We start from the raw sequence: 54733 nt of genomic DNA, 5'->3' as shown, positions 1-54733 counted from the left end.
CCTTGTTCCATCAGTTCCTGAATACGGTCCATCATGCGTTGCAGGTCATCCTGCGTCATTTGCAAAGATTCACCATTCTGGCCGGGCTGACGCTCGCCGTCTTCACCATTTTGCTGTGCCAGCCGTTGTAATTGCTGCAGGTAATCCTGCGTCGCCTCGCGCAATTCCTGCATCAACTCCGCTATTTCTTCATCGCTGGCCCCGTTCTTCATTGCTTCGGTCAGACGTTCCTGCGCGCGGCGCATTCGTTCCAATGCATCCGCCAGCGTCCCGTCCTCGATCAGTACGGCAAGGTCCCACAGGGCCTGTGCAATCTCCTCTTGTTGTTTGGGTTTCAACCCGTATCGATGAAAAGTTTCCAATCGCCGCAGAACAACCCGCAGACGCAGATAGGCTGTGTCAGAACGAAACAGTTCCTCAGGGCGGTGCGACACAGCCCTCAGGACTTGCGAGACACGAGGCGCATTGGAACGCGACCAAAGCAAGTCGCGCCTTTGCTCAATCACGGCTGCCGCCAGCGGATCAAAGAAGCGCCGTGCTGGCAATGCCGTCGCATAGGGATCCGAAGACGTTTGCTGATCCGCTGCATCTGTTGCCCTCAAGGTAATCCTGACCGGCAGATGCGCCCACGGATGTTGCGAGAAATCCTCGATCAGGTCTTCGGTGAAATCTGCGCGGTCACCGGTGATCGGCATGGGTAATTCGATTTCGATCACCTCGCGCGGCTCTGGCTCGACCGCCAGTCCGTACCGACGGTCAATCGCCGCCTGATCCAACTCGATCCGGGCCAAGCCCGAAACCACGCCGTAATCATCGCTGGCGGAAAATGGCAGCTTCATCTGCCCGCCCGCTTCAGACTCGGCGGTTCCGGAAACCGCGATCTTCGGAGCCGCGTCATCAATGACCAGCACCGACCAGTCCTGCCCCGCCGGTCCATCTATGCGCAACTGACCCGAGCGTTCGGCGACAAACTCCAGTTCCGGGTCTGTTGCCGCCTCGGTTCCGCTGGCAGAACTGCTCTCGGTCAGACTATGTGCGCCGACCTCACCGTACAGTCTCAAGGTGATGCGACTGCCCTTGGGAACAGAAAGCGCCGCCCCCGTTTGGTCGGCAAGATATAAGGTCGGCAAACCTGTGTATCTGGGGGGTTCCACCCATCCTTCCCAAGTTGGACCCTGTCCAGCCACGGCCGTGCCCGGGGTCATGTCCGCCACTGAACCCACACGCCACAACGATCCAAAGATCAGCGCCACAACAAATGCCAGCAGAGCGGCATAGCGCAACGCATACGGGTCGCGCGACGCAAGCCGAAGATCTGGTTTCACAGCCTCAGCAGTGGCCGCACGCTGTGCCATGCGGGCTTTGTGCGCCTGCCACAAGGCAACCGAGTCCCCATCGTTGGCACCGATTGCCTGATCATCGAGCAAAGCCTGAATCGGTCGACCGGGCAGAGCCTCATCCAGCCGCGCCAGCGCATCAGCGCGGGACGGCAGTTTGAATTTCGTGACACCCCGGACAGATGCTGCACCAAAAGATATCAACGACAGCGCACCAGCACCCCAGACAATTTCAACGGGCAGATGATCCTGCAACCCCAGCATCAGAGCGGCGAGCAAAGCCAGAACAATCGAGAACGCAGGCCAGAACGCGCGCAGCACCTGTTCAGCCACCATACCGAGATGGGTTAGCCACAGGGACAGGCGCGGAATGGGCAGGTTCGTTCTGTTGGTCAAGACGGGCCTCCGGGACGGGCCCGCGCGGTTATCGCGTCAAAGCCACGATGGTATGGTATCGCGGTTTATGATTTCGTCAAAGCTTGGCCGTTCACGAATGACTGCAAATTGATCGCCATTCACCAGAACTTCGGGGATCAACGGGCGGGTGTTGTATTCGCTGGACATCACCGCACCGTATGCACCCGCGCTGCGAAATGCGACCAGATCACCCGATTTCAGCGGCGGCATATTGCGCTGCTTGGCAAAGGTATCCCCGGATTCGCAGACCGGACCGACAATGTCGTAAGGGCGCTGTTCCACACCGGCGACAGGTTCCTGCACCGAAACGATATCGTGGTAAGCTTCGTACATTGCGGGGCGGATTAGGTCGTTCATCGCCCCATCAAGGATCAAAAAGTCGCGACCTTCGCCTGATTTCACATAGATCACCTTGCTGACCATGATCCCGGCGTTGCCCGCGATCAGGCGTCCGGGCTCAATCTCGATCTCACAGCCCAGATGGCTCAGTGTTTTCTTGACCAGCGCACCATATTCAATCGGCAATGGGGGTGCGTTGTTCGACCGGGTGTAAGGAATGCCCAGACCGCCACCCAGATCAAGACGCCGAATGTTGTGACCTTCAGAGCGGAGTCGTTCGGTTAGCTCGGCCACCTTTGTGTAGGCCAGCTCATACGGTTCAAGTTCGGTCAGTTGCGAGCCAATATGAACGTCGATGCCGATCACCTCCAGCCCCGGCAGGCTGGCGGCGTGGGCGTAAACTTCCGAGGCACGGGCAATCGGAATGCCAAACTTGTTCTCAGACTTGCCGGTGGCAATCTTAGCGTGCGTCCTGGCATCGACATCCGGGTTCACCCTGACGGTGATCGGCGCGATTACGCCAAGCTCAAGCGCAATGGCGTTGATCACTTCCATCTCGGGCTCGGACTCGACGTTGAACTGGCGAATGCCACCGCTCAGCGCTATGCGTATCTCGTCCGCTGTTTTCCCCACACCTGAGAACACGATTTTGTCACCGGGAACACCAGCCGCCTTCGCCCGCAGATATTCTCCGCCCGAGACCACGTCCATCCCAGCGCCTGCTTGGGCCAATGTCTTAAGGATCGCCTGATTGCTGGCCGCTTTCATCGCGTAGCAGATCAGGTGATCGGTGCCGTCCAACGCGTCATCGAACAGTTTGAAATGCCGCAACAATGTAGCCGTGGAATAGACGTAGAACGGTGTTCCAACCGCGGCTGCAATTTCGGAGACGGGGACATCCTCGGCGTAAAGCGCGCCGTCGCGGTACAAAAAGTGATCCATGCTTGCGCGCTTAGACCATAAAAGGACTTCGGATCAATGGATTCCGTATCCTTGGTCGCGGTTTAGTTTTGAGTTGAAACACCAACTCGGCCATAGCCCGAGATAGAAATGCCGGTGCCCGATTGTTTTGGTTCGGCCGCAGGTTCCGGGCGTCGCGCTGACGAAGGCTCACAGGCCGCCAAAACCGCAAGTGCACAAACCAGTCCCAGAATTCTCATCTCAATACCATTCCTTTGTGTGACAGGTTATCGATACGCGCGCGCAACATGAGGTGTCAGGACCAGAGGCGCAACACGCAAAGGGGTCAGAATCCAAGATAAATGCCCAGCGGCCCGCGACTTAGCCCGACACCTCCGCCGACATACGCACCGCTTGATCCAACCCCGATTGTGGCACTGACCGTGGGCTGAGGGGCAGTTGGTTGGTCAGGCTCGCCATCAGCCCCGCACCCGGCCAGTACCAGGCCGGAAACCGTAATCAGGATCGCACGTAGCGCGGTCGTCATACCATTGCCTTCCATCGTTCGATCTGGACCCGCACCTGATCGGGGGCGGTACCGCCGTAGGACTGGCGCGAGTTTACCGAATTGTCGACGCCAAGGACAGAGTAGACGTCATCCGAAATTTCACCATGGACCGATTGCATATCGTCCAGTGTCAGGTCGGGCAGGTCACAACCCATACCCTCGGCCATGGCCACCAGTGATCCGGTGACGTGATGCGCATCCCGGAACGGCAGGCCCAGCACGCGTACCAGCCAGTCGGCCAGATCCGTCGCGGTCGAGAAACCCGAGCCGGCGGCGGCGGCAAGGCTGTCGCGGTTGGCGGTCATGTCCTTGACCATCCCTTCCATCGCCGCCAGCGCCAGCATCCAATTGTCGGCGGCGTCAAAGACCTGTTCCTTATCTTCCTGCATGTCCTTTGAATAGGCCAGCGGCAGGCCCTTCATCACCATCATCAGCGCGGTGTTGGCCCCATAGATGCGCCCAACCTTGGCGCGGATCAGTTCAGCTGCATCCGGGTTCTTTTTCTGCGGCATGATCGACGAGCCGGTCGAAAACCGGTCGGACAGGGACACGAAACGGAACTGGGCCGAAGACCAGATCACCAATTCCTCGGCAAAACGCGACAGGTGCAAGGCGCAGATCGAGGCGGTCGACAGGAATTCCAATGCAAAATCGCGGTCGCTGACGGCATCCAGCGAGTTGGCGGCGGGGCGATCAAAGCCCAACGCCCGCGCTGTCATATGGCGGTCGATGGGGAAGGATGTGCCTGCCAGCGCGGCAGCCCCCAACGGGGATTCGTTCATTCGGGCACGGGCGTCGCGGACTCGGCTCAGGTCGCGGCCAAACATCTCGACATAGGCCATCATGTGATGCCCCCAAGTTACGGGTTGCGCAGTTTGCAGATGGGTAAAGCCCGGCATGACCCAATCGGCGCCTGCTTCGGCCTGCGCCAAAAGCGCGCGGATCAGGGCCAGAATACCGGACTCCGCCGCATCAAACTGATCCCGGACCCACAGTTTGAAATCCGTCGCCACCTGATCGTTACGCGAACGCCCTGTGTGCAAACGGCCTGCCGGCTCGCCAATGATCTCTTTCAGCCGCGCCTCGACATTCATGTGGATGTCTTCCAGCGCGGTCGAAAACTGAAACGTGCCGCTCTGGATTTCTGACAAAACGGTGAGCAGCCCTTCCCGAATGGCCTGCGCATCACTATCACTTATGACGCCTGTGGCAGCCAACATGGCCGCATGGGCGCGCGAGCCTGCGATGTCCTGGGCTGCCATCCGCTGATCGAACCCGATCGAGGCATTGATCGCCTCCATGATCGCGTCTGGACCGGCGGCAAAGCGGCCGCCCCACATCTGGTTCGAGGATTGATCGGTCATGTAAGAAAACCCGGAGTTGATATGCGCCTAATTCGTTTGATCCCCCTTTATATGGCCCTTGCGCTGGGTGCAAACGCCGCTTTTGCGACCGATGCAGAAACGCTGGCTCCTCTGCGGGAAGACAGCCTGAAACGTCTGATCCTGCACGAGGAGCCCAAACCGGCAAAAGTGATCGAGTTTCAGCGGGAAGATGACGGGGGTGTCGGCACGCTGGCCGATTATGAGGGTAAGTATGTTCTGCTGAACTTCTGGGCCACCTGGTGTGCCCCCTGCCGCAAAGAAATGCCGCAGATCGCCGAATTGCAGGACGAGTTTGGGGGTGACAAGTTTCAGGTCCTGACCCTTGCCACAGGCCGCAACTCACCAGCAGGGATCAAGAAGTTCTTTGAAGAGAATGGCATCTCCAACCTGCCGCGTCATCAGGACCTCAGCTCGGCTGCCGCGCGCGAGTTTGGCATCATCGCGTTGCCCATCACGGTCATTCTGAATCCCGAAGGTCAGGAAATCGCGCGGCTGATCGGTGATGCTGAATGGAACTCGGATAGCGCGAAGGCGATTATCTCGACGCTTGTTGGCGCAGAAAACTGAGGAAATAGCCTTAATATCAGCAAATCTTGATTTCCTCCGGGCATTCAACTCGGAGGATTTTTGATGAATTCTATTGCAGGAGTTGCCGCGATGGCGGGTGTTTTTTGGATGGCCACCGATGCTGCTACCACCAAAGATGTACGCAAGAGAGGCAAGGGAGATCAAGTAACCTACATGATCTCCGACTAGTATTCCTGCTTGTCGGATGGCTGCGATCAAAGCCTTGGTTTTGGAACACAGCTGACGCGACGCCACCTTTGACAGTGTTTCGACTCCTTTGCACTCTGCGCTAAGGAGGACGGAATGCCGCTGGAAATTCTATTGGTGTTGGTCGTTGGGGGCATAGCCGGGATTACGCTGTTGCTGCATCTGACAGGCAAGTCGCGGTTGCATGTGCTGACGCCGGACACGGCGCCACGCCAGTGGCTCCGGCATTTTCCCGATGACACGGTGATCGGCGTGACAATCGCCCATGACGGTCACGCGGCGCTGGTGCGGACACAGAATGGGGCCGGGTTGATCTGGTCCTTCGGGGCCGACACCGTTGCGCGGCAACTCCAGGATTTCGACTGGCTTGAGACTGCCAATGGCATCGAAGTTCGGTTTCACGACTTCAGCACCCCACGCGCGACCCTTCACCTTGACCAGACCGAACGCCAACACTGGCAACACTTGATGAGGCCCGCATGACAGACCAGGTAAGCTTCCCCGATGCGGTGCAATGGGCCGTCCCGTTTTTCATCGCTGCTATTCTGGCAGAATTCCTGTGGATCGCAGTCAAAGGCAAAGGCGGTCGGTATGAAACGCGCGATGCGGTGACCTCGCTGATCATGGGGGCCGGGAACATCGCGTCGGGCTTTTTGCTGGGCTTTATCGCCTATGCGTTTTTCATGTGGCTTTGGCAGATCACTCCTCTGGATCTTGGCACGTCAATTCCCGTTATCATTCTGTGCTTTGTTCTGGATGATCTTCGCTATTACTGGGTACATCGTTTTGGGCATCGCATTCGCTGGGTCTGGGCCAGCCATGTCAACCACCACAGCTCGCAGCACTACAATCTGACCACAGCGCTGCGGCAAACTTGGACCTATACCTTTACGTTCATGATGGTCGTTCGCGCGCCGCTGATCCTGCTGGGTTTCCATCCGGCCATGGTTCTGTTCGTTGGCGGATTGAACCTGATCTATCAGTTCTGGATTCACACCGAGGCCATCGGCAAGATGCCCCGATGGTTTGAGGCGGTCATGAATACCCCCAGCCATCATCGCGCGCATCACGGCCGAAACGCACGGTATCTGGATTGCAATTACGCCGGAGTTTTCATCATCTGGGACAAGATGTTCGGGACATTTGTGCCTGAACAGGAAAACGACCGGGTCGATTACGGGCTGGTTCACAATATCGGCACCTTCAACCCTTTGCGCGTTGCGTTTCACGAATGGGTCGGCATCTGGCACGACGCCACGCAGCCCGGCCTGACACTGCGGCAACGTCTGGCCTATTGTTTCGCACCGCCGGGTTACAGCCACGACGGCAGCCGCGACAACTCGGAACAGATAAAAGCCAAGCACCTGGCTCGCCACCCCGAGGACCGGGGAACGCCCGGATTTGAGCAGGTCGACAAGATCTTGCCCAAAGGACAGGCAGAGCAGGCCTGACACAGCTGTCAGGCCCCACTACGACTTGAACTCCGGCTTTTGCACGCCATATCGGTCATTGAATGTGGCGCACAGTTGAGCGAGGGGCGGCATGAAACGTTTGGCAACCATTTCGACCTTCGTCGGGTTATTTGGCCTGTTGCTGGCCATGCTTGCCGCGCTCGGCAGCTTTGTTGGCACGCTGATCGCACTGGGTTTTGTCCTGATGATTCTGGGTGCGACAGGAGCCCTTCTTGGAGCCGCGGCATCACTGGCCCGTGCCGGGCATTCCGCGCGCTGAAACCGCATTAAGCAACTTCTTCTGACGCTTTAACCGCAGATTCATCTGTTTGCCCCGAAACTGTGTCAAAACACCTGTTTCGGACACAAGAGAATCTGCGCCTATGGGAAACAAAAAGCTCGCCAATCTTCCCGAAGGGTTGGACACCCCTTTGAATGCAGCAGTGTCAACACGGGATCGTTCGGTGGTTCAGATGGCAACCGATGCTGTGAAGCACAAGCAATGTCGGTTGGCCTTTCAGCCAGTTGTTCAGGCGCACCCGCCGCATGGCATCGCGTTTTACGAAGGGTTCATTCGCGTGCTGGATGAAACAGGGCGTGTTATACCCGCCCGCGAATTCATACCGCAGGTTGAAAACACCCCGATCGGACGTGATCTCGACTGCGTCGCGTTGGAACTTGGTCTGCGCACGTTGGTGAAGAACCCCCAGATCCGCCTGTCGATCAACATGTCCGCCCGCTCGATCGGTTATTCCAACTGGTCCGGTATACTGGACCGGTTTCTGAAACGGGACCCGCAGCTGGGCGAACGGCTGATCCTAGAAATCTCCGAAAGCTCTGCCATGCAGGTGCCTGAATTGGTGGTCGACTTCATGGACCGCCTTCAGGATCGCGGCATCGCCTTTGCGCTGGACGACTTTGGTGCCAGCAACTTCAGTTTCCGCCACTTTCGCGAATTTCTGTTCGACGTCGCAGAGATCGATGGTCAGTTTATCAGGGGTATCAGCGACAGCCCCGACAACCAGGCTTTGGTGCGGGCCTTGATTGCCGTGGCGCGTGAGTTTGAAATTCTGGTCACTGCCGAATCGGTCGAAACACAGAAGGATGCGGCGTTTTTGCTTGCAAGTGGCGTGGATTGCATGCAGGGCTTTTTATTCGGTGCGCCCAGTGTTTCACCCCCGTGGAAGCAGGAAAGAAGTTCAAAAACAGCAAGTTGATCCGTGGGTGATCGACATTTTTCCGCCATTTCCCAAGCTGAGACAAGCTGCCCGTTGCTGCATGTGCAGCATTACGCTATTGCAGAAGTACTTGAGCGGGGGATAACGGGGCGCTCTTGTTTCGAGAGGGAAACTCTCGGCCTGCGCCGTCAGACATTCCGCCAGATAATGACGGTAAAGGACTGATCATATGACCAACGTAGTAATCGCATCCGCCGCACGAACAGGTGTTGGCAGCTTTAGTGGTTCGTTTGCGAACACCCCCGCACATGATCTGGGCGCGGCCGTCCTGGAAGCAGTTGTCGAGCGCGCCGGGATTGAAAAAGGCGAAGTCAGCGAAACCATCATGGGTCAGGTTCTGACTGCGGCTCAGGGCCAGAACCCGGCTCGGCAGGCGCATATCAACGCCGGTTTGCCGCAGGAAAGCGCCGCCTGGGGAATCAACCAGGTTTGCGGCTCGGGCCTGCGTGCCGTCGCATTGGGCGCTCAGCACATCCAGCTGGGCGATGCCGATATCGTCGCCGCTGGTGGTCAAGAAAACATGACCCTGTCACCCCACGCCGCCGCCCTGCGCGCGGGTCACAAGATGGGCGATATGAAGTATATCGACACCATGATCCGCGATGGTCTGTGGGATGCCTTCAACGGCTATCACATGGGTCAGACGGCGGAAAACGTTGCCGAGAAATGGCAGATCAGCCGCGACATGCAGGATGAATTCGCTGTCGCTTCGCAGAACAAGGCCGAGGCGGCGCAAAAAGCTGGCAAGTTTGTCGACGAAATCGTGCCCTTCACCATCAAGACCCGCAAGGGCGACATCGTGATGGACAAGGACGAATACATCCGCCACGGCGCTACAATGGAAGCCATGGCAAAGCTGCGCCCCGCCTTTACCAAGGACGGATCGGTCACAGCTGCAAACGCTTCGGGCCTGAACGACGGCGCCGCCGCGACCCTGTTGATGTCGGCTCAAAACGCAGAAAAGCGCGGAATCGAACCTTTGGCTCGCATCGCGTCCTACGCAACTGCCGGGCTGGACCCGTCGATCATGGGCGTTGGCCCGATCTACGCTTCGCGCAAGGCATTGGAAAAAGCAGGTTGGTCCGTCGACGATCTGGACCTGGTTGAAGCCAACGAAGCCTTTGCGGCGCAAGCCTGCGCAGTGAACAAGGACATGGGCTGGGACCCGTCGATTGTGAACGTGAACGGCGGCGCAATTGCCATCGGCCACCCGATCGGTGCATCAGGTTGCCGCGTTCTGAACACGCTGCTGTTCGAAATGAAGCGCCGCGACGCAAAGAAAGGTCTGGCCACTCTGTGCATCGGCGGCGGCATGGGTGTCGCCCTGTGTGTGGAGCGCGACTAAGTGCGCCAATAACCAAATAGAAAAGGGCGTCCATGGGACGCCCTTTTTTGTTACACTGGGGTCGTACCCCTTAGGTGCGACGATATTGCCATCCGAAATAAACACCTTAACGACGAAACAATATTGCGCACAAGCATCTCTCAAAGTAACAGCATTACCAAGGCGACTAAAATTGGAGGAGTCCTAAATGGCACGTACAGCACTCGTTACCGGCGGTTCTCGCGGCATTGGCGCAGCAATTTCCAAGGCGCTCAAAGCCGAAGGATATAACGTTGCGGCCACCTATGCAGGGAATGACGAAGCCGCCGCGAAATTCACCGAAGAGACCGGCATTAAGACCTACAAGTGGAACGTCGCCGATTATGACGAATCCAAAGCAGGTATCGAAAAGGTTGAGGCCGAGGTTGGCCCCATCGATATCGTTGTCGCCAACGCTGGCATCACCCGTGATGCACCTTTCCATAAAATGACACCCGATCAGTGGAAAGACGTGATCGACACCAACCTGACTGGCGTGTTCAACACTGTGCACCCTGTCTGGCCTGGCATGCGCGAGCGCAAGTTTGGCCGTGTCATCGTCATCAGCTCCATCAACGGTCAGAAGGGCCAGTTCGCTCAGGTGAACTATGCTGCGACCAAAGCTGGCGATTTGGGCATCGTGAAATCTCTGGCGCAGGAAGGCGCGCGGGCGGGCATCACGGCCAACGCAATCTGCCCCGGTTATATCGCAACCGAGATGGTGATGGCGGTGCCTGAAAAGGTACGCGAATCGATTATTGGCCAGATCCCTGCCGGTCGTCTGGGCGAGCCTGAAGAGATTGCACGCTGTGTGACCTTCTTGGCCTCGGACGAATCTCAGTTCATCAACGGCTCGACCATCTCGGCCAACGGTGCTCAGTTCTTCGTCTGATCCAGGCTTGTGAACAAAAAAACGGGCCGGCCCCTTTGGACCGGCCCTTTCTGATCCCGTAAGAACGCGCGCGCTGCGATCAGCGGGAACCCAATACCCAATTCCACATCTGCCGGACCACCTTGCCACGCTCTTCATGAGCGCGCAGGATCGCCACTTGGGCGGCGGGATTTGTTGTCATCTCGATCATGGCAGCCGCCTTTCAATTCAGTTTTGCTTGACCTGATGTGAATATGAAGGTCACTTAAAGCCGTGACAAACGAAGTTTCCTGAACCTTCAGTTAAGAATTTCTTGGCTATGAGTGATTATCTGCCCCCACTTACCGCGCTTCGGGCTTTTGATGCCGCGGCCCGGCACATGTCCTTCGCGAAAGCGGCGGAAGAGCTGCACGTGACGCCAGCGGCCCTGTCCTTTCAGATCAAATCGCTTGAGGAGCATCTGGGCCGCCCTCTGTTCCGCCGTCTGAACCGCGCTGTGGAACTGACCGATGCGGGCCGCGCCCTGGCCCCCGGCGCGGCAGAAGGCTTTGCCACCTTGCAAGCCGCGTGGCGTGCCGTACGCAGGCAGGAGGATGGCACCGGACTGACCGTCACCGCAGGTCCGGCGCTGACCGCAAAGTGGCTGGCGCCTCGCCTTTACGAGTTTGCCCGTGCGCATCCGGAAATCGATCTGAAATTCTCGGCCACGTTGCGCAATATGGATCTGGAGCGGGATGATGTGGATGTTGCCATCCGGTTTGGCAATTCCGCCGATGAGGGGCTGTATTCCGTACCTGTAAGAAAGGAGTGGCTGACTCCGGTCATGACCCCGGAGCTGGCGGAACAATTCACCACGCCAGACAGCCTGCGCGACGCACCGTTGATCCACGACGATTCGATCAACTTTCTGACCCCACCCTGCGACTGGCCTGCCTGGTTCCGCGCTGTGGGTATCGATTTCACACCCACTCATGGGGCGCATTTTTCCAACGCAGATCACGCGATTGACGCCGCTGTCGCTGGTGTTGGTGTCGCCCTTGGACGGCGTGCCATGATCCTCAAGGACTTGACCGAAGGTCGGCTGGTTGCCCCCTTCAAGGTCGCGCTGGAAACGCAGGGCCGGTTCCGATTCCTGTGCCTTCCGGGGGCCGAGAAACGTCCTCAGATCGCAGCATTTCGGGATTGGTTCCTGACCGAGATTGAAAAGACCGCGCATATTTCGGATGAGTTCGACATTATTCCGATCGAAGAGGTTTCCGGATCATGACCAAAACGCGCGCAACAGCCATCGGTTTTGGGGCCGTACTATTATGGGCTTTGCTGGCGCTTTTGACCGTCGGCTCTGCACCTACACCGCCTTTGCTGCTGAACACGATCTGCTTTTCGATTGGTGGTACACTTGGGTTGATCTGGACAGCCGCAACCGGTGGGTTCAGCGGGTTGAAACAGATCCCCTGGACGACCTACCTGTTCGGTTCATTGGGCCTGTTCGGGTACCACGTATTGTATTTTTCAGCCCTACGCATGGCCCCCGCGGCCGAGGCCGGACTGATTGCCTATCTCTGGCCCCTTCTTATCGTTCTGTTTTCCGGCCTGCTACCGGGCGAGCAGCTTCGCGCTGGTCACTTGATTGGGGCGTGCCTTGGCTTTGCTGGGGCTGCTTTGATCATCACCGGAGGCGGGAGCGCAGGTTTTCAGGCGCAACATCTGCCAGGATACACATTGGCCCTGCTTTGCGCGATGACATGGTCAGGCTATTCAGTTCTGTCACGCAGATTGGGTGATACACCGACCAGTTCGGTTGCGGTCTTTTGTCTGATGGCTGCGTTGGCTTCGGGTCTGCTGCATCTGGCAATGGAAGACACCGTGCTGCCCGACTCGACACTAGGGTGGGTTTCTGTACTGGCACTTGGCCTTGGGCCCGTTGGGCTGGCCTTTTATGTCTGGGATATCGGGGTGAAGCAGGGTGATATTCAAATGCTCGGGACCTCATCTTACGCGGCCCCGCTATTGTCGACACTTGCTTTGGTGATGGCCGGGATCGCTGCCCCATCCTGGGGGCTGGCGATCGCGGCTTTTCTGATTACCGGCGGGGCCTTGATCGCGGCCCGTTCCAGTTTGAAATCTTAAGCAGACAGTCGCTCGATCTCTTCCTTCAGCTTGAGCTTCTGTTTCTTCAGCTGGGCTATGTGGAGATCATCGATGCCTGGCGAGCGTTGGGCTTGTTCTACTTCTAGACCGAGAGATTCATGCTTTTTCTTCAGTTCTGTCAGATGTGCGCTCACGCTCATTGCGATCCTCCTTTTATACGTGTCTGTATGTCACGTAAGAAGTTGATCACATCGTTTCCACCCTGTCACGCTGCAGACGCACAGAATCTGAAACAAATCCGACAAAATCGGCTGGACATTGCCGGTCGTCGTCAGAACCCGGGCAGGGCAGCGGCCTTCCGAAGCACAGCCGAAACCGCATCCGTATAGCTTTCGCCGTCTTTTTTGTGACGTTCACCCGCGTGCAGAATCAAAGGTGGGTGGAGGCGAAATGCCGCACGCCCTCCTTTGCGGGCGCGCAGAATGATCAGTTCAGCCTCTCGCCCTGTCCGTGGGCTTAGCGGCAACAACTCTACCGATCCCAATCTCCCTTGGCACGCTGCCAGCATGTCGGGCAGTCGATCGGCTTTCTGGATCATGTGCAGGTACCCTTTTTGCGCAAGGCGTCTGGCAGCCACTGCAATCCAGTCGGCCAACTGGGTGTCTTCGCTCAGGGCCACACTTCTTCCAGCATCCTTTGCAGGGCTATGCGCCCCCGCCCGATAATAGGGCGGATTCGCAATGACGTGATCGAACTGGCGCTGCCGAAGCGCCTCGGGCAAAGCGGTCAGGTCAGCTTCGACAACTTCCAGTTCTATCCCGTTGATTTCCGCGTTTCTACGGGCCAATTCCGCATAGGCGGGCTGGAGCTCGATACCTGTCACGTGCAAACCGGGCACTCGTGAGGACAAGCAAAGAATGGCGGCACCGGCACCGCACCCCAGCTCCAACACAGACTGACCTGCCCTGACCGGAACGGATGCGGCAAGCAATACCGGATCGACCCCGGCACGATAACCCGACTGAGGTTGCAGCAACCGGATCCTGCCCCCCAGGAAATCATTGCAGCTGAGTTCACCATCGGAAAACCGGTTCATCGGCCCAGCGGAATTTCATTGTCGCGCATCACACGTTCGGCACGGGTCAGGTCTTCGGCGCGAACCATCAGTCGGCGGGGAAAGATCCCGATCCCACCTTCGAGGATGCTCATATTTACGTCCATCTGAAAGCAGTCTATATCCTCGCCTTCAAGGAGAGCGGATGCAAAGGCCAGGATCGTCGGATCGGTACTGCGCAATAGTTCTTTCATGGGGATGGATGTAAGGGCAAGGCGGGGCGGAAGTCGAGCCTTGTATCAGGAGTGTGATGACCGTCGGCATGATCTCAAAACCGCATGAGCGCCTCGCTGAAATTCTGGCGGGTGAAATGGAGGCTGTGAACACGTTGATCCGCGCCCGGATGGCGTCGGACCATGCCCCACGTATCCCCGAAGTGACCCAGCACCTGGTCGAGGCAGGCGGAAAGCGCCTGCGCCCAATGCTGACATTGGCAGCGGCGCGGCTGTTTCGCTATTCAGGTGAGCACCACGTGCGCCTTGCTGCCACGGTCGAGTTCATCCACACCGCCACCCTTCTGCACGACGACGTTGTGGATGAGAGCGCCCAACGGCGCGGACGCCCGACCGCAAATCTACTTTGGGATAACAAATCCAGCGTGCTGGTCGGTGATTACCTGTTTTCCCGCAGCTTCCAATTGATGGTCGAAACGGGTTCGCTGCGGGTTCTGGATATCTTGGCTAATGCCTCAGCAACCATCGCCGAAGGCGAGGTGCTGCAAATGACCGCGGCAACCGACCTGCGTACAGATGAAAGCGTTTACCTACAGGTCGTGCGCGGCAAGACAGCAGCTTTGTTTTCAGCTGCGACCGAGGTGGGTGGCGTGATCGCCGGTGCATCGGAAGAACAGATCAAAGCTCTGTTCGATTATGGTGACGCATTGGGGATCGCATTCCAGATTGCGGACGACCTGCTGGATTATCAGGGTGACAGCAAGACAACCGGCAAAAATGTGGGCGATGATTTCCGCGAACGAAAGCTGACCCTGCCTGTCATCAAGGCAGTTGCACAGGCCACGCCCGAAGAACGCGCGTTCTGGGAGCGTACGATCGAAAAGGGCCGCCAACAGGAAGGCGATCTGGATCATGCGCTGGGCCTGATGGACAAATACGCAACGCTGGAAGAAACCCGGCAGGACGCATTGGGCTGGGCGAACAAGGCAAAGGCATCTTTGGATGTTCTACCTGATCATGAAATTCGCAGCCTGCTGCGCGAACTGGCCGATTACGTGGTCTCGCGCCTTAGTTAAGCTGCGTCGCGCGGCACCACCAATCAGGATGCGCCGCACCGATCTCATAGGCCGCGAAATGCGCGTCTTTCATTGTGGGGTACAGCGCATAACAGGTCGAGCCGGAGCCCGACATGCGCGTTACAAGGGCACGATTGGTCATGTTCAACTCGTCCAGAACCTGCTCGATCTCAGGTGCAACGCCCATGGCAGGTACCTGCAGGTCATTGCGTTGATCACGCAACCACAGGGCACAGACTTCAGCGTCTACAAAATCTGGGACTAACTCAGGCATCGGCGGATTGTCTCTGGACGACAATGCGTTGAAAACGGCATTTGTCGGCACCGGCACATTCGGGTTGACCAAAAGGGCGGGTAAGTGCGGAAGGTTCACCGCCGCCAAACGATCGCCAATGCCTTGCATTCTGATCGCCCGGCTTTCCAGGCAAACGGGCACATCTGCCCCCAGTGACAACGGCAAGTCAGGCGGGACGTCACATCCCTGCCCTGCCAATGTCCAAAGCGTGGCGGCCGCATCCGATGACCCACCCCCTATACCTGCCCCGTGGGGCAGCGACTTGATCAGGTCTACATGCCCGGTCCAGCCGACGCCTTCGGCCGCTTTCCAGACCAGATTACGGTTGTCCGTGGGCACGCCTTCAGCAAACTCCCCAATCACGTCCATAGACAGTTCGGGGCCGGGTGTGAATGTCAACTGATCGCCCAGATCAGCAAAAACCACTAACGAATCCAACAGGTGATAACCGTCCTTACGACGTCCGGTCACATGGAGGGTCAGGTTGATCTTGGCGGGCGCAAACGCCTTAATTTCCATTTGCGACTTTCAAAGGTTCCGCACCTTCTTCGGCCAGAACGGCGCTTAGTCCGACTTCGATCTTGCGTCGAATGCGATCCGGGTCAGCCTCGCCATCCGTGTCTTCGGGGTCAACGAAGGACAGAGCCCGTTTCCACTGGAACTCGGCCTCACGCGCTCGTCCAACAGCCCAATAGACGTCCCCCAGATGATCATTGACGACCGGATCAACGGGCATCAGCTCGACCGCGCGCTCCATATGCTCGACCGCTTCTTCGTAACGACCCAGACGGAACAAAACCCAACCCAGACTATCCACGATGTAGCCACTATCCGGGCGGGCCTCGACCGCGCGCTGGATCATGTCCAGCGCTTCATCCAGCTTTTCTTTCCTTTCTACCAAAGAATAGCCCAGATAGTTCAGCACCTGCGGCTGATCCGGATTCAACTCCAGCGCCCGGCGGAAATCGGATTCAGCCTGATCCCACTGCTTCAGCCGCTCGTGGCTTATACCGCGCGCGTAGTGCAGGAACCAATTCCCGCCTGCCTGACTGTCCGTCAAACCAATCGCAGTGTCATAAGAGGCAACCGCAGCCGCATAGTTTTCCTGACGACGTTGAAGATCTGCCAGAGAAACATGGACGCTGGGTAAATCAGGATTTTGCAGCGCCAGGTTTTGCAGAACTTCAATGGCCGCATCGGTTTTTCCGGACTTGTCCAGGATTTCGGCCCGTCCAAGTTCTGCGGCATGGTGGTCATTACTGCCGGCCTGGACCATGCGATAGGCGGCAACAGCCAGATCATACTGTTGCAGCTTATCCAGCAATTCCGCGCTCAGCAGAATGGCGTCCACGTGGTCAGGGCGCAGAAAACTCGCCAGTCGTGCGTAAAGCAGGACGTAGTCAGCCGAAGCCTCGCTGTTCAATGCGGCACCAACGGTAAAGAATATTTCCGCCATTCCATCCAGCGCAGAACCAGCGTGGGTGAACGGAAGCGTCTCGCCCGCAGTCAATTGGCCGGTATAGGCTTCAATGGTCGGATCGCTACCGGAAACAAACACATCGTCCAGAAACTGTATGGCGTCTTCGTTGCGATCCAGCTGTGACAGCACCTCTGCACGGGCCAGCGCGGCCCGACGCGAGAACCGCGCAACCGCGCCGTTGTTATCCGCAAAAATCACCTCGGCACCTTCGAAATCGCCGATAGAGGCCAGTGCCATGGCTTTGTGATACAGCGCAAATTCCCTGAGGCCTTCCTGCGTTGCCACGGCATCGAACTGATCCATGGCCTTTGTCATTTCACCTTGCCCCAGATGGGCCCATGCGATCATCAGCCCATCAACCAAAGGACCGATCCCCTGCGTTTCAGGGTCACGCGCCAGAAGTTCGTCAAACTTGCCGTCTGCGATCAAATTGGCCGAAATCGCCATGCGCGCGGCCTGGCTGGGAATGTTGGCTTCCTCGATCTGCTTTGCAACAGGTAAAGCACGGGCAATTTCCCCCAGCGCAAGGCGGGCGACAACAACGCTTTCCAAGAGCAGCGCGTTTTCCGGATCAAACCTGAGAGCCTGGGCGTAGTATCTTTCCGCCGCAGAATAGTCGCTTTCGTAGATCGCCTGACGCCCGGCCAGATAAGAACCAGCACCCGATTCTGAAAAGGCCGGAACTGCGACCGACGACATGAGCAGCACGGACAATGCCGCGCGACGAACCAGGGAAACCACCGAAATCCTGCCTTGCTATCGTTGACTGACGGTTAAGCTAGGGCTTCGGTCGGCAAGAGGCAATGGCAGAGCCTTCACGACCCTGCCATTGCCGGTTTTTTGCTTACATGTTCGGATAGTTTGGTCCGTCGCCACCCTGCGGCGTGGTCCAGGTGATATTCTGGCTTGGATCCTTGATGTCGCAGGTTTTGCAGTGAACGCAGTTCTGGAAGTTGATGACGAATCGCGGACCGTTGTCATCCTTGACCATTTCATACACGCCTGCCGGGCAATAGCGCTGCGCCGGTTCGTCGAACTTGGGCAGGTTGACCTTGACCGGGATATCCGGGTCCGTCAGGCGCAGGTGGCAGGGCTGGCTTTCCTCGTGATTGGTTGCCGCAAAGGACACGTTGGTCAGACGGTCAAAGGACAGCGTCCCATCGGGCTTGGGATAATCGATCGGCTTGTGCTTGCTGGCTTCCTCAGTCGACTGGGCATCGTTCTTGCCGTGTCCCAGCGTACCAAAGAACGAAAAGCCCAATGTGTTGGTCCACATGTCCAGGCCACCCAGCACCAGCGAGGGGATCATGCCCCACTTGGACCACATCGGCTTGACGTTGCGCACCTTCTTCAGGTCCTTGCCAATCGCGCCATTGCGAACGTCGGCCTCGTAAGCGGTCAGCTCATCGCCCGAACGGTCAGCCTTGATCGCGTCATAGGCGGCCTCGGCGGCAGCCTTGCCCGATAGCATCGCATTGTGGTTGCCCTTGATGCGCGGCACGTTGACCATGCCCGCTGAACAGCCCAGCAGCGCAACGCCCGGCGCCACCAGCTTGGGCATCGACTGAAGACCACCCTCGGTGATCGCACGGGCACCGTATGCCACGCGCTTGCCGCCTTTAAGCAGCTCGGCCACCATTGGGTGATGCTTGAAGCGCTGGAACTCCATATAGGGGTACAGGTGCGGGTTCTTGTAGTTCAGGTGAACCACAAAGCCGACATAGACCTGATTGTTTTCAAGATGGTAGATGAACGATCCGCCGCCTGCGTTGCCGCCCAGAGGCCAGCCCATTGTGTGCGTGACCGTACCTTCCTTGTGCTTGGCCGGGTCAATCTCCCAGATCTCTTTCATGCCGACGCCGTATTTCTGCGGCTCTTTGCCGACAGACAGGTCATATTTGGCGATGACTTCCTTGGACAGTGATCCGCGCACACCTTCCGACAGGAAGACGTATTTGCCGTGCAGTTCCATGCCCGGCTCAGTATTGGGGCCATAAGAACCGTCCGCTTCCAGACCAAAGACACCAGCCACGACGCCTTTGACTTCGCCATTGTCGCCGTAAACCAGCTCGGAACAGGCCATGCCGGGGAAGATTTCCACGCCCAGCTCTTCGGCCTGCTCGGCCATCCAGCGGCAGACATTGCCCATCGACACGATATAGTTACCATGGTTGTTCATCAGCGGCGGCATCGGGAAGTTGGGGATTCGGATTTTGCCTGCCTCACCCAGCATGTAGAAATTGTCTTCATGCACCGGCACGTTCAGCGGAGCACCTTTTGCCTTCCAATCCGGGATCAAAGCGTCCAGCCCGCAGGGATCGAGAACTGCGCCAGACAGGATATGAGCGCCCACTTCTGAGCCTTTTTCCAACACGACAACATTCAGATCCGCGTCCAACTGTTTCAGTCGAATGGCCGCCGACAGGCCCGCAGGACCTGCGCCTACGATCACCACGTCATATTCCATTGCTTCGCGTTCAATCTCGGCCATCGCGGGCTCCCTAGCTTACTTTCCGAATTGGCGCTGTCACTGCAGGATCTGCGCAATTTTGTTTCACGGCTGATTACATGGTCAGAAAGACTTTGGTCAATCGAAACACGGCGTAACAAGGGCGCTATTCGACACATCAGTCCTCTGGTGCATCACCCATCAGGTATCTGGGACCGCTACCATGAGATTTTGCCCTGTCATCGGGGTTATAAAGCTTGCATTTCGGCAAGCTGAGGCATCCGCATCCGATGCAGCCGTCCAGATTGTCGCGCAATCGCATCAGGGTATCGATTCGCTGGTCCAGATGAGTGCGCAACCGCACGCTTATGGCTTTCCAATCCTGCGGTGTCGGTGTTCGCTTTCCCGGCAAGCCCGACAAGACCTCGCGGATTTCAGGTAAAGTCAGGCCGAACTGCTGCGCGATCATGACAAAGCTCAGCCGCCGGATATCTGCCCGCTGGTAACGTCGCTGCCTACCCGCATTGCGCCAGGGCGCAATCAAACCCTGTGCTTCGTAATACCGTATCGCTGAAACGGCCAACCCCGTACGTCGGGCCAATGCCCCGATTGCCAACCCTTCTGAAACAGCCATGTCATCCTCGAAGAAATACCTTGACCTAAAGTTAGGTTTAGAAATTACGGTGAGTCGAAACAAGCCAAAAAGGAGATCCCATGATGGCAACGCTTGAGCATACCAATTTCACTGTCAGCGACCCACAGGCCTCGGCCGCCTGGATGCAGCAGGTCTTTGGCTGGAAAACACGGTGGGAAGGGCCCGCAATATCAGGCGGATATACAGTGCATGTCGGATCGGCACACACCTATCTTGCGCTTTACAAACCCGATGCGCCGAAACCATTGGTCGAAAGCAGCTACGATGTCGTCGGCGGGCTGAACCATGTTGGTGTTCTGGTCGAAGATATCGACGCAACCGAGGTCAAGGTGCGCAAGGCGGGGTTCGAACCCCATAATCATGCCGATTACGAACCGGGGCGTCGGTTCTATTTCAGGGATGACAACGGCATCGAGTTTGAAGTGGTTCAATATGATTGAGATGCTGTGGCTCTGCACGCCTTCGAGGCGATGGTGCAAGGGCGGGCAACCGGACCATCGCCACAGGCCACACCCGAAACAATCCAGACGGCACGATGTTGCGAATTGATCGCTGCACCTGCTGACACCTCTTGCAATTCACGTGGTATTTGGGTCAGGTAATCGTCAACCTAGGACTCGCCCCGACGCTTCTGTGCGGCGGGGCGAGTCAGTTTATGCGTGGACGTAGAGAGTATGGAAAAGATCCCTATGACGCCTGCGGGCAATGCCGCACTCGCAGCTGAGCTGAAGAACCTCAAATCCGTTGAACGCCCTGCGATCATCGAAGCCATCGCATCGGCGCGTGAACTTGGCGACCTGAAAGAAAATGCCGAATACCATTCAGCCCGCGAAAAGCAGGGGTTTATCGAAGGCCGCATTAAAGAACTGGAAGGTATCCTTTCGCTAGCGGATGTAATTGATCCAACAAAACTGTCCGGCGCAGTCAAATTTGGCGCAAAGGTTACTTTGGTTGACGAGGATACCGACGAAGAAAAGACGTGGCAAATCGTCGGTGAATATGAAGCCAATATCGAAGCCGGCCTTTTGAATATCAAATCCCCCATCGCCCGCGCCCTGATCGGCAAGGACGAAGGTGACAGCGTCGAGGTGCGCACCCCTGGCGGCGTGCGTTCTTATGAAATTCTGAGTATCAAGTACGCCTAACCGGAGCGCATGTAATGTCGGGGCCCAAACCTGACCCGGAAACTGAAAGACCGACTTCGCTGGGCATCTATGACCGCCCAAAGGCACCGTCTGTCACCGAGATTGAGATTGCCGCACTGGTGCTCAGCCTAATTTGGCTGGTGGTGTCGGTTGTTTTTCTGGTGTTGCCAGATAAGGCGCAAAGCGGTGGTTTTGTTGTCACCTTTCTGGCCGTTTTCATGCCTGTGGCGATGATCTGGGTCGCGGCCACTGCCATGCGTGCCAGCCGCGTGATGCGCGAGGAAAGCGAGCGGCTGCAAACTGCGATTGATGCGATCCGTCAGGCTTATGTGGCGCAGCAGCAGCGCGCATCCAGCACCTACGAACCGGCAGTGGCCAAGAAACTGGATGAGATCGCAGCCGCGACGCGGAAAACCGAAAGCACGCTGGCAACATTTTCGACCAAGCGCACAACGCCCCCTTATGCCCCGGCAAAACCACTCGTTGCGGGTGCTCAGACCTCGCTTGAACTGGGCACATCTGCGGAAGAAATTGCGCCACCGCTGAGCACCGATATCTTTATCCGCGCCTTGAATTTTCCGGAAACTCAGAATGACACCGAAGGGTTCAACGCCCTGCGCGTGGCGCTGAAAGACCGCAAGACGGCACAGATCGTGCAAGCCTCGCAGGATGTTCTTACACTGCTCAGCCAGGAAGGCATCTATATGGACGACTTGCGCCCTGACATGGCCCGGCCCGAAATCTGGCGCCAGTTCGCGCAGGGCGCGCGGGGTCGCGCCGTTGCCGCGCTGGGGGGTGTACGGGACAGGTCCTCGCTGGCACTGACAGCTGCGCGGATGAAACAGGATCCGATTTTCCGCGACGCCGCCCACCATTTTCTCCGCCGCTTCGACAAGATGATGGCCGAGTTCGAGCCCAACGCAAGCGATGCAGAACTGAGCGCTTTGGGTGAGACCCGCACGGCGCGGGCGTTCATGTTGCTGGGACGCGTGGCCGGGACGTTTGATTAGTCCGATTTGACGACCCAAGACATCTTGGTCGCGCTGCTGAAACCAAACACGTAACTTAAAGGTCCGGTTTTTTCTTCACCCACAGGCCGAAATCCTTCGCGCTCATATAAAGCGCGGGCGCGGGGGTTTGTGTCGATAACGTCAAGCTGAACGACTGACATGTTTTGTTTCCGCGCCTCACGCTTAACGGCATCCAGCAAGGCCGTACCAACACCTTTACCACGCGAGCCCGCGGCCACAAATATGCCATCCATCTGAAACACGCCGGGTTTCAGTTCGCGCTCCAAAATGCTGAGGATGAGGGCGCGCCAAATGGCCCCAAACCAGCCATAGACCTTTGCTAGGTCTGACATTCTGCCTCCGGCCAATGCACCATCGCGTGTCTTGAAACCTGCAAGCCCCAAAACCCGGTCTTCCTTGTCCCGTGCAACCAGCGCATAATCCGGGTTCAACGAAGTTTCGAAGAAAGCCAGCCCCTTTTCATCCGGGCCCATGACTTTATTCAGTTTCGCCGAAAATGCCTGCCAGAACAGGGTCGCCACCAGTGGGCGTTCAGCATCAGAAAAACCGCGTGAGACCGTGATTTTCACAATCCGAAACTTCCATACGGTATGAAGCGAACCATATCCCCGGGTTGGATGTGCCGAGCTCCATCTTCAATTTCGACCAGCCCTTCGGCCCAGCTGAGCCCGCTGATCCTGCCCGATCCTTCTGACTTGAAGACTTCAACCCGGCCTTCCCGTATGCGCGCGCGCAGGTATTCGCGGCGGCCCGGTTTCTTGCGCTTTTCAAAGGCCGCGGGAACTTCGAACCCTTGCGGTTCGATCCAGCCTTCGCCAGACATCAGGCCCAGCGCCGGTCGCGCAAAGATCAAGGTGCAGACCAAGGCGGCAACGGGATTGCCGGGCAGTCCAAAGACAGGGGTTCCGGACCACAACCCCAAAGCCAGAGGGCGACCGGGTTTCAAGGCGATCCTCCAGTGTTGCATCGCCCCCGCCTGGCGCAGCAAGGCAGATACGTGGTCTTCGTCACCAGCAGATGCGCCACCACTCGTCAGTATCACATCTGCCTGTTCCGCAGCCTGATCCAGCCGTTCCCGCAGGGCGTCCCGATCATCTGAAACACGCCCCATATCCACAGGTACAAACCCCAGCCTTTCGACCAGAGACAACAGCATCGGGCGGTTGGCGTCGAATATCTGACCCGGTCCGGCGCGCGCTCCGGCGTCGATCAGTTCATCGCCGGTCGATACCACGGCGACACGCAGCGGCTTGCGCACATTCACCTCGGCAATGCCCAAAGCGGTGAGTAACGCAAGATCAGCCGGTGTCAATCGGCGTCCTGTAGGCAGGGCCAGATCGCCTGCGGCCACATCCTCGCCCGCTTGCCTGGTATTTGCCCCCTTTTTCAGCGGACCATGGAACGCGATATGCCCGTCTTTAACTGTGACATCTTCTTCCAGAATAACCGTATCCACCCCGTCAGGCAGCGCCGCACCCGTCAGAACGCGCAATGCCTGGCCCACGGGAACGTCACCTTCAAACGGGATACCGGCTGCTGCGCGCCCATCGACCAGCGGCAGGATCTGTGGCCCATCTGAAACCGGACCAGCGAACCCGAACCCATCCACGGCTGTATTCGGTTGCGGCGGGTTGGAACGTTGGGCTGTAACATCTTCTGCCAGAATGCGCCCACCCGCCTTATTCAGCGCGACCGTGTCAACCGAGGTAATCGGATGCAACCTGTCGCGCAAATAGGCCAAGGCGTCATCAACCGGCGTCCACTCCACACCCGCTGGCAGCGCAAAACAATCGTTGCGCAACGGTGGCGGGGCTATGTTCGGCTTGTTCTGTGTAACACCCAATATCCAGCCTTCCTCTGCCGCAGAAACATCTAATTGCGCATTCAACTCCTGCTCTGTCAAACGCGACAGAGTCAAGGCGACCTGTTCGACTTGCCAAGCATCCTTGATCCGCCCATCTGGTTGCGCTCCCAAGGTGAGCGACGGCCAGATCTCCACAAAGGCGACGGGTTTATCCAACGGCTCGAACGGCCAGACCGCGACTTGTCCGGCAAAGCGATGGCGGAGCCTGCTTAGGACTGGAAGCCCCATCATCACCTGCCCACCGACCGCGCCTGCACCCGCCATCTGCCAGCAGGTGAAACTGCCTTTTGCCGAGGCTTCAACCGCACGACGGTCGGAAAACGGATTGGAATAGCCCGTCTTGGTTCGCGGCAAACCATCAATTTCGCGCCCAAGGCCATTCATCCAAAATGGGCCTCTTCCTCCGAATTGTCGATTGATCCGGCCTGCCAAGTCGAAACGATTGTTCGTTTTCGGACCGTCCTCGACATGCTGTTCGAACCAATCCCACAAGACCAAGGGGTCATCCGTTCCGGTCATCGCGCGGGCAAAACCCTTCGGGTATCCAAAAGGGAAGTCAAACCCCAGAAATAGGCGTCGGCCTGCTTTCAGTTCGGTGTGGATCAGGGCATCCAGCCACGCCTCGGCAAGCGCCCGGTTGCGTAGGTATTCAGGTCCCTGTGCCCGCCCTTCACGCGCAATACAGACCCAGATCGCGTCTTTGCGCGGTGTTGGCCCGGTGTCATTTCCACCAGACCAGTCCACCATGGCAAAGGTCTGGAACAGGGTCACAAACCGACCTCATCCAATATGAAGTCCGCGATCCTGACTGTATCATTCAAGTCGAAAACCGGGCAATCCAGTTCCAGCGCCGTGTCGCTGGCAACGGCTCGAACGGTATCGTTTTCAATCGCGATCAAAGGGTTTCCCGCCTCGGCGCGAAACGCCTCGATCTTTGGGTGACCTTCCCGCTTGAAGCCTTCGACCAGCACCAGATCAACCGGAGAAAGCCGCGCCAGCAATTCGGCCAAAGTTGGCTCGTGCGCACCGCGCAGCTCTTGCATCAAGGCGACGCGCTGCCCCGACGCAAGCAACACCTCGCTGGCACCAGCAACGCGGTGACGATGACTGTCCGTGCCCGGCTGGTCCACATCGACGCCGTGATGCGCATGTTTGACAGTTGAGACGGTAAAACCCCGCCCCGTGATCTCGGTCAACAGCCGTTCCATCAGCCCGGTTTTGCCTGCGTTTTTCCAGCCAGTGACACCGTAGACTCTCATACCTGCTCCAACAGTGTCCGGGCGCGGTCCAAATCGTCAGGTGTATTGACGTTGAAGAACGGATCAAACGGGTCAGCCTGGAACATAGCCTCGCGTCCGTCATGTTTATCAGTCCACAGCACGACCTTGCGCAACCCGTCCGTCAGAGCCGCCCGCAGATCATCGCGCAGAGCCACAGGCCAGAGCCCAAAGGTCGGGTGCCGGTTGACCCGCCTGCCCCCTCCGGATTTCAGCGCTTCGTCGCCCGTTCGCGGAGTAGTGGCCAAGACCAGAGGATGCACCTGCCCCTCTGCCGCCTCTTGCAGGCGCGCCACCAAATCACGCGGGAAGAACGGTGTATCTGCGGCAGCCGTTACGATACTGTCGGCCCCCTGATCTGCCGCCCAGTCGAGCCCCGCCAGAACACCGGCCAAAGGGCCAGCGAAGCCTTCAATCGTGTCAGGCAGAACGGGTAGCGTCAAATCGCTGAAACGCTCGGGGTCACCATTTGCGTTCAGGGCCAAACCACCGACTTGAGGAGACAGCCGATCAACGACATGGGACAGCAGGCTCCGCCCGCCAATCTGCAATAAACCTTTGTCACCACCACCCATCCGGGTGGCCTGCCCGCCTGCGAGGATGACGCCGAGAGGTTTTTTGTTTTCATCACTCATTGGCTACTCTTCCGCCGGTGTTTCCTGTCTTCGGCCACAACCGTCGACGGGTCCACATCGCGAACCAACCGTTCCTCACCGGAAAGACAAACAAAGCGCTGTCCGCGCATCCGGCCGATCAGCGTAAGGCCGAGCTCACGCGCGATCTCGACACCCCAGGCGGTGAAGCCGGAACGGGACGCCAACACAGGAATACCCATCATCGCCGTTTTGATCACCATCTCGGATGTCAGGCGACCGGTGGTATAGAGGATCTTGTCCTCTGCCGTCGCCCCCTCGGACAGCATCCAGCCTGCGATCTTGTCGACGGCATTATGGCGACCCACGTCTTCCATATAAACCAGCGGACGGTTTTCGCGGCACAATACAGTCCCATGAATTGCCCCGGCCTCAAGATAAAGCGACGGGGTGCGATTGATCTTGGCCGCCAGTTCGTAAAGCCACGAGGTACGCACCTGCACTTGCGGCAGCTGAACGCCCTCAAGACCCTCCATCATGTCCCCGAACACCGTTCCCACAGCGCAGCCACTGGTGCGCGTCTTTTTCTTCAGCTTGTCCTCGTACGAAGTCGCGCGTGCGGTGCGGACAACAACGGTTTCAAGATCATCATCGTAATCGACACGGGTAATCTCATCATCGGCCAGCAACATGCCCTGATTTCGCAGGAAACCCAGCGCCAGATATTCGGGATAGTCGCCAATCGTCATCGCCGTCACAATTTCCTGCGCGTTGAGGAAGATCGTCAGTGGGCGCTCTTCAACCACTGAAATCTGACTGACCTCGCCATTCTGGTCCACCCCCTCGACGGCACGGGTCAAGCGGGCCGCGCCCGGATCAGGAGCGATTACATAGTCTGACACGTCGGTTTCGGTGACCAATTGCAACCCCTCCACAAGACCGATACTGCTGCTGGCGTCACCATAGGATTTAGCCATGGCCTCTGCCACATCCAAGTCTTACTTCTGGAAAGGTTTTCGCGACGGCACGCCGTTTGTCTTCGTGGCTGTGCCTTTTGGCCTGTTGTTTGGTGTCTTCGCGACAGAAGCCGGGCTGAATATCGTGCAGACCATTGCCTTCTCCGTCACCGTTTTTGCAGGCGCGGCGCAGTTCACAGCTCTGCAACTTCTGCAGGATGAAACGCCTACAATCATCGTTTTGATTTCGGCGCTGGCAGTGAACCTGCGGGTTGCGATGTATTCCGCATCGCTGACGCCGTTCTTGGGTGCCGCCCCCTTGTGGCAAAGAGCATGTGCGGCTTACCTGATCGTGGATCAGTCTTACGCCTGTTCAATCGTGCAGTTCGAAAAAGAGCCTGATCTAACGATCCCCCAGCGAATGGCATATTTCCTGGGTTCGATCACTCCGATCACACCGCTGTGGGTTCTGGGAACCTGTCTGGGTGCCGTGCTGGGCGCTCAGATTCCAGAGAGTTGGGCGCTGGACTTTGCCCTGCCGATCACCTTTCTGGCGATGATCGGGCCAATGATGCGTACGCTGGCCCATGTCATCGCCGCCCTGGTCGCCATTGTCGTTGCCCTGCTGACCGTGAGTGTGCCGTTCAATCTGGGCCTGCTGATCGCAGGCGCGGCAGGGATGATGGCCGGCGCGCAGGCGGAATTGATGCTAAAGCGGAACACGCCATGAACCAGATCGATCAGACAACAATATGGATCATCATCGTGGGTCTTGCGGTGGGCAGCTATGCTTTGCGCTTTACCTTCATCGGTCTCGTCGGTGATCGCCCAATGCCGCCCTGGTTGTTACGTCACCTTCGATATACAGCCGTGGCCATCCTGCCCGCACTGATCGCGCCGCTGGTGGTTTGGCCTGCAGCCACCGAAGGACAACCGGATATACCCCGTTTGTCGGCCGCAGCGGTTGCATTGTCTGTGGGCATTCTAACCAAGAACGTGCTGGCGGCCATTTTTACCGGGGCGGCAACACTTTACACATTGCTGTATCTAGTTGGATGAAGCCGCGTCCAGCTGGTTCAGGCGCGCATTGTTGAACGCCAGTCCCTTTTGCAGGTCCGCGTCGTCGTTTTCACGGTATTCCGCCGTTTGAACACCTTGCAACGCTCCAAACTGATCCGACAGTTTGACCGGATAGAATGTAGTCGTGATCTGTTCGAACCCCGGAACCTGCTGCAACAGTTGCGAAGTAGAGTTCGCACAGAAAGCACCAGCCACCGGGCCCATCTGCTTGGCCAGTTGCAATGCAATTTCGGCCTGTTGCGGGGTGACCTCGATCGTCTGGATGCGCGCATAATGTGTTTCGCGGGCGTGGCTGCTGCGATACGCACGTTCGACATTCGGAGTGATTCCGTACAGCACGTCGTTCCTGATCGGTACAACATCCGCCCGGAACGATCCTGCCGGGTCGAAAATAACCCGCTCACTGCCGCTGATCATCAACGACGTATGCGCGCCCGAACCGGTCCGGGTGCTGATCATCGTGTACAAGGTCAGGGTCGATGGCCCCGGATCGCGATAGGAACGGGACGTTATTTCAGTCTGATCCGCTTGCGGGCGCTGTGATGCAGCGCAACCAGCCAGCGTTGCGGCCACAAGGCACGCAGTCAATATCCTGAGCAAAGCCGCCCCCGAATTGCTTACGAGGCGAAAACTGCCAGGAACAGGCACAACAAGGCGATCGCGACCACACACCAGGTGGTGGCTTTGATGAAACCGTTGAAAGTTTTGGTTTGAACGTCGATGTTCATTTCGCCGTGCTTGTATTCAGCCATGAGTCTCAGAATCCCAATTCGCGTGTTTGATTTGTTGGATAATGGAAAACAAAACGCCTGTCACCACGTCATTCGCGCGCAGGGCGCGCTTACTTGAGGACCGAGCATCCGGGATAACCGAACCCCCATCGCCAGGGCAGGCCGCTGCACGGCCCGCCACCGAAACGAACCGCCCCATACATGGCATCCGCGGTGATCGCGTGAATGGTGCGAATCTGGTCAGGTTCCATATCATAGCGATCCGCGTATTCGTCGGCATACAGATCTCCATGCGCCTTAACACAGGCATGCAGGGCATCATCCGCCGCCAAACGCGCGTCATAGCTTTCCTCGGCCGAATCCGCGCCGCCGGCATTGTGATATGCCCGGTCGTGGATCACACAACAGTTTTCCCAAGGCGGATGTTCTTCAAAAAGCTCGCCAACCTGCGGGAACTGCTTTGCCACCCAGCGCCAGCTTGCGGACAACCCACCCGAACACCCGTCTGTTTCGAATGGTTGCAGCTCGGCGCTTTCGCTCTGGTCCATCAAGGCGCGATGGGCAGGCATTTCGAACCGGCGCATCAAGTCCTGTGCCAAGGCGGCGTGCGGAATAACGAGCAACAGCAGCGAAAGATTAAGGGCTTTCATCGCGCATCGCCTTGGTGTCGACCTGCAATCCGAAAGTCGTGGCCAACCACAACATCAGCCGCTCTGCTGGTCCCATTTCGGCACGCACGCGCAGAACCTCATTGGCCATGGCCGGGCGGTCGGTGATCAGACCATCAACGCCCATAGACGCCATTTTGGACATTTGCAGCGGATCGTTCACTGTCCAGACATAGATATCCTTACCGGCATCGTGAACCTTTCGGATCAGGCCCGGAGTTGCCATCCCTGCATTGATTGCGACAAACTCGCCCTCCAACCCCGACAGATCACCAATGGCTGTGGCCGCCAATACACCCGAACGCCAGTCCGGGCGCAGTTTCTTCATCTTTTGGACGGCCGGATATTTCAACGACATGGTGGCGACCTCGTCCTGCATCTCCAACTCTTCCACCAGATTGATCACCCGGTTTTCCAGATCAATATCATGGCCATAGTATTTCAGTTCGATAAGAACCCTGGACTTGCCTTTGGCCGCCTCCAGCACATCACGCAGAGTTGGCGTTCGTTCCGAGGCGTATTCCGGATCAAACCAGCTGCCGATGTCGATATCTGCCACATCCGCCATCGTTGCATCCCAGACCTTCAGGTTAACACCCGCCAGCTTCATGAAATCGCTGTCATGGGCCACGATGATCACATCATCCGCAGATTCCTGAACGTCGATTTCAACCCAATCCGCGCCGTCCTCGATGGCTTTCAGAACCGAGGCCATCGTGTTTTCCGGCCGCAAGGCCGCTGCACCCCGGTGGCCAATGACCTCGGCATGATCCGGGGCCTGCACACGTTCCAGCAGACTTTGACCTGACCAAAGGCCAATAACCAACGCGGCAAGGGATGCGCCCACTGTCACAAATACAGGCGCCCGAATTTTCCGGGGTTCTGGGTGGGCGATCTTTTTTGCGTCAATATCGAAAAACCCGTCCAACAAGACGGCCAACGCGCCCAGCGCCGTTGCCGCCAGAACCAGCCCCGCCAATGACCACAGCCCTGCGACGACAAAACTGAAGGTCAGGGCCAGCTTGAGGTTGCTGCCGTCCTGCACGGGTACGAAAGTAAACAAAAGGCTGGCCACTGCGGCAATCAAAGCGGCGATGACAAGGCGCATCCCCAGCCAAAGGGCAAGTTCGATCTTCAACCGCCCGCGCCTGCCTTCCATCTTCTGCGCACTTTGGGCAAACGCCGTTCGGGGCGCAGTTCGTTCGAAAAGGACCAAATGCAGGGCCAGCGCCCAGGCGGACAGGCGACGGATCAAAAGCCACGCCAGTACAAGAACAACCACTCCGATCAAAAGAACCGCCACCTTGAAGGCGGGGGGGCGGAAGGTCAGGTAATAGTTGATGTCATATTCAGTCAGCGTCCACCACGCGATCAGGCCAGCGACAGCCACGAATGGCAGGGCAAGCAACAGGACACGCAGGATGAAACGCACGGCAAATCCGAACAACGCCGGGAAACGGGACAGGATCAACGCGAGCGCCGCACTGCCAGCGCGCCAGGGATCTTGTTCGCCCATACGCAGCGACCCGGCCATGACCGAGAACACAAAGACCTCGGCCAGCAGAAACAGGCTCAGAACTACAAAAGACGAGATAAACCCGACCGGAGACAGCAGGAACATGGCAATGTCCTGATCCGTCAAGGCCGTCTGGTCAGACAGAGAGACTGCCAGATTGACCGTCAGTGCCACCCCTGGCGCAATCAGCGCAACAAGCAGTAATCGCACAGCGATATAAATTGGCACAAAAACCCGACGCCGGGCCCAAGCCCCCGCGTAGGCATGTGTTACGGCATGGAAATATCTGTTCACGCGGTCGCCTCCGAACTGATTCATTCATTCAAAGGCGCGCAAACGTGAATTGCAAGTCAGCTGTCTTTCAGGTCCGCAGCCAGGCGGAACCCGATGCGGTTGGCTGGCTTGTCTTCAACCGATTTGGGAAGCGCACGCAACATCACGTTCAACTGGCTGACATGTTGCACCAGTTGCGTGCGGGCTCCGGTCCCGTCGGACCCGTAAAAGGTTATCATGTCGGGGTCGAAATAACCCATCCCCTCGATCCGCATCACGCCTGCATCGCCGCCAGTGAAACCCATGGCGACCTCATGATCGCCGTCCAATGTCTGTTCGAAATTCTGGATATACAGGATTAGCCGCTCGTAGGCCCATTGTGCGGGGCTTTTGCTGGCCACCGGTTTTTTCAGCGTCTCTGGCAGTTTTTTGGTTCCGGATTCGGCTTTCGGATCGGCGTGCACCTCGTAACATCTTGGCAACGCTGCGGCTTCTGCGGCCTCGGCCGAGGTTTCGATCTGGTCCTGCATTCGTCTACCCTTTGCGCTGATACAGCCATGCCCCATCCGCGCGTTGCGTCCGGGTTACTGCACCAATGTGGTAGAGGTGATTTACATGTGCAACCGCCTCAACCAGCGCAAGGCCATACTCACCCTCTTGGATTGTACGTTTGAACAGCGGCATAAAGCAGTCAGCGGCAGATTTGGGCTGATCCAGATGATCCAGCAACCGTTCCAGCGCGCCATGGTGGTTGTCAATCAACTGCTTCATGCGCAACGGCAGACCGGTGAAGGGCAATTTGTGCCCGCCTAAAACCAGATGATCGGGACGGGCGAGTACCTGAAGCCTCTCACAGGCCTCCATCCATCCTGACACCGGATCTGCCATGGGTTCGGTCGCATAGACACCCAGATTGGGACTGATTGAACTGAGGATCTGATCACCGCTGAGTACCAGATTGTCATCGCGGCTCCAGAAGGTGGCGTGTTCCGGCGCATGGCCATTGCCCATATGAAGGTCCCAGTCACGTCCACCCATACGGATCACGTCACCCTGCTTGATCCCGGTAAAACCCAGCGGCATGGGATAGACCGTGTCGGCAAAATTAAAGGGCCGGTCCGCCATCCGTTTGTTCAGAACATCGGATGCCATCCCCGCACTGCGATAGAATTCCAGCGTTTCTTGCGGCCAGGTTTCCTGCACATCCAGCGTCAGCATCCGCGCAAACAGCCACGAGGTGCGGCTTGTCACCAGCTCGGCGCCGTGTTCCGTCTGAAACCATCCGGCATTGCCAACATGGTCGGGATGATGGTGAGTCACCACCACCCTCCTGATCGGCTTGCCTGCAAGTGGCCCGGCCATCAACGCTTCCAAGATGCGCCGCGTCTTGTTCGAGGACAGCCCCGTATCGATCACGGTCCAGCTGTCGCCATCGTCCAGAGCGTAGATGTTTACATGGTCCAGCGCCATCGGCAGGGGCAGGCGCATCCAGAGAACACCTTGGGCAATCTCGGTGGCCGCGCCCTGCGCGGGCGGTTCAGCCCACGGATATCTGATCCCCAAGACGTGATCCCCATCCATCAGGCCGCAAACTCGTCCGTGCTCAGCGCGAAAAGGTCATCCGCCCCGTTCTGCGCCCGCGCCAAAAGGCCCGAATGTTCGGGCAACAGGGTGTTGATATAATATCGCGCCAGTTTCGCCCGCGGTCCCTCTGGGTCGGCAAGGGCTGCGGTCAGGTGATAATGCCCGCCCAGCACCCGGGCAAAAGCCTGCAAATAAGCAACGGCGCCTGCAAAGCGGTTATTCAAATCATCCTGTGCCACCAGCCATTCTGTCGCCTCGCGCAGTGTTTCGGTGGCTTCCCAGACCGGACCCGCCAGATCAGGCAGCGTTGCACGGGCGCGTTCGGCCTGGTCTTCGATCTCATCCAGCAGGTTCGAAGCAGCCTCGCCCCCGTCCATCATCTTCCGCGCAACAAGGTCCATCGCCTGAATACCGTTGGTGCCCTCGTAGATCGCGGTGACACGCGCATCGCGATAGAACTGTGCCGCGCCGGTTTCCTCAATATACCCCATGCCACCATGCACCTGGACCCCGGTTTCAGCCACACGCATCCCGGTCTGAGTACCAAACGCCTTGCTGATCGGCGTCAACAGCGCGGCCCGCGCAGCCCAATCGGCGTCACCAGTGGCCTCTGCCATATCGATCGCAACCGCATTGGCCAACAGGATCGCGCGCGCGGCATAAACATCAGCACGCATATCCAAAAGCATGCGGCGCACATCCGCATGATCGATGATCGTCTCGGACCGCGTTTTGCCTTGTTTCCGTTCCAGGGCATAGGCCAACGCATGCTGGTATGCACCTTCGGCCACGCCCACGCCCTGTCCGCCCACACCAAGACGCGCATTGTTCATCATGGTAAACATGGCAGCCATACCGCCATGTTCGGCACCCACCAGCCAGCCTTTGGCTCTGTCATATTGCATCACGCAGGTGGGCGATCCGTGCAAACCCATCTTGTGTTCCAGCGAAACCACTTTTAGATCATTGGCCGCGCCCGGGTCACCATTTGCGTCAGGCAGGAATTTAGGGACAAGGAACAATGAAATCCCTTTGGTGCCGGGCACCCCATCGGGAAGGCGAGCCAGTACCAGATGGCAGACATTCTCGGTAAAATCGGTATCGCCCCACGAGATGAATATCTTTTGACCGGTGATCGAATATGTCCCGTCACCGTTCGGCTCAGCCTTCGCAGACAGCGCGCCAACATCCGATCCGGCCTGAGCTTCGGTCAGGTTCATGGTGCCCGACCATTCCCCCGTCATCATCTTAGGCAGATACAGCGCTTTCAATTCGTCGCTGGCGTGATGCTCCAACGCCTCAATCTGGCCCTGAGACATAAGCGGCGCAAGTTGAAGCGACAGGCAAGCAGCACTCATCATCTCGTTGACCGCCGTGGTGATGGTCATAGGCAGCCCCATCCCCCCGTATTTAGGATTGCCACTGATCCCGATCCAGCCACCTTCGGCAATTGCCTTCCAACCGTCTGCATATCCCGGAGAAGTTCGCAGCACGCCATTTTCAAGTCGTGCAGGTTCCAGATCACCGGGGCGCTGCAGAGGGGCCATCACCTCTTCGCACATTTTTCCAGCTTCGGTCAGGATCGCATTGACCACATCCCCGCTGGCATCAACAAATTTATCCGTCGCAGCGACCTGGTCGAACCCGACCACATGGTCCAGCAGGAACTGGTAATCTGAAATTGGGGTGCGATAGGGCATGATCACTCTCGAAGGCTAACAATTCAGAACATATCGGCAGGCTTGGAATTGTGGGCAAGCGCCGGTAAGCGTATGAGCTTGGATCAATTACCTACTGTCCCTTATGTTTCAAGCAACCAAAACGCGGCGTCACCAGTTATGATCTCAACCGGCACTCAGGAATTGACGGCGGATCCCGGCGGTATCGCGCGGGCTGCAGATATGTTGCGACAGGGCCTTCTGGTCGCCTTCCCGACCGAGACGGTCTATGGCCTGGGCGGCGATGCACGCAACGGGCAGGCGGTGGCGTCGATCTACGAGGCCAAGGGGCGGCCCAGTTTCAACCCCCTGATCGCACATGTCGCATCGGTCGCCGCGGCGCAACGGTATGTGCTATGGTCAAATCAGGCCGAGCATCTGGCGCAGGCCTTTTGGCCCGGTCCGCTTACCTTGGTTTTGCCCTTGCGCGAAGGGCACGGGATTTCTTCGCTAGTGACGGCAGGTTTGGACACGCTGGCCGTGCGCGTTCCGGCACATCCGACAGCGCACGCGCTGCTGGCCGAATTTGATGGCCCGGTTGCTGCGCCATCTGCAAACCCGTCGGGTCAGATCAGTCCGACCAAGGCAAGTCATGTCTGGTCAGGTCTTGGCGGCAAGATCGCGGCTGTTCTGGATGACGGGCCGTGCGGTGTCGGGCTTGAATCCACCATCATCGGTCTGGCTGGGGAACCCGCGCTTTTGCGTCCAGGTGGCATCGCGCTGGAGCAAATCGAAGAGACGCTGAAAACACACCTACATCTGCATCAATCCGGTGACCTTCTGACCGCCCCCGGCCAGTTGCAATCGCATTATGCGCCGGATGCTCCGGTCCGTTTGAATGCCGAAACCCGTCAGGGTGACGAGGTGTTGCTGGGATTTGGACAGGTTGAGTGCGACCTGAACTTGTCCGCCATTGGCGACCTGACCGAAGCGGCGGCAAATCTGTTTGCGTTTCTGCATCAACTGAACGAAACCGGGCGACCGATTGCCGTTTCTCCGATCCCAGGCACGGCATTGGGGGCGGCAATCAATGACCGGCTGCGGCGCGCTGCAGCACCTCGCGACAGCTGATCAGGCCCGCCCTGCGCTGGCAGAAAGGGTTAGCGGGTCCACGCCCAAAGTAGCCAACGCTGCCTCCCATTTCGCATCATCGGGCACATCGAAAACAAGCTTGGGTGTCGCGTCGGTGGTCAGCCAACCGTTCATGGCAATTTCATCCTCAAGCTGACCGGGCCCCCAGCCGGAATAACCCAGCGCCAGCATCGAGTTCAGCGGCCCGCTGCCTGACGCCAAATCCTCGAGCACATCAAGTGTCGCCGTCATGCTGAAGTCCTCAGAAATCTGCATTGAATGCAGGTTGGCCTCGTAATCGGCGCTGTGAAGGACAAAGCCGCGCGACATCTCGACCGGCCCACCGAAATGCACAAGGCGCTCTCCGACAATCGGAATACGGCAGGCGATGTTCAGTTGACCCAGCAAGGTCTTTATCCGCAGGTCCGAGGGCTTGTTCACAATCAAACCCATGGCTCCATCGTCGCCGTGGCTGCACACATACACCACCGAATGGTCGAATCGCGGATCCCCCATACCGGGCATCGCAATCAACAGTTTTCCGGTCAGGTCCATGGGCCGCCATCTCTTTCTCAGAACACCTCAACAATGGCCCCGCAGCATGTCTATTGGCAAGAGAACAACGGGTATTTTGGCGGATTTCATCCCAGTGAACAGAACGTGACTTGGAATCCGGGCCAACGCCGCGCATTTAAGAGGGATGAAGATGTCGATGAAACACACTGCTGTCGCCGCACTTGCTTGCCTGCATCTGTCCGCCCCGGTTGCCGCACAGGGTCTGGATGGTGTCGTTCAGCTGGATGTTCTGGATGGTGGCCGGACTGCAAACGGCACTTATCTTACCGCCTTAAAGCTGACGCTCGAGGATGGTTGGAAAACCTACTGGCGCGCGCCCGGAGACGCTGGCATCCCGCCGGAAATCAACTGGAAACGGTCAAGCAATGTCGGGCGGATTGAGATCACATGGCCTGCCCCCGATGTCTTTGATCAGAACGGGTTGCAGTCGATCGGTTACAAGAACCAACTGGTCCTTCCTATTGAGATTACGCCGCGCAACCCTGCCAAGCCGGTCCGATTGCAGGGCGAAATGGATCTGGGCGTCTGCAAAGACGTTTGTGTTCCGGAACGTCTGGGCTTTGACCACACGCTCGACGCCAATGCCGGGCGCCATCCCGCGATTGCCGCGGCACTGGCGCAACGTCCCTATTCCGCGCAGGAAGCTCGCGTGTCCAGTGCCACGTGTCGTCTGACGCCAACGAAAGATGGTATGCGTATCGAAGCACGAGTGACCATGCCATCGGCAGGTGGTCATGAAGTTGCTGTGATCGAACCCGGCAATCCCACCCTCTGGGCTTCGCAGCCGGTTGCGCAACGGCAGGGCGATACGTTGGTGGCCGAGGCCGAGATTATCAATGCATCGGGTACACCCTTTGCGCTGGATCGGTCTGAAATCCGGATTACAGTTCTGGGCGCCAATCACGCAGTTGATATTCAGGGTTGCAGCGCAGGCTGAATTCATGACCCAATCGCCAAAAATCGGTGCCCTGGCCGTTGTTCTGCACCAGGATCAGGTTCTTCTGGTTCAGCGCAGCAAGCAGCCCGACGCCGGGCTGTGGGGGTTTCCCGGTGGCCATGTCGAATGGGGTGAAACCGTATTGGAAGCGGCGCAACGCGAATTGCTGGAAGAAACCTCGGTGATCGCGCAACCGTCACATTATCTGAACAATCTGGACCTTCTGCGCCGAACCCCAGATGGGCTGGTCGTGTCCCATTACCTGCTGGTCGGGGTCGCATGTCAGTATCGCTCGGGCACGCCGAGGGCCGGTGACGACGCACTTGATGCCCGGTGGTTTCCCATCGATCAGATACGCCAGGGCAACCTGCCCATGAGCGCGCGGGTCATTGAGCTTTTGGAATATGCCTTGCTTGCGGTTTAAGTACCTGCCGATTTCGTGAGGCGACCATAGAGTATACCTGAGGCAGCAATGCTTAGAATCACAATCGGTACAGCGCCGGCAACAAACGCGCCCAGCCCCATTTTCAATGCGGCAATGCCATCATCACCGGGATAAAGGCTTTGTAGCATGGCAAGCGGTGCACCGTTGACAGCGGGCCAGATCATCGTCAAGGCAAACCAGATCCCAAGTATCACGCCGGTTCCGGCCAACGCGCCACGAACAACCTTGTCAGGGGCCCGTGCAGCACGGCGCATGGCTGTCATCGGACGTGCCACGTCATTAAGAATTCCCAGCAAGGCAGGTACAAGAACCAACACCAGCAACATTCCGAAACCAAGCCCGTATACCAGTGTGATTACAGTCGGTTTCAAGAATTGCGCCTGTTGAGAGCCTTCATATAGTAAGGGCGCAAGGCCAAGAACCGTCGTCAGCGTGGTCAGCATCACGGGGCGCAACCTGTCTGCCGTGCCATCCAGAATAGACGGAATCAACCCGCGATCCTGCTGGTATGCGTCGATCGTAGTCACCAAAACGATCGAATCGTTGATGATGATCCCTGTCATGCCCAACAACCCGACAACCGTGAACATGCTCAGCGGAACCTCCCAGATGTAATGGCCCCAAATTGCCCCGACCAGGCCAAAGGGAATAATCGCCATAACCACAAGGGGTCGTGTCCAGCTGGCAAAAACCCAGGCCAGTACAAGATAAATACCGGTCAGGCACAGGATCAGACCGTTGCGGGCCTCGGACAGGAATTCGTTTTCCTGTTCGCTCAGACCCGACATGCGCCACTCAACCTGCCTTTCGGCCGCGATATTGGGAAGGATCTCGTCCTGCATCACGCGTTCAATTTCGGCGGCCCGTGCCGGATCGTCTTCCGAAATATCGCCTGTTACCGAAACCACCCTCAGGCCGTTTTCACGCCGAACCGTCGAAAACCCGGACTTGCGCTCGACCGAAACGATATCAGCCAAAGGTACGTAGACCCCATCAGGAGAACGCATCAGAGTTCGTTCCAGAAAATCTGCTGTCAGTTCACCTTCGGGCAGTTCGACACGGATCTCGGCACTGCGCGGCCCGTCAGGGAAGGTTGCGGCCTCAATCCCGTTCAAACGGTTGCGCAAAGCCCGCCCCAGCGTTTCGATCCGAAAGCCCAGCGCCTGACCCTGCGCCGTCAGGTCAAGAAGAAACTCTTCCTTGTCATATGCCAAAGTGTCCTCAAGTGCCGAAACTTCAGGAAACTTCGACAGCGCAGTTTGCAGATCTTCAGATGCGGCTTTCAGGACATTTACGTCTGAGCCATAAAATTGCACATCGATTGCATCGCCGCCGGGGCCGGACCGCCAACCGCGGAAGCTGATCACTTCGACCTTGGGGTGACGCGGTACGAAATCCTGTAGCTCGCCCACAAACTCAAAACTCGAATATGGGCGCAGATCGGCGTCGATCAATTCAATCGAAATACCTCCCAGCACACTGCCGTCCTTGCCGTCAGCCGCAGCAAGCGCACGCCCGGCATTGCCACCAACTTCAGCCAGGACATAGTCAATTGGATTTCGGCCATGACGCTCTTCGTAGATCCGACCCAGTTCGTTGGTTGCATCCTGTAGAATGCGCATCATCTCAAGTGTATCTGACCGGGTCGACCCTTCGCGCATAATAAACCCGCCGCTAACCGAACTGCGTTCAGGCGCGTTGAAGAACCGCCAGTTCACGTCGCCACGAATGAACAATGCGACCTGACTGGCCAGGATGGCGATCATCAGCGCGGCCACCACATAACGCGCCCAGATCACCCAGGCGATCAGCGGACGGAACAAGTGATCCCGAACCCAACGAAAGCCACGATTGACGACACGGTTCGGCAGATCGTACCAGTGTTCTTTGGCCGAATGCGCAATTGCATGCGCCATGTGATTGGGCAGGATCAGGAAGCATTCCACCAGCGATGCAACCAGTACTGCGATCACCGTGAAAGGGATATCGCGGATCAGCTCTCCGAAACGTCCTCCAACCAACGTCAGGCCGAAAAACGCAATCACCGTCGTTACCGTGGCGGCCAGAACCGGCATTGCCATTCGACGCGCGGCGCGCTCTGCGGCTTCCACTGGTGTCTCGCCCAATCGGCGGGAGCGAAAATCAGCGTGCTCCCCCACGACAATGGCATCATCTACAACGATCCCCAACGTAATGATCAGACCAAACAGTGAAACCATGTTCAGCGACAGACCGCCCAGATACATCAGCGCAATCGCCGCCGACATCGCCACCGGGATACCCGCAGCAACCCAAAACGCAATGCGCGCATTGAGAAATAGGAACAACAGGATGACAACAAGCCCCAGCCCCATCAGCCCGTTATCCACGAGGATGTTCAACCGGTCGGTAATTGCTTGCGCCCGGGTGCGGATCAGATCAATTCTCACACCTTCAGGCAGGCTGGCCTGCATCTCGCGGGCAACGTCCTCCACCGTGTGCTGAATACCTATCGCATCGCCCAGGTTCGACCGGTCCACTCTGATCGACATGGCGGGATTGTCGCCCACATAATAGCTGCGGTCGCGGGTGACGCCTTCTACCCAAATTCTGGCAATGTCACCAACCTTCAGTTTCGACCCATCTTCGTTCGTCCGCAGAGCGATGCCTTCGATCTGTTCTGGCGTGCGTTTCTCAGTTCCCGCCCGGACACGAGCACCCGCACCTTCGACATTGCCAGCGGGGTCCGTATTGACTTCGGCACCTATCGCTGCCGCGATTTCGGCCATCGTTATATCGTTTGCGATTAACTGAGCGGTGGTGACCTCGACAACGATGCGCGGTGCGGCAATACCCCGGATTGTCGTGCGGGTCACACCTGATGCGAATAAACGATTGATAAGCTCATCCGTCAGCTTAGCCAGCTGAGCAGTATCGGTCGGACCGGTAATCACCACATCCGTCACCCGATCACGCCACGCACCGCGTTGAATCTTGGGCTCCTCAGCGTCTTCCGGCAGATCTGTGACAGCGTCTACGGCGGTCCGGACTTCCTCAACAGCGCGGGACACATCCCAGTTGGGTTCGAATTCCAGCCTGATACGGGTCCAGCCCGGATGCGAGGAAGCCTCGGTACTGGTCACCCCTTCGACGGCCAGCAGCGCAGGTTCCAGCAACTGCACGATCCCGGCGTCCATGTCCTCGGGCCCGGCACCATCCCAGGTTACGGATACATCGACGCGTTCCAGAATGACGTCCGGAAAGAACTGTGCACGCATGTTCGGGATTGCCGCCGCGCCAAGAACCAGCATGACAAGCAACAGCAGGTTGGCAACTGTCCGATGCCGCGTGAAATAACTGAGAAGGCCACCCGCCGCGCCAGGTATCTCGCGCATCATGGCGTTTATCCCCCAGCCCTGGTTTCAATACTGCGCACCAAAGATGTCGGCACTCGAGCTTCGCGCAGCCGGGTTAGAACCTTCGTCTTTTCCTTCGGTGGCATCGCACTGTTCGCCTCGACTTGAGCTACAAGTTCGGCGCGTTTCTCGTCCGTCAGCTCGACCATTCCGGGGTCTGCACCCGCCTCAAGCCGCAGGGGCCGAACACGCACGCCCGACCCAAGCAGGGGGGTTCGTCCGACGACGACCTCACGCCCTTCCAACCCGTCGCCCCGCAGCAGAACTTCGTCCCCCTGGCGGCGGATGAGCTGAACCGGCAGACTTTCCAATCGGTCATCAGGGCCAAGCACCAGAACAGTTCCGGATGCATCAAGGACCGAAGACGGCAGTCGGTAAACTCCGGCAAGGGGCTGTTCCTGAACTGAAACCGTAACGAAATCTCCAGGTTTAAACCCCGATGCCTCTTGCAGGCGGGCATAGATCAACCGCCCGGTCTGGCCTTCACCGGCAGACCCGCTATCGCGGCTAATCTGGCCAACCGCGGTCAGATCGGTCCCTGTCACTTCAAGAGATATGGTGACCGGCGCATTGATCAGACGATCGCCGCCATCCAGAAGCCGCACATATTGCGCGGTCGACACCCGAAACGCCACTTCAAGGTCGTTGGGATCAACCAGTTCGGCCAGCTTTTCATTTGCCGATACCAGCCGCCCTTCCACAAGCGTCACATCCGTTAAAGTGCCGCCAAAGCCTGCCCGGATTGTCATGTCGCCCAGATCGCGCTCCGCAGCTTCCAGTGCTATCATGGCTCGGGCAAACAGGGTTGATGCCTGATCCACACGGGATTCAGCCTGTGCCAGCGCAATACGCCGCGCCAGAACGGCCTGTTGCGATGATGCTGCGGCCAGTTCGGCCTCTTCCACGCTGGCGGCGGCCCCCACGCCCCGTGATTCCAGATCCCGTTGGCGTTGCAACGCCCTTTCCCGCAGTTCCGCCTGAGCCTCGGCCGATTTCAGCTCGTCCTGCGCCAGCAGCAACGAGCGTTCTGCATCTCGCTCTTCAAATTGGGCGTCCAAGAGATCGGACTTTGCCCGATCCAGCGCAGATTGCGCATCTGCCGGATCCAGTTCGACCAGCACTTCGCCAGCCTCAACAATTCCACCATCTTCAAAGTCTTCTGCCAGCGCGACAACGCGACCTCCAAGCGCCGCACGCAGCTCCAGCCTGCGGCGGCTTTGAACCTCTCCGAAAGCTTCAAGATATGGGGTGACGGTTTCCGCCTCGGCAGGCCGAACCGCAACAGCAAAGATCCTTTCTCGCGAGGGCGGTGTCGCGTTATCGTGCGTCAAAGCCTCCTGAACGGCCCCCACGATCATCTGCACGGCAACGAACAACAAAGCCAGCGCCAGAAACGCCAGAAAAATACCGACAAGACTATGCCGCAGAAATCGCATCGATCAGTTACCCCGGTTGCACCACGCTGCCGTCCACAACATGTAGCTGGATCAGGAAATATGCCAAGCCACAAGGCGGTTATACGGAACGGAACGTATGACCAGTCTACTTCCGTCGCAGATGTTCGTCCAATCTGGGCATTATTTCCACAAAATTGCACGGGCGATGGCGATAATCGAACTGTTTTTCTAATATACCGTCCCACGCATCCTTGCAGGCTCCCGGGCTGCCGGGCAAGGCGAACAGGTATGTCCCCCCGGCAACGCCCCCCGTCGCCCGCGACTGCACCGCCGAAGTTCCAATCTTCTCCATCGAGATGATCGTGAAGACGGTGCCAAAGGCTTCTATCTCTTTCTCATAGACATCGCGATGCGCCTCGACGGTGACATCGCGCCCGGTCAGGCCCGTTCCGCCGGTCGAAATCACAACGTCGATCTGTTCGTCCGCCACCCACGCGCGCAACTGATCTGCGATCTCTCTGCGCTCGTCCCGAATTATCCTCCGATCGGCGACGACATGGCCTGCCTTTTCGATCCGGTCCACCAATGTCTGACCCGAGCGGTCCTCTTCCATCGATCTGGTATCCGAGATTGTCAGAACGGCGATCTTAACCGGGATGAACTCCATTGTTTCGTCAATGCGCGACATGTGGTGTCAGGCCCTTTCCAGGATGGCAAGCCGGACCGCAAGGGCCGCAAAAATGCCCCCTGTAATCCAGCCCAAAATACGTGAGGCGCGCGGATTCGAGACCAGATGACGCCCCGCGCTTCCGGCGAAAACACCAACCAGCCCGTTCACCACGAACCCACCGGTGCCGATGATTGTGCCAAAGATCAAAAACTGCACCAGGACTGATCCCCGCGACGGGTCAACAAATTGAGGGATGAAGGCAAGAACGAACAGGATAACCTTGGGGTTCGTCAGATTGACAAGCATTCCGTCCCAAAAAGACAACCGGGCCGGTTTGACGGGTGCCTCGGCTGATACTGCGCCATTTCGAATGGCACACCAGGCCAGATACAACAGGTATGCAACACCAACCCAGCGAATGACATCGAACAGCGATGGCACGGCCGTAACCGCCGCGCCAAGGCCCAGCCCAGCCAGAAGGACCTGTATCATTCCACCCGCGGAAATCCCGGCACTTGCGGCAATTGCAGCACGCGGACCTGATCGCAAACCCTGACCGAAACAGAACATCATATCCGCCCCCGGTGTCAGGTTCAGCGCCAGCGCAGCGGGAATGAAGGCAAGCAGCGTTACCGTCTCGATCATACGGCGACCTCGAACCAGTTTACCTTGGGACCGAGATTGGCGATCCGGGTGCGGCCAATCGAGCCGCGATAACCCCAGCTGTCGTGAATATGGCCGCAAAACGTGAAACGGGGCTGTATCCTTTCGATCGCGTTCCGGACAGCGACCGAACCAACAGCCATACCTTGCGAGGTCACATCCCCATGACCCTTGGGCGGTGAGTGCGAGATCAGGATATCCGCTCTGTCACAGCGCGCCAGCAGTTCGGCGGCCTCACCCTCGGTCAGATCACAGGACCAATCACCAAACGGTGTGGGTGGAACACCGTAGCCGAGTCCGAACAGGCGCAATCCATCCACTGTCATTCCCGTTCCATGCAGAACATGCACACCCTCGGGCACAGCTTTGCCCAGATCCTCTGCGCTTTCGGCATTCCCGGGTATCAGGACCAGGGGCGCTGAAACGCCCGAAAGCATCTGCATCGCTTCGTCCAGACCCAGACGCATGTTACAATAATCCCCGGCGCCAATAACCAGGTCGGCATCAGCGCTGGCCGCCACCAGATCAGCGGCGCGATTGCGCGCCATGTGAAGATCGGAAAACGCCAAGACCTTCATGACTCACCTCGCAGCCGGGCTTTCAACTCCAGCAGATCAGCCCAGGCCTGACGCTTCATTTGCGGCTGGCGCAGCAAATAAGCTGGATGAAACATCGGGATCACAGGCAGGTCCAGCGCCTGATCCCACTGGCCGCGCAATCGGGTAATCCCGCGCTTGCCCAGAACGGCCTGACAGCTGATATTACCCATCACCACCAGCACCTCGGGCCGGGCCAGCGCCACGTGACGTTCCAGGAACGGCTTCATCATCCCGATTTCTTCGGGCTTTGGGTCACGGTTCTGTGGGGGCCGCCATGGCAGCACGTTTGTGATATAGACGTTCTGCCTGCGATCCAGATCAATCGCGGCCAACATGCGATCCAGCAACTGGCCCGCGCGCCCGACAAAGGGCTTGCCCTCGCGGTCTTCGTCGCGGCCCGGAGCCTCACCGATGATCATCACCCGCGCACCGGGCGTTCCATCAGCAAAAACCATCTGCCGCGCCCCGCGCTTCAGCTCGCAGTGATCAAAAGCTTCCATCGCATCGCGCAGCTGATCCAGTGACCCCGCCCCCTTGGCCGCTGCTTGCGCAACCGTTACCGGGTCAATCTGTCCGGGCTTTGACGGGGTGGTTGCCGCAACCTCTGCCTTTTTGGGCTTTGGTGACGTATCCTGCACCGAATATCGATCAACCGGAGCGTCCCCGATTGCCTCGGTCACGCCCAGTTCGACCTGCCATTCCAGCAGGGCCCGTGCAGAGTAATAGTCCAAGCCCGATTCCATATGGGTAATTTACCTGCCTGAGGGCTGATGGAAAGCGAATTGGGCTTGATCGGTCGCTCTGTCGCGTCGACCATCAGGGCACGATGCTCAGAACCTTGCGAATCCTCCTGATCGGGCTTGGACTGGTGCTTACCGGCAATCCGGTATTGGCGACGTTCCACAACGAACAGGGCCAGTGCCGTGCGGGCCAGTTCAAATGCGGCACCACCTGCTGTTCCGGCGGTCAAAGATGCAGCTTTGATGGGCACTGCATACTGCTGGGCGGCACCTATTGCGGTGGCGGGCGCAGTTGCGGTCCGTTTGAACGCTGCGTTGCCGGAGGAGCGAGCTGTGCACCCACAGGCGCGAACAAATGCACATCGCGTCTGGATTGCCCCGGTGACAGTTTTTGCAATGGGCGCGGCGAATGTGAACGGATCACACCAGATCCGGGTACAGCCCCCCCCACAATATGCGAGGATGGCCGCACTTGCGCGCGCGGCGCGTCCTGCTTGCCGGGTGGGGGTTGTTCCCGCCCGGGATGGTTCCTGTGCGAAGAAACAGGCTCGCAGTGCCGTCCGGGATTCAAATGCTCGACCCATCAGGGTTGCGTGCCGATCAAAGCCATCGACTGTGGATACGGCAAATGGTGCAAACCGGGTGAACAATGCCTGCCAGAAGGCGGCTGCGAAAAACTGCCAGAGGGTTCTGATCCCTAGGTTGCTTTGCCCCGCGTGGCTTTCTATAAGCGGCCCGATTGTCAGACAGGAGCCCGCCCATGCGTTTCGCCCATCGTCACCTTCTTGGCATCGAGCATCTGTCGCAATCCGATATCACCGAAATTCTCGACCTGGCCGAAACCTATGTCGACATGAACCGCCAGTCGACCAAACATTCGGACGTGCTGTCGGGGCTGACCCAGATCAACATGTTCTTTGAAAACTCAACCCGAACGCAGGCAAGCTTCGAACTGGCTGGCAAGCGTCTGGGCGCGGACGTGATGAACATGGCGATGCAGGCCAGTTCGATCAAAAAGGGCGAGACGTTGATCGACACTGCGCTGACCCTGAACGCGATGCATCCCGACCTTTTGGTGGTGCGTCACCCGCATTCAGGCGCGGTCGATCTGCTGGCGCAAAAGGTCAACTGTGCTGTTCTGAACGCAGGCGACGGGCGGCATGAACATCCGACACAAGCGCTACTGGACGCGCTGACGATCCGCCGCGCAAAAGGTCGCCTGCACCGTCTGAACATCGCCATTTGCGGCGATGTCGCGCACTCCCGTGTTGCACGCTCGAACCTGATCCTGCTGGGCAAGATGGAAAACCGCATTCGTCTGATCGGCCCGCCCACACTCGTGCCGTCGCAATTCGCCGAGTTCGGGGCCGAGGTATATGACGACATGAACGAAGGCCTCAAAGACGTCGATGTGGTCATGATGCTGCGCCTTCAGAAAGAACGAATGGATGGGGGCTTCATCCCGTCAGAACGCGAGTACTACCACCGGTACGGCCTGAATGCGGAAAAACTGGCGCTGGCCAAACCCGATGCCATTGTCATGCACCCCGGCCCAATGAACCGCGGGGTTGAGATCGACGGAACCCTGGCTGATGACATCAATCGATCCGTTATACAGGAGCAGGTGGAGATGGGGGTCGCTGTCCGGATGGCCGCCATGGACCTTCTGGCCCGCAACCTGCGCGAGGTTGCATGAACAATCTGAAGGTCGCCCCCCATGAACGCGGCGTCCTGCGCCTGTTCACGATGGACATGCGCCCAGAAGAGGCAAAGTTCCTGCGCGAACCGGGTGCCGCCGATCAGGTGCTTGGCGTCGACGGGCTGGACCCCGAGCAGATCGACATCTTTCCGGTGTCCGACCTCGAGGAACTTGGGCTTTACGGCTATCTGAACGAAGGGTGTGGCGTGTCCGAGGATCAGTTGGACCGTGCCGCGCTGGCGCAGATCGGCGGATGGGTCATGGTCCTGCGCAGCGCAGCGTTCAAAGACCAGACCATGACACTTGAACCCGATCCCCGGCTGCACCTGACGGGCCTTTTCACGGAAGAGGCAACCAATTGGACCGGCGGAACGATCGAAACCGAAAGCGCCAGACCTTTCTCGGCCCCGCAAACCGCGCCGGTTGACAACAAACCGCTCCGCATAGGCTCGGCTGTTATGGCATTGGTAGTACTTTTGATCACCGGAGGGATTCTATGGCTGATCCTGTAGTCTTTGCCCCGGACAAGGGCGCGTATATCCGCACCAATGCGTGGCTTGCGGCCGCTGCCATGGCCGGTGCAATGGCTGTGTTGTGGTTGACCGGCAACCCTTATGTCTGGACCGGAGCACCTGCTGGCCTCGCCGCTATCGGCATCCGCGCGTGGTATCTGGCATCGGAAGAACTGGCCGCAAACTGGAAGATGACCGACACTTTGTTGACCGGTCCCGGCGAGCGAAAAGTTGCGCTGAATCAGATCGAGGCGGTCAAAACCATGGGCAGTTTCGTGCAAGTCGTTACCAAGGGCGGAGACAAACACCTGATCAAGTATCAGGCCGATCCCGCCGCCACGAAGGCCGCCATCGAAAGGGCTGTTCCATGAATACCGTTCTTTTCACCAACGCACGCCTGATCGACCCCGAAGCGGGAGCAGAGTCAACTGGCTGGTTGCAGGTGAACGATGGCCGGATTACCGCCCGAGGCGAAGGAATTGCTCCGAGTACGGAGGGGCATATCGTAGATTGCAACGGCAAGTGCCTCGCCCCTGGCATCATCGATATTGGCGTCAAGGTCTGTGAACCCGGTGAACGTCATAAGGAAAGCTATCGGTCAGCAGGACTTGCTGCCGCGGCTGGCGGTGTCACGACGATTGTCACCCGACCAGATACTCTGCCAGCAGTCGACACACCGGAAACGCTGGAATTCGCGACACGCCGGGCGCAGGCCGATGCGCCGGTCAATGTTCTGCCGATGGCTGCCCTGACCAAAGGGCGCGAAGGGCGCGAGATGACCGAAATCGGGTTTTTGTTGGACGCGGGCGCGATCGCCTTCACCGATTGCGATCACGTCATCACCAATACAAAGGTGTTTTACCGCGCCCTGACCTATGCGAAGTCCTGTGGCGCGCTTGTGATAGCCCATCCGCAAGAGCCGGGGCTGAGCGCCGGGGCCGCGGCGACCAGCGGCAAGTTCGCAGCATTACGCGGCCTGCCTGCGGTTTCGCCAATGGCGGAACGAATGGGGCTGGACCGCGACATTGCCCTGTTGGAGATGACCGGCGCCGCCTATCACGCCGACCAGATCACCACGGCCCGGGCGCTGCCTGCACTGGAGCGCGCCAAGCACAATGGGCTGGACATAACCGCAGGGACGTCGATCCACCACTTGACGTTGAACGAGCTTGACGTGGCCGACTATCGCACCTTCTTCAAGGTCAAGCCGCCGCTGCGATCAGAAAACGACAGGCAAGCGGTTATCGAAGCCGTTAGCACCGGGCTGATCGATATCATCAGCTCGATGCACACCCCTCAGGACGAAGAAAGCAAGCGCCTGCCGTTTGAAGAAGCGGCCTCGGGTGCGGTCGCACTGGAAACGCTTCTGCCCGCGGCCTTGCGCCTGTATCACGCGGGCCAGCTGGATCTGCCGACGCTGTTTCGGGCCATGGCCCTTAACCCGGCCAAGCGGCTTGGGTTGGACAGCGGTCGCCTGTCGAAAGGCGCGCCAGCCGATCTGGTTCTGTTCGATCCGGATGTGCCTTTTGTGCTTGATCGGTTTGCACTAAAATCAAAATCTCAGAACACTCCATTTGACGGCCAGCGGATGCAAGGTAAGGTCATTTCGACCTATGTAGCAGGTAATGAAGTGTTCCGGAGACCCTGATGCCCCCAATCGACAACTCGACTAGCGAACTGCTCCAATGGGCGGTGGTTGGATACCTGATGGGCTCCATTCCCTTCGGCTTGTTGCTTGCCAAGATCATGGGGCTGGGAAATCTGCGCGAGATCGGGTCCGGCAATATCGGGGCGACAAATGTCCTGCGCACCGGCAACAAGGCCGCTGCGGCGCTGACCTTGCTGTTTGACGCAGGTAAAGGCGCGGCGGCCGTTCTGATTGCACGTGCCTATGCGGGTGAAGATGCGGCCCAAGTGGCTGCACTATTGGCGTTTTTGGGCCATTGCTTTCCGGTTTGGCTGAGCTTCAAGGGCGGCAAGGGCGTGGCGACCTTTCTGGGGCTTTGGCTGGCACTGGACTGGCGCGTCGGTGTTGCCTGCTGCCTCACTTGGCTGGTCGCGGCGGCAATCTGGCGAATATCTTCAGTTGGTGCACTGGCAGCTGCTGCGCTTTCCACAACCTGGGTGTTGTTGCTGACAAACGGGACTACATTTATCCTTGGGATAATTCTGACACTTCTTGTCTACTGGCGGCACAGCTCGAACGTTGCCCGGATCAAGGCCGGAACGGAACCCAGAATCGGAAAACCGTGACTGCGTCAGACGCGTTTCTGTCTGCCCTTTTTGCACTGCCGTTGGGCAGTTTCACCGGAACCTCCGGCGGTCGACGCTATGTTGTTGTGCGTCAACAAATAGCGCGTGGTAAATCCCACAAGCTGGTTGCGCACGAGCTAGGCGGAACCGACTATATCAGCCTGAACCTGTATCAGACCCAGGGCAGCGGCGCGTTGCTTCGACCCTGTGAAATGCCCGCAAACAAAGTCATCGCATTTGTCCTGAACCTAACGCCGGATACCTGAGGCGGCTCCGCAAAAAAGAACAGTGGCTCTATCACCTGCGCACAATCACAATTCATTGTTTTGAACGTGATCAGCCCGCTTCCCAAATCGCTATCGTGACGGTCAATTACGGGCCACACAGGACAACAATCTGGGCCTTACGGCGGCAATTATTGCGGTGCTGAACGGGCTCATTTCACGAAAGGTGAAGCAATGAACAAGTTTAAATCTCTGATCAGTGGCGTGGCACTGTCTGTCACGTTGGCAACCTCCGCACTGGCGGCTGGCGTCGAAATCAACGCAAGCTCGACTGGTCTGGCCATGCAGGGCTATGATCCGGTGGCGTACTTCACCGCTGGCGAAGCGACCAAGGGCGATTACCGCATTACTGCATTGCACGATGATGCACTGTACCGGTTTTCGTCGGAAGAAAACAAAGTAGCCTTTGAAGCCAATCCTGATGCATATCTGCCCGCATATGGCGGCTATTGTGCCTTCGGCGCGGCCATGGGCTTTAAATTCGACGGCGACCCGAACCACTGGAAGATCGTTGACAACAAGCTGTATCTGAACCTGTCCAAAGACATTCAGGAGCGCTGGGAAGGCGACATCCCGGGTTTCATCGAAAGCGCGAGCGCAAACTGGGAAACGATTGCTGAAAAATCCCCGGCAGAGCTGCAATCGCAGTAAAACCTGATTATTTCAGGCACAGCGGCGGCGGGTTTTCCGCCGCCGTATGTTATTGAAGACCTCTTGCCCTTCCCATTCAGCGCATCAAGTGTCCCAATTCAATGGGCAATATCGTTTGGATACTGCGTTACAGGTCCAGAGTTACAGGTCCAGAATTGTGCTGCCAGTCGTTTGCCGCGCCTCAAGCGCACGATGCGCATCAGCAACCTGATCCAAGGCAAAACGCTGATCGACATGGACTTTGACCTCACCCCCCTCGACTTTGCCAAACAGGCGACGTGCCATTGCCTGACACACCGCATGATCCGCGATATGAGTAAACAACGTGGGCCGGGTGATCTTGAGCGAGCCTTTCTGGCCCAGAATCCCAAGGTTGAACGGTGGAACCGGGCCCGAGGCGTTGCCGAAGGAAATCATCATGCCCAGCGGTTTCAGGCAATCCAGTGATCCTTCGAACGTGTCCGCTCCGACCGAGTCCATCACCACGTCTACGCCCTGACCCTTTGTAATCTCAGCCACGCGTTCTGCGAAATTCTCGGACCTGTAATTGATGCAATGCGCGGCCCCGTTAAACCGCGCAAGGCTGCATTTCTCGTCACTCCCCGCCGTTCCGATCAAGGTGATGCCTTCGGATTTAGCCCATTGGCATGCGATCAGCCCGACCCCGCCAGCTGCCGCATGGAACAGGACCGTATCACCCCGTTTCAATGGTGTGGTCCGGTGAAATAGGTATTCAACCGTCAGACCTTTCAGCATCATCGCTGCACCGGCTTCGAATGTGATGCCATCCGGTAGCGGGCAAACCTGCGCAGCGGGCATCACGCGCGCCTCACAATAAGCACCGGGCGGGGCTGCGGCGTAAGCGGCCCGCTGCCCCGGCTGAAGGTGGGTCACCCCATCCCCAACCGCCTCAACGGTTCCCGCCGCTTCCATGCCTAAAGCATGGGGAAGATCAAGGGGATACAGGCCGGTGCGTTGATATACGTCGATGAAGTTCAACCCGCAGGCCTGATGCCGAATACGTATCTCACCCGGACCGGGGTCACCTACAGGCCTGTCTTCGATCCGCAAAACCTCAGGCCCACCAAATTCGTGAATCACAACCGTTTTCGCTGTTTTCTGCATCCTGACCTCCTCTTGCCTGCCATCAAGCTAACATGACTGTGACACAGGGCAATCCGTCCGATGCCGGAGTATTGATCCAGATTTCGAAAATTTATGTTATACTGAGGCATGGCGTTGCCGGTTGGGCCGGCCACGGGCAACTGAATGCCGGATCCGTTCCGCGGCGCAAGTCTCGCCAGGGAAGGGTGAAGAAATGGCTAAGACAATCGGAAACCCGATCAGCTGGGCGGCCCAGGCTCTGGGCGCCACAGGTGACCACGTTACAGAAAGCGTCTCGCAACTTGGCAGTGCAGATCCAACGCAAGTGCCAATGGTGCAGACCTTGACCCTGCAAGACCTACGCGCCTGCCTGAGGGCGGGGTATCAGGATTTTCTCGAAACCCGAGCGGATGTGGTGTTCATTGTCCTGGTATACCCGGTTGCCGGGCTTTTGATGTTCGGCTTTGCCCTGAATGCCAACCTGGTTCCGCTTCTGGCCCCTCTGGTCGCTGGCTTCGCGCTGATCGGGCCAGTTGCGGCCGTGGGCCTCTATGAGATCAGCCGCAAGCGTGAACAGGGCAGCGAGGTTCACTGGCTGGACGCATTTGGTGTGCTCCGCTCGCCGTCATTCGGAGCAATTCTGGTTTTGGGGTTTTACCTTGTGATGCTGCTGCTGCTTTGGCTGATGGTGGCACAAAGCATTCACACCTACACGATGGGCCCCGAGGTTCCAGCGTCGCTCAGCGCATTTGCCACGCAGGTGTTCACGACCTCCGCGGGCTGGACGATGGTCATTGTTGGAACAGCGGTTGGATTCGTTTTTGCGCTTTGCGCACTGGCGATCAGCGTCGTCAGTTTTCCCTTGCTGCTGGACCGTAAAGTAGGCCTGCCGGTTGCTGTTGTGACATCATTCAGGGTGCTGCGTCACAACCCCGGCGTCATTCTGACCTGGGGATTCATCGTAGCGGTGCTTTTGTTCCTGGGAGCTTTGCCACTGCTGTTGGGGCTTATCGTGGTGATGCCCGTTCTGGGTCATGCCACGTGGCATCTGTATCGCCGCGCCGTTGCGTGAACGCGCGGGACACGCCCGCGCATTCTAAATTCAACCCGCGATCTTCAGAACAATCTTGCCAATATGACCCGAGCTTTCCATGCGCGCATGGGCGGCGGCGGCTTCGGTCAGATCAAACTCGCTGTCCATCACGGGCGCAACTTTTCCGGCATCCAACAGAGGCCAGACAGCTTCGCGCAGGTCCTGCGCGATTTGCGCCTTGGCCAGATCACTTTGTGGGCGCAAGGTGCTGCCGGTCAGGGTCAGGCGCTTGACCATCATCAGGGCAAAGTTCAGCTCGACCACAGGCCCTTGCAGAAACGCGATTTGCACCAGCCGCCCATCTTCGGCCAGGGCCTTGACGTTGCGGGGGATGTAATCACCGCCGACCATATCAAGAATCAGGTTTGCCCCACCTTCGGCGCGCATGGCTGCTACGAAATCCTCGTCGCGATAGTTGATCGCTTTCTCCGCGCCCAGCTTGATGCAAGCCTCACATTTCTCATCCGACCCAGCCGTGGAGAAAACGCGCGCGCCAAAGGCATTGGCCAGTTGGATTGCCGTCGTACCAATACCGCTGGACCCACCGTGAACCAGAAAACGTTCACCTGCCCTCAACCCGCCACGCATGAACACGTTGGACCAGACTGTAAAGAAGGTCTCGGGAAGACACGCTGCCTCTTTCATTCCCATACCCGCGGGCACAGGCAAACAATGAGCCGCTGGGGTCGAAACGTATTCCGCATAGCCACCGCCGGGCAACAGTGCGCAGACCTGATCACCGACAGACAGTCCTTCGACCCCCGCACCGACCGAGACCACTTCGCCCGAAGCTTCAAGCCCCGGCAGGTCACTGGCGCCCGGCGGCGGATCGTAAGCGCCCGCGCGTTGCAAAGCGTCGGGGCGGTTCACCCCGGCATAGGCCACTTTCAATACAACCTGTCCGGCCCCCGGCTTAGGGATAGGACGTTCGGTCAGCTGCAAAACATTGGGACCACCCGGTTGAGTGATCTCAACAGCACGCATCATCTGGGTCATAGGCACCTCCTTTGCCCAATGCCTAACAGGCATCAGAGGCAAGGCCCAGCACCAAGACGCGTTACTTTCGGGGGTTCAACATGCCAGGCAGATCATCCCGCATCTTGGCCGGCGCCCTCACCTGACCCGCCAGCCAGTTCGGAACTGCAAGAAAGGGTTTCAACACCGGGTTGTCACGCACCTGAGCCTTGAGCTTTTCGAACTCCATGACATTTGCGATCCGGCGATCCAGAAACTCCCACGTGCGCTGATGGTCAGGGCTGTCATCACCCAGCCAGAACAGCAAGGTCGAGGAATAGACCCCCGACAAGGTTGCCCGTTTGGTATACCAGTTCACATCTTCCGACGTATCGCCCAGCGCGTCCCATATCAGGTCGCAGGTCTGCCATAAGGCCTTGGCTCCATCGGCCGCATATGCTGGCAGGGAAAACAGCGTCATGCCCCGGCGCACCAGTTCTTTGTCTTCAACAGCCTGCAACCGGAACCGGACCGCAGCGGCAATCTTATCGCGGAATTTTAGACCGCTCATGTCCTCGGACCTGAGGCGGTCCAGCATCACCTGATCGCCGCGCGCATGAAAGGCCAGTGCCAGATCAACCGCCCCGCGCGGGCAAATTGCACGTGCCAAACCGTCATCCAGACCACAATCGGAAACCGAGGCGCGAAAGCTGGTTTCCGACCAGCCGTCGAAAGGAACATGATTCAGCATCGCGTCCAAAAGCTGCCGTTTTGCATCTTCATATGTTGTGGTCATGACGGTTCTCCGGTTGTCAGGTCCAGTACTAGACAAGTTAGGGCGGCTTTGCTATACGGCCAACTCCTGCAATTTCCTTGCAACTCTATCTAGAAAGGTGGTGACAACCACATGCAGGTTAGTGTTCGCGACAATAACGTCGATCAGGCGCTTCGTGCCCTGAAGAAAAAGCTGCAGCGCGAAGGCGTGTTCCGTGAAATGAAGCTCAAGCAACATTTCGAGAAACCGTCCGAGAAGAAAGCGCGCGAGAAAGCTGAAGCGATTCGCCGTGCCCGTAAACTGGCGCGCAAGAAAGCCCAGCGCGAAGGTCTGCTCTGAGATCTTTGATTTCGTCCAGCTTTGGATGACACTATTTGACGACCCCCGAGGCATGGCCCGGGGGTTTGTCGTTTCCGGGCTCGGATACAATCCGCCGACTCGTGGTTCAGGTTGTGCGGCAAGCTGCCATTTCCGTACAGGCAGTGTTTTGCCCGGCGCTTTGC

The 54733-nt window shown here is 58.1% G+C and carries 62 protein-coding genes (1 of these 62 only partly in view); 28 read left to right on the top strand and 34 right to left on the bottom strand.

Going from position 1 to position 54733, the window contains the following annotated elements:
- The 4 genes from AC2FLU_RS02935 to argH all read right to left on the bottom strand — a co-directional run.
- Positions 1-1673 carry the 5' portion of a TIGR02302 family protein gene (locus AC2FLU_RS02935; protein ID WP_480518636.1) on the bottom strand. The gene continues 811 nt to the left of window position 1, outside the view, so the window shows 1673 of its 2484 coding nt (coding positions 1-1673); the start codon lies at positions 1671-1673; its stop codon lies off the left edge, out of view.
- A 96-nt stretch (positions 1674-1769) separates the two neighbouring features.
- Positions 1770-3035: a diaminopimelate decarboxylase gene (lysA, locus tag AC2FLU_RS02930; RefSeq protein WP_496808309.1), complete on the bottom strand. Its 1266-nt coding sequence runs from the start codon at positions 3033-3035 to the stop codon at positions 1770-1772.
- Positions 3036-3339: 304 nt separating this feature from the next.
- A complete protein-coding gene (locus tag AC2FLU_RS02925) occupies positions 3340-3540 on the bottom strand; it encodes an argininosuccinate lyase (RefSeq protein ID WP_480475057.1) in 201 nt (66 codons plus the stop codon).
- On the bottom strand, positions 3537-4925 hold the full coding sequence (gene argH, locus AC2FLU_RS02920) for an argininosuccinate lyase (RefSeq protein WP_480554218.1): 1389 nt from the start codon (positions 4923-4925) through the stop codon (positions 3537-3539). Before argH ends, AC2FLU_RS02925 begins: the two co-directional genes overlap by 4 nt.
- 21 nt (positions 4926-4946) lie before the next feature.
- On the opposite strand from argH, the gene AC2FLU_RS02915 reads away from it, so the two are divergent.
- The 10 genes from AC2FLU_RS02915 (at position 4947) to yddG (ending at position 12773) form a co-directional block, all read left to right on the top strand.
- Entirely contained in the window at positions 4947-5513 is a 567-nt protein-coding gene (locus AC2FLU_RS02915) for a TlpA family protein disulfide reductase (RefSeq protein ID WP_480554219.1), read from the top strand.
- 63 nt (positions 5514-5576) lie between these two features.
- Positions 5577-5702, top strand: coding sequence for a hypothetical protein (locus AC2FLU_RS02910; protein WP_480554220.1), 126 nt, complete (start codon positions 5577-5579; stop codon positions 5700-5702).
- A 114-nt stretch (positions 5703-5816) separates the two neighbouring features.
- Entirely contained in the window at positions 5817-6203 is a 387-nt protein-coding gene (locus AC2FLU_RS02905) for a hypothetical protein (protein ID WP_480554221.1), read from the top strand.
- Positions 6200-7171 (top strand): sterol desaturase family protein, encoded by a 972-nt coding sequence (locus AC2FLU_RS02900; RefSeq protein ID WP_209506579.1) that lies wholly within the window; start codon positions 6200-6202, stop codon positions 7169-7171. The genes AC2FLU_RS02905 and AC2FLU_RS02900 overlap by 4 nt, the downstream gene beginning before the upstream one ends.
- A 91-nt stretch (positions 7172-7262) precedes the next feature.
- On the top strand, positions 7263-7451 hold the full coding sequence (locus AC2FLU_RS02895) for a hypothetical protein (protein WP_480585514.1): 189 nt from the start codon (positions 7263-7265) through the stop codon (positions 7449-7451).
- A 103-nt stretch (positions 7452-7554) separates the two neighbouring features.
- Positions 7555-8388, top strand: coding sequence for an EAL domain-containing protein (locus tag AC2FLU_RS02890; protein WP_496811855.1), 834 nt, complete (start codon positions 7555-7557; stop codon positions 8386-8388).
- Between the two features lie 190 nt (positions 8389-8578).
- Positions 8579-9754 (top strand): acetyl-CoA C-acetyltransferase, encoded by a 1176-nt coding sequence (locus tag AC2FLU_RS02885; protein WP_480475041.1) that lies wholly within the window; start codon positions 8579-8581, stop codon positions 9752-9754.
- A gap of 187 nt (positions 9755-9941) precedes the next feature.
- Positions 9942-10664, top strand: coding sequence for an acetoacetyl-CoA reductase (phbB, locus tag AC2FLU_RS02880; protein ID WP_209506587.1), 723 nt, complete (start codon positions 9942-9944; stop codon positions 10662-10664).
- Between the two features lie 298 nt (positions 10665-10962).
- Positions 10963-11910: a transcriptional regulator GcvA gene (locus AC2FLU_RS02875; RefSeq protein ID WP_496808311.1), complete on the top strand. Its 948-nt coding sequence runs from the start codon at positions 10963-10965 to the stop codon at positions 11908-11910.
- Positions 11907-12773 carry an aromatic amino acid exporter YddG gene (gene yddG, locus AC2FLU_RS02870; protein WP_496808312.1) on the top strand — a complete coding sequence of 289 codons (867 nt, stop codon included), beginning with the start codon at positions 11907-11909 and terminating at the stop codon, positions 12771-12773. The genes AC2FLU_RS02875 and yddG overlap by 4 nt, the downstream gene beginning before the upstream one ends.
- Here yddG and AC2FLU_RS02865 read toward each other — a convergent pair.
- The 3 genes from AC2FLU_RS02865 to AC2FLU_RS02855 all read right to left on the bottom strand — a co-directional run bounded on the left by AC2FLU_RS02865 (position 12770) and on the right by AC2FLU_RS02855 (position 14042).
- Positions 12770-12934, bottom strand: a complete 165-nt coding sequence (locus AC2FLU_RS02865; RefSeq protein WP_083445267.1) for a YdcH family protein — start codon at positions 12932-12934, stop codon at positions 12770-12772. The genes yddG and AC2FLU_RS02865 overlap by 4 nt on opposite strands.
- A 131-nt stretch (positions 12935-13065) precedes the next feature.
- Positions 13066-13830 (bottom strand): tRNA1(Val) (adenine(37)-N6)-methyltransferase, encoded by a 765-nt coding sequence (locus tag AC2FLU_RS02860; protein WP_480554226.1) that lies wholly within the window; start codon positions 13828-13830, stop codon positions 13066-13068.
- Entirely contained in the window at positions 13827-14042 is a 216-nt protein-coding gene (locus AC2FLU_RS02855) for a putative signal transducing protein (RefSeq protein ID WP_050604033.1), read from the bottom strand. Before AC2FLU_RS02855 ends, AC2FLU_RS02860 begins: the two co-directional genes overlap by 4 nt.
- A gap of 56 nt (positions 14043-14098) precedes the next feature.
- Between AC2FLU_RS02855 and AC2FLU_RS02850 the strand changes: the two genes are divergently transcribed.
- Entirely contained in the window at positions 14099-15097 is a 999-nt protein-coding gene (locus AC2FLU_RS02850; RefSeq protein WP_480554227.1) for a polyprenyl synthetase family protein, read from the top strand.
- Here the strand turns inward: AC2FLU_RS02850 and AC2FLU_RS02845 are convergent.
- The 4 genes from AC2FLU_RS02845 to soxR all read right to left on the bottom strand — a co-directional run bounded on the left by AC2FLU_RS02845 (position 15090) and on the right by soxR (position 19955).
- Positions 15090-15911 carry a 4-(cytidine 5'-diphospho)-2-C-methyl-D-erythritol kinase gene (locus tag AC2FLU_RS02845; protein WP_480554228.1) on the bottom strand — a complete coding sequence of 274 codons (822 nt, stop codon included), beginning with the start codon at positions 15909-15911 and terminating at the stop codon, positions 15090-15092. The genes AC2FLU_RS02850 and AC2FLU_RS02845 overlap by 8 nt on opposite strands.
- Complete coding sequence (locus AC2FLU_RS02840) at positions 15901-17613, bottom strand: tetratricopeptide repeat protein (protein WP_496808313.1); 1713 nt, start codon at positions 17611-17613, stop codon at positions 15901-15903. Before AC2FLU_RS02840 ends, AC2FLU_RS02845 begins: the two co-directional genes overlap by 11 nt.
- 103 nt (positions 17614-17716) lie before the next feature.
- Positions 17717-19363 carry an electron transfer flavoprotein-ubiquinone oxidoreductase gene (locus AC2FLU_RS02835; protein WP_496808314.1) on the bottom strand — a complete coding sequence of 549 codons (1647 nt, stop codon included), beginning with the start codon at positions 19361-19363 and terminating at the stop codon, positions 17717-17719.
- A gap of 136 nt (positions 19364-19499) precedes the next feature.
- Positions 19500-19955 (bottom strand): redox-sensitive transcriptional activator SoxR, encoded by a 456-nt coding sequence (soxR, locus tag AC2FLU_RS02830; protein ID WP_496808315.1) that lies wholly within the window; start codon positions 19953-19955, stop codon positions 19500-19502.
- 80 nt (positions 19956-20035) lie between these two features.
- On the opposite strand from soxR, the gene AC2FLU_RS02825 reads away from it, so the two are divergent.
- The 3 genes from AC2FLU_RS02825 (at position 20036) to AC2FLU_RS02815 (ending at position 22131) form a co-directional block, all read left to right on the top strand.
- Entirely contained in the window at positions 20036-20416 is a 381-nt protein-coding gene (locus tag AC2FLU_RS02825) for a VOC family protein (protein WP_480518401.1), read from the top strand.
- 234 nt (positions 20417-20650) lie between these two features.
- A complete protein-coding gene (greA, locus tag AC2FLU_RS02820) occupies positions 20651-21121 on the top strand; it encodes a transcription elongation factor GreA (protein ID WP_480518399.1) in 471 nt (156 codons plus the stop codon).
- Positions 21122-21135: 14 nt separating this feature from the next.
- Positions 21136-22131, top strand: a complete 996-nt coding sequence (locus AC2FLU_RS02815) for a hypothetical protein (RefSeq protein ID WP_496811854.1) — start codon at positions 21136-21138, stop codon at positions 22129-22131.
- On the opposite strand, the gene AC2FLU_RS02810 is transcribed toward AC2FLU_RS02815, so the two are convergent.
- The 5 genes from AC2FLU_RS02810 to AC2FLU_RS02790 are packed head-to-tail and all read right to left on the bottom strand — an operon-like array spanning position 22128 to position 26863.
- Entirely contained in the window at positions 22128-22721 is a 594-nt protein-coding gene (locus tag AC2FLU_RS02810; RefSeq protein ID WP_480604700.1) for a GNAT family N-acetyltransferase, read from the bottom strand. The genes AC2FLU_RS02815 and AC2FLU_RS02810 overlap by 4 nt on opposite strands.
- The gene (locus tag AC2FLU_RS02805) at positions 22718-24787 is read right to left on the bottom strand and encodes a molybdopterin-binding protein (protein WP_496811853.1); all 2070 of its coding nucleotides are present in this window, start codon (positions 24785-24787) and stop codon (positions 22718-22720) included. Before AC2FLU_RS02805 ends, AC2FLU_RS02810 begins: the two co-directional genes overlap by 4 nt.
- Positions 24784-25275 (bottom strand): molybdopterin-guanine dinucleotide biosynthesis protein B, encoded by a 492-nt coding sequence (gene mobB, locus AC2FLU_RS02800; protein WP_496808317.1) that lies wholly within the window; start codon positions 25273-25275, stop codon positions 24784-24786. Before mobB ends, AC2FLU_RS02805 begins: the two co-directional genes overlap by 4 nt.
- Positions 25272-25928: a molybdenum cofactor guanylyltransferase MobA gene (gene mobA / locus AC2FLU_RS02795; protein WP_480494334.1), complete on the bottom strand. Its 657-nt coding sequence runs from the start codon at positions 25926-25928 to the stop codon at positions 25272-25274. The genes mobB and mobA overlap by 4 nt, the downstream gene beginning before the upstream one ends.
- Positions 25925-26863: a formate dehydrogenase accessory sulfurtransferase FdhD gene (locus tag AC2FLU_RS02790; RefSeq protein ID WP_480494336.1), complete on the bottom strand. Its 939-nt coding sequence runs from the start codon at positions 26861-26863 to the stop codon at positions 25925-25927. Before AC2FLU_RS02790 ends, mobA begins: the two co-directional genes overlap by 4 nt.
- On the opposite strand from AC2FLU_RS02790, the gene AC2FLU_RS02785 reads away from it, so the two are divergent.
- Both AC2FLU_RS02785 and AC2FLU_RS02780 read left to right on the top strand, forming a co-directional pair.
- On the top strand, positions 26862-27572 hold the full coding sequence (locus AC2FLU_RS02785; RefSeq protein WP_496808318.1) for an AzlC family ABC transporter permease: 711 nt from the start codon (positions 26862-26864) through the stop codon (positions 27570-27572). The genes AC2FLU_RS02790 and AC2FLU_RS02785 overlap by 2 nt on opposite strands.
- Positions 27569-27901: an AzlD domain-containing protein gene (locus AC2FLU_RS02780; RefSeq protein ID WP_496808319.1), complete on the top strand. Its 333-nt coding sequence runs from the start codon at positions 27569-27571 to the stop codon at positions 27899-27901. The genes AC2FLU_RS02785 and AC2FLU_RS02780 overlap by 4 nt, the downstream gene beginning before the upstream one ends.
- Here AC2FLU_RS02780 and AC2FLU_RS02775 read toward each other — a convergent pair.
- The 7 genes from AC2FLU_RS02775 to AC2FLU_RS02745 all read right to left on the bottom strand — a co-directional run bounded on the left by AC2FLU_RS02775 (position 27890) and on the right by AC2FLU_RS02745 (position 34394).
- Positions 27890-28522: a hypothetical protein gene (locus tag AC2FLU_RS02775; protein ID WP_480475007.1), complete on the bottom strand. Its 633-nt coding sequence runs from the start codon at positions 28520-28522 to the stop codon at positions 27890-27892. The two genes, AC2FLU_RS02780 and AC2FLU_RS02775, sit on opposite strands and share 12 nt — an antisense overlap.
- 17 nt (positions 28523-28539) lie before the next feature.
- Positions 28540-28674 carry an aa3-type cytochrome c oxidase subunit IV gene (locus AC2FLU_RS02770; RefSeq protein ID WP_267364539.1) on the bottom strand — a complete coding sequence of 45 codons (135 nt, stop codon included), beginning with the start codon at positions 28672-28674 and terminating at the stop codon, positions 28540-28542.
- A gap of 89 nt (positions 28675-28763) precedes the next feature.
- Entirely contained in the window at positions 28764-29303 is a 540-nt protein-coding gene (locus tag AC2FLU_RS02765) for a hypothetical protein (protein WP_480483080.1), read from the bottom strand.
- On the bottom strand, positions 29290-31131 hold the full coding sequence (locus tag AC2FLU_RS02760; protein WP_496714676.1) for a glycerophosphodiester phosphodiesterase: 1842 nt from the start codon (positions 31129-31131) through the stop codon (positions 29290-29292). Before AC2FLU_RS02760 ends, AC2FLU_RS02765 begins: the two co-directional genes overlap by 14 nt.
- A gap of 56 nt (positions 31132-31187) precedes the next feature.
- On the bottom strand, positions 31188-31640 hold the full coding sequence (locus AC2FLU_RS02755; RefSeq protein ID WP_480475001.1) for a DUF6173 family protein: 453 nt from the start codon (positions 31638-31640) through the stop codon (positions 31188-31190).
- Positions 31641-31644: 4 nt separating this feature from the next.
- Positions 31645-32691, bottom strand: coding sequence for an MBL fold metallo-hydrolase (locus AC2FLU_RS02750; RefSeq protein ID WP_496808321.1), 1047 nt, complete (start codon positions 32689-32691; stop codon positions 31645-31647).
- Positions 32691-34394 (bottom strand): acyl-CoA dehydrogenase family protein, encoded by a 1704-nt coding sequence (locus AC2FLU_RS02745; protein ID WP_496808322.1) that lies wholly within the window; start codon positions 34392-34394, stop codon positions 32691-32693. Before AC2FLU_RS02745 ends, AC2FLU_RS02750 begins: the two co-directional genes overlap by 1 nt.
- A 138-nt stretch (positions 34395-34532) precedes the next feature.
- Here AC2FLU_RS02745 and AC2FLU_RS02740 point away from each other — a divergent pair, with 138 nt between their 5' ends.
- Positions 34533-35483 (top strand): L-threonylcarbamoyladenylate synthase, encoded by a 951-nt coding sequence (locus AC2FLU_RS02740; protein ID WP_480624680.1) that lies wholly within the window; start codon positions 34533-34535, stop codon positions 35481-35483.
- Here AC2FLU_RS02740 and AC2FLU_RS02735 read toward each other — a convergent pair whose 3' ends face one another.
- Positions 35484-36038, bottom strand: coding sequence for a YqgE/AlgH family protein (locus tag AC2FLU_RS02735; RefSeq protein ID WP_480474992.1), 555 nt, complete (start codon positions 36036-36038; stop codon positions 35484-35486). It abuts the gene before it with no gap.
- 157 nt (positions 36039-36195) lie between these two features.
- On the opposite strand from AC2FLU_RS02735, the gene AC2FLU_RS02730 reads away from it, so the two are divergent.
- Together AC2FLU_RS02730 and AC2FLU_RS02725 are read left to right on the top strand one after the other, a co-directional pair.
- Positions 36196-36996 (top strand): protein-disulfide reductase DsbD domain-containing protein, encoded by an 801-nt coding sequence (locus tag AC2FLU_RS02730; protein ID WP_496714679.1) that lies wholly within the window; start codon positions 36196-36198, stop codon positions 36994-36996.
- Positions 36997-37000: 4 nt separating this feature from the next.
- The gene (locus AC2FLU_RS02725) at positions 37001-37420 is read left to right on the top strand and encodes an NUDIX hydrolase (RefSeq protein ID WP_480474988.1); all 420 of its coding nucleotides are present in this window, start codon (positions 37001-37003) and stop codon (positions 37418-37420) included.
- On the opposite strand, the gene AC2FLU_RS02720 is transcribed toward AC2FLU_RS02725, so the two are convergent.
- The 7 genes from AC2FLU_RS02720 to AC2FLU_RS02690 form a co-directional block, all read right to left on the bottom strand.
- Positions 37417-40818 carry an efflux RND transporter permease subunit gene (locus AC2FLU_RS02720; protein WP_480622957.1) on the bottom strand — a complete coding sequence of 1134 codons (3402 nt, stop codon included), beginning with the start codon at positions 40816-40818 and terminating at the stop codon, positions 37417-37419. The genes AC2FLU_RS02725 and AC2FLU_RS02720 overlap by 4 nt on opposite strands.
- Before the next feature lie 5 nt (positions 40819-40823).
- A complete protein-coding gene (locus AC2FLU_RS02715) occupies positions 40824-42272 on the bottom strand; it encodes an efflux RND transporter periplasmic adaptor subunit (protein ID WP_496808323.1) in 1449 nt (482 codons plus the stop codon).
- A 106-nt stretch (positions 42273-42378) separates the two neighbouring features.
- Positions 42379-42921 (bottom strand): molybdenum cofactor biosynthesis protein B, encoded by a 543-nt coding sequence (gene moaB / locus AC2FLU_RS02710; protein ID WP_480604684.1) that lies wholly within the window; start codon positions 42919-42921, stop codon positions 42379-42381.
- A gap of 6 nt (positions 42922-42927) precedes the next feature.
- Positions 42928-43548 (bottom strand): LysE family translocator, encoded by a 621-nt coding sequence (locus AC2FLU_RS02705; RefSeq protein WP_496808324.1) that lies wholly within the window; start codon positions 43546-43548, stop codon positions 42928-42930.
- Positions 43545-44144 carry a metallophosphoesterase family protein gene (locus AC2FLU_RS02700; protein WP_480622959.1) on the bottom strand — a complete coding sequence of 200 codons (600 nt, stop codon included), beginning with the start codon at positions 44142-44144 and terminating at the stop codon, positions 43545-43547. The genes AC2FLU_RS02705 and AC2FLU_RS02700 overlap by 4 nt, the downstream gene beginning before the upstream one ends.
- Positions 44141-44908, bottom strand: a complete 768-nt coding sequence (locus tag AC2FLU_RS02695) for a uracil-DNA glycosylase (RefSeq protein WP_496808325.1) — start codon at positions 44906-44908, stop codon at positions 44141-44143. Before AC2FLU_RS02695 ends, AC2FLU_RS02700 begins: the two co-directional genes overlap by 4 nt.
- A complete protein-coding gene (locus AC2FLU_RS02690) occupies positions 44842-45156 on the bottom strand; it encodes a hypothetical protein (protein WP_480558744.1) in 315 nt (104 codons plus the stop codon). The genes AC2FLU_RS02695 and AC2FLU_RS02690 overlap by 67 nt, the downstream gene beginning before the upstream one ends.
- Before the next feature lie 509 nt (positions 45157-45665).
- On the opposite strand from AC2FLU_RS02690, the gene AC2FLU_RS02685 reads away from it, so the two are divergent.
- From AC2FLU_RS02685 to AC2FLU_RS02655, 7 genes are all read left to right on the top strand, one after another.
- On the top strand, positions 45666-46601 hold the full coding sequence (locus AC2FLU_RS02685) for an aspartate carbamoyltransferase catalytic subunit (protein ID WP_267366053.1): 936 nt from the start codon (positions 45666-45668) through the stop codon (positions 46599-46601).
- Complete coding sequence (locus tag AC2FLU_RS02680; RefSeq protein ID WP_480558742.1) at positions 46598-47116, top strand: hypothetical protein; 519 nt, start codon at positions 46598-46600, stop codon at positions 47114-47116. The genes AC2FLU_RS02685 and AC2FLU_RS02680 overlap by 4 nt, the downstream gene beginning before the upstream one ends.
- Positions 47101-47487: a hypothetical protein gene (locus AC2FLU_RS02675; protein ID WP_480474974.1), complete on the top strand. Its 387-nt coding sequence runs from the start codon at positions 47101-47103 to the stop codon at positions 47485-47487. The genes AC2FLU_RS02680 and AC2FLU_RS02675 overlap by 16 nt, the downstream gene beginning before the upstream one ends.
- Positions 47484-48764 (top strand): dihydroorotase, encoded by a 1281-nt coding sequence (pyrC, locus tag AC2FLU_RS02670; protein WP_496808326.1) that lies wholly within the window; start codon positions 47484-47486, stop codon positions 48762-48764. The genes AC2FLU_RS02675 and pyrC overlap by 4 nt, the downstream gene beginning before the upstream one ends.
- On the top strand, positions 48764-49369 hold the full coding sequence (plsY, locus tag AC2FLU_RS02665) for a glycerol-3-phosphate 1-O-acyltransferase PlsY (RefSeq protein ID WP_480474970.1): 606 nt from the start codon (positions 48764-48766) through the stop codon (positions 49367-49369). The genes pyrC and plsY overlap by 1 nt, the downstream gene beginning before the upstream one ends.
- On the top strand, positions 49366-49635 hold the full coding sequence (locus AC2FLU_RS02660) for a hypothetical protein (protein ID WP_480539030.1): 270 nt from the start codon (positions 49366-49368) through the stop codon (positions 49633-49635). Before plsY ends, AC2FLU_RS02660 begins: the two co-directional genes overlap by 4 nt.
- A 192-nt stretch (positions 49636-49827) precedes the next feature.
- The gene (locus AC2FLU_RS02655) at positions 49828-50304 is read left to right on the top strand and encodes a YHS domain-containing (seleno)protein (RefSeq protein WP_480486578.1); all 477 of its coding nucleotides are present in this window, start codon (positions 49828-49830) and stop codon (positions 50302-50304) included.
- A gap of 141 nt (positions 50305-50445) precedes the next feature.
- Here the strand turns inward: AC2FLU_RS02655 and AC2FLU_RS02650 are convergent, their stop codons facing one another.
- On the bottom strand, positions 50446-51429 hold the full coding sequence (locus AC2FLU_RS02650; RefSeq protein WP_496808327.1) for a quinone oxidoreductase family protein: 984 nt from the start codon (positions 51427-51429) through the stop codon (positions 50446-50448).
- Between the two features lie 193 nt (positions 51430-51622).
- Here AC2FLU_RS02650 and AC2FLU_RS02645 point away from each other — a divergent pair, with 193 nt between their 5' ends.
- Positions 51623-52480: a DUF2189 domain-containing protein gene (locus tag AC2FLU_RS02645; RefSeq protein WP_480474962.1), complete on the top strand. Its 858-nt coding sequence runs from the start codon at positions 51623-51625 to the stop codon at positions 52478-52480.
- 30 nt (positions 52481-52510) lie between these two features.
- Here the strand turns inward: AC2FLU_RS02645 and AC2FLU_RS02640 are convergent, their stop codons facing one another.
- Positions 52511-53497 (bottom strand): NAD(P)H-quinone oxidoreductase, encoded by a 987-nt coding sequence (locus AC2FLU_RS02640; RefSeq protein ID WP_496714684.1) that lies wholly within the window; start codon positions 53495-53497, stop codon positions 52511-52513.
- A 61-nt stretch (positions 53498-53558) separates the two neighbouring features.
- Positions 53559-54251, bottom strand: a complete 693-nt coding sequence (locus tag AC2FLU_RS02635) for a COQ9 family protein (protein ID WP_480494363.1) — start codon at positions 54249-54251, stop codon at positions 53559-53561.
- 111 nt (positions 54252-54362) lie between these two features.
- Between AC2FLU_RS02635 and rpsU the strand changes: the two genes are divergently transcribed.
- Entirely contained in the window at positions 54363-54569 is a 207-nt protein-coding gene (gene rpsU / locus AC2FLU_RS02630; protein WP_005614280.1) for a 30S ribosomal protein S21, read from the top strand.
- The last annotated feature ends 164 nt before the right edge of the window (positions 54570-54733 follow it).

The organism is Ruegeria sp. SAZD013, assembly GCF_059612525.1.
This window is presented reverse-complemented; position numbering and strand designations above follow the sequence as displayed.

What these genes read in the sequence shown, in the direction of transcription:
- lysA (WP_496808309.1), bottom strand. Translation starts at nt 3,035, where the DNA reads ATGGATCACTTTTTGTACCGCGACGGCGCGCTTTACGCCGAGGATGTC.
- AC2FLU_RS02925 (WP_480475057.1), bottom strand. Translation starts at nt 3,540, where the DNA reads ATGACGACCGCGCTACGTGCGATCCTGATTACGGTTTCCGGCCTGGTA.
- argH (WP_480554218.1), bottom strand. Translation starts at nt 4,925, where the DNA reads ATGACCGATCAATCCTCGAACCAGATGTGGGGCGGCCGCTTTGCCGCC.
- AC2FLU_RS02915 (WP_480554219.1), top strand. Translation starts at nt 4,947, where the DNA reads ATGCGCCTAATTCGTTTGATCCCCCTTTATATGGCCCTTGCGCTGGGT.
- AC2FLU_RS02910 (WP_480554220.1), top strand. Translation starts at nt 5,577, where the DNA reads ATGAATTCTATTGCAGGAGTTGCCGCGATGGCGGGTGTTTTTTGGATG.
- AC2FLU_RS02905 (WP_480554221.1), top strand. Translation starts at nt 5,817, where the DNA reads ATGCCGCTGGAAATTCTATTGGTGTTGGTCGTTGGGGGCATAGCCGGG.
- AC2FLU_RS02900 (WP_209506579.1), top strand. Translation starts at nt 6,200, where the DNA reads ATGACAGACCAGGTAAGCTTCCCCGATGCGGTGCAATGGGCCGTCCCG.
- AC2FLU_RS02895 (WP_480585514.1), top strand. Translation starts at nt 7,263, where the DNA reads ATGAAACGTTTGGCAACCATTTCGACCTTCGTCGGGTTATTTGGCCTG.
- AC2FLU_RS02890 (WP_496811855.1), top strand. Translation starts at nt 7,555, where the DNA reads ATGGGAAACAAAAAGCTCGCCAATCTTCCCGAAGGGTTGGACACCCCT.
- AC2FLU_RS02885 (WP_480475041.1), top strand. Translation starts at nt 8,579, where the DNA reads ATGACCAACGTAGTAATCGCATCCGCCGCACGAACAGGTGTTGGCAGC.
- phbB (WP_209506587.1), top strand. Translation starts at nt 9,942, where the DNA reads ATGGCACGTACAGCACTCGTTACCGGCGGTTCTCGCGGCATTGGCGCA.
- AC2FLU_RS02875 (WP_496808311.1), top strand. Translation starts at nt 10,963, where the DNA reads ATGAGTGATTATCTGCCCCCACTTACCGCGCTTCGGGCTTTTGATGCC.
- yddG (WP_496808312.1), top strand. Translation starts at nt 11,907, where the DNA reads ATGACCAAAACGCGCGCAACAGCCATCGGTTTTGGGGCCGTACTATTA.
- AC2FLU_RS02865 (WP_083445267.1), bottom strand. Translation starts at nt 12,934, where the DNA reads ATGAGCGTGAGCGCACATCTGACAGAACTGAAGAAAAAGCATGAATCT.
- AC2FLU_RS02860 (WP_480554226.1), bottom strand. Translation starts at nt 13,830, where the DNA reads ATGAACCGGTTTTCCGATGGTGAACTCAGCTGCAATGATTTCCTGGGG.
- AC2FLU_RS02855 (WP_050604033.1), bottom strand. Translation starts at nt 14,042, where the DNA reads ATGAAAGAACTATTGCGCAGTACCGATCCGACGATCCTGGCCTTTGCA.
- AC2FLU_RS02850 (WP_480554227.1), top strand. Translation starts at nt 14,099, where the DNA reads ATGACCGTCGGCATGATCTCAAAACCGCATGAGCGCCTCGCTGAAATT.
- AC2FLU_RS02845 (WP_480554228.1), bottom strand. Translation starts at nt 15,911, where the DNA reads ATGGAAATTAAGGCGTTTGCGCCCGCCAAGATCAACCTGACCCTCCAT.
- AC2FLU_RS02835 (WP_496808314.1), bottom strand. Translation starts at nt 19,363, where the DNA reads ATGGCCGAGATTGAACGCGAAGCAATGGAATATGACGTGGTGATCGTA.
- soxR (WP_496808315.1), bottom strand. Translation starts at nt 19,955, where the DNA reads ATGGCTGTTTCAGAAGGGTTGGCAATCGGGGCATTGGCCCGACGTACG.
- AC2FLU_RS02825 (WP_480518401.1), top strand. Translation starts at nt 20,036, where the DNA reads ATGATGGCAACGCTTGAGCATACCAATTTCACTGTCAGCGACCCACAG.
- greA (WP_480518399.1), top strand. Translation starts at nt 20,651, where the DNA reads ATGGAAAAGATCCCTATGACGCCTGCGGGCAATGCCGCACTCGCAGCT.
- AC2FLU_RS02815 (WP_496811854.1), top strand. Translation starts at nt 21,136, where the DNA reads ATGTCGGGGCCCAAACCTGACCCGGAAACTGAAAGACCGACTTCGCTG.
- mobB (WP_496808317.1), bottom strand. Translation starts at nt 25,275, where the DNA reads ATGAGAGTCTACGGTGTCACTGGCTGGAAAAACGCAGGCAAAACCGGG.
- mobA (WP_480494334.1), bottom strand. Translation starts at nt 25,928, where the DNA reads ATGAGTGATGAAAACAAAAAACCTCTCGGCGTCATCCTCGCAGGCGGG.
- AC2FLU_RS02785 (WP_496808318.1), top strand. Translation starts at nt 26,862, where the DNA reads ATGGCCTCTGCCACATCCAAGTCTTACTTCTGGAAAGGTTTTCGCGAC.
- AC2FLU_RS02790 (WP_480494336.1), bottom strand. Translation starts at nt 26,863, where the DNA reads ATGGCTAAATCCTATGGTGACGCCAGCAGCAGTATCGGTCTTGTGGAG.
- AC2FLU_RS02780 (WP_496808319.1), top strand. Translation starts at nt 27,569, where the DNA reads ATGAACCAGATCGATCAGACAACAATATGGATCATCATCGTGGGTCTT.
- AC2FLU_RS02770 (WP_267364539.1), bottom strand. Translation starts at nt 28,674, where the DNA reads ATGGCTGAATACAAGCACGGCGAAATGAACATCGACGTTCAAACCAAA.
- AC2FLU_RS02765 (WP_480483080.1), bottom strand. Translation starts at nt 29,303, where the DNA reads ATGAAAGCCCTTAATCTTTCGCTGCTGTTGCTCGTTATTCCGCACGCC.
- AC2FLU_RS02755 (WP_480475001.1), bottom strand. Translation starts at nt 31,640, where the DNA reads ATGCAGGACCAGATCGAAACCTCGGCCGAGGCCGCAGAAGCCGCAGCG.
- AC2FLU_RS02750 (WP_496808321.1), bottom strand. Translation starts at nt 32,691, where the DNA reads ATGGATGGGGATCACGTCTTGGGGATCAGATATCCGTGGGCTGAACCG.
- AC2FLU_RS02745 (WP_496808322.1), bottom strand. Translation starts at nt 34,394, where the DNA reads ATGCCCTATCGCACCCCAATTTCAGATTACCAGTTCCTGCTGGACCAT.
- AC2FLU_RS02740 (WP_480624680.1), top strand. Translation starts at nt 34,533, where the DNA reads ATGATCTCAACCGGCACTCAGGAATTGACGGCGGATCCCGGCGGTATC.
- AC2FLU_RS02735 (WP_480474992.1), bottom strand. Translation starts at nt 36,038, where the DNA reads ATGGACCTGACCGGAAAACTGTTGATTGCGATGCCCGGTATGGGGGAT.
- AC2FLU_RS02730 (WP_496714679.1), top strand. Translation starts at nt 36,196, where the DNA reads ATGAAACACACTGCTGTCGCCGCACTTGCTTGCCTGCATCTGTCCGCC.
- AC2FLU_RS02725 (WP_480474988.1), top strand. Translation starts at nt 37,001, where the DNA reads ATGACCCAATCGCCAAAAATCGGTGCCCTGGCCGTTGTTCTGCACCAG.
- AC2FLU_RS02720 (WP_480622957.1), bottom strand. Translation starts at nt 40,818, where the DNA reads ATGATGCGCGAGATACCTGGCGCGGCGGGTGGCCTTCTCAGTTATTTC.
- AC2FLU_RS02715 (WP_496808323.1), bottom strand. Translation starts at nt 42,272, where the DNA reads ATGCGATTTCTGCGGCATAGTCTTGTCGGTATTTTTCTGGCGTTTCTG.
- moaB (WP_480604684.1), bottom strand. Translation starts at nt 42,921, where the DNA reads ATGTCGCGCATTGACGAAACAATGGAGTTCATCCCGGTTAAGATCGCC.
- AC2FLU_RS02705 (WP_496808324.1), bottom strand. Translation starts at nt 43,548, where the DNA reads ATGATCGAGACGGTAACGCTGCTTGCCTTCATTCCCGCTGCGCTGGCG.
- AC2FLU_RS02700 (WP_480622959.1), bottom strand. Translation starts at nt 44,144, where the DNA reads ATGAAGGTCTTGGCGTTTTCCGATCTTCACATGGCGCGCAATCGCGCC.
- AC2FLU_RS02695 (WP_496808325.1), bottom strand. Translation starts at nt 44,908, where the DNA reads ATGGAATCGGGCTTGGACTATTACTCTGCACGGGCCCTGCTGGAATGG.
- AC2FLU_RS02685 (WP_267366053.1), top strand. Translation starts at nt 45,666, where the DNA reads ATGCGTTTCGCCCATCGTCACCTTCTTGGCATCGAGCATCTGTCGCAA.
- AC2FLU_RS02680 (WP_480558742.1), top strand. Translation starts at nt 46,598, where the DNA reads ATGAACAATCTGAAGGTCGCCCCCCATGAACGCGGCGTCCTGCGCCTG.
- AC2FLU_RS02675 (WP_480474974.1), top strand. Translation starts at nt 47,101, where the DNA reads ATGGCTGATCCTGTAGTCTTTGCCCCGGACAAGGGCGCGTATATCCGC.
- pyrC (WP_496808326.1), top strand. Translation starts at nt 47,484, where the DNA reads ATGAATACCGTTCTTTTCACCAACGCACGCCTGATCGACCCCGAAGCG.
- plsY (WP_480474970.1), top strand. Translation starts at nt 48,764, where the DNA reads ATGCCCCCAATCGACAACTCGACTAGCGAACTGCTCCAATGGGCGGTG.
- AC2FLU_RS02655 (WP_480486578.1), top strand. Translation starts at nt 49,828, where the DNA reads ATGAACAAGTTTAAATCTCTGATCAGTGGCGTGGCACTGTCTGTCACG.
- AC2FLU_RS02650 (WP_496808327.1), bottom strand. Translation starts at nt 51,429, where the DNA reads ATGCAGAAAACAGCGAAAACGGTTGTGATTCACGAATTTGGTGGGCCT.
- AC2FLU_RS02645 (WP_480474962.1), top strand. Translation starts at nt 51,623, where the DNA reads ATGGCTAAGACAATCGGAAACCCGATCAGCTGGGCGGCCCAGGCTCTG.
- AC2FLU_RS02640 (WP_496714684.1), bottom strand. Translation starts at nt 53,497, where the DNA reads ATGACCCAGATGATGCGTGCTGTTGAGATCACTCAACCGGGTGGTCCC.
- AC2FLU_RS02635 (WP_480494363.1), bottom strand. Translation starts at nt 54,251, where the DNA reads ATGACCACAACATATGAAGATGCAAAACGGCAGCTTTTGGACGCGATG.
- rpsU (WP_005614280.1), top strand. Translation starts at nt 54,363, where the DNA reads ATGCAGGTTAGTGTTCGCGACAATAACGTCGATCAGGCGCTTCGTGCC.